At 45.7% G+C, this 57671-nt stretch carries 46 protein-coding genes and 1 pseudogene (1 of these 47 running past the window's edge); 31 read left to right on the forward strand and 16 right to left on the reverse strand.

The features are described 5' to 3' along the window. Nucleotides 1-92 precede the first annotated feature (92 nt). Nucleotides 93-1184 (forward strand): alkene reductase, encoded by a 1092-nt coding sequence (locus OQJ86_RS12645; protein WP_265987973.1) that lies wholly within the window; start codon nt 93-95, stop codon nt 1182-1184. A 163-nt stretch (nt 1185-1347) separates the two neighbouring features. Next, the gene (locus OQJ86_RS12650; protein WP_038876674.1) at nt 1348-1545 is read left to right on the forward strand and encodes a hypothetical protein; all 198 of its coding nucleotides are present in this window, start codon (nt 1348-1350) and stop codon (nt 1543-1545) included. 141 nt (nt 1546-1686) lie between these two features. Here the strand turns inward: OQJ86_RS12650 and OQJ86_RS12655 are convergent, their stop codons facing one another. Genes OQJ86_RS12655 through OQJ86_RS12675 form a run of 5 tightly spaced genes read right to left on the reverse strand, consistent with a single transcriptional unit; the run spans nt 1687 to nt 11092 of the window. Further along, nucleotides 1687-2745, reverse strand: coding sequence for a toxic anion resistance protein (locus OQJ86_RS12655; protein WP_265987974.1), 1059 nt, complete (start codon nt 2743-2745; stop codon nt 1687-1689). A 15-nt stretch (nt 2746-2760) separates the two neighbouring features. Continuing rightward, the gene (locus OQJ86_RS12660) at nt 2761-3465 is read right to left on the reverse strand and encodes a phospholipase D-like domain-containing protein (protein ID WP_265987975.1); all 705 of its coding nucleotides are present in this window, start codon (nt 3463-3465) and stop codon (nt 2761-2763) included. Beyond that, complete coding sequence (locus OQJ86_RS12665; protein WP_265987976.1) at nt 3466-8325, reverse strand: DNA repair ATPase; 4860 nt, start codon at nt 8323-8325, stop codon at nt 3466-3468. It abuts the gene before it with no gap. A 58-nt stretch (nt 8326-8383) separates the two neighbouring features. Continuing rightward, nucleotides 8384-10471 (reverse strand): peptidase, encoded by a 2088-nt coding sequence (locus tag OQJ86_RS12670; RefSeq protein WP_265987977.1) that lies wholly within the window; start codon nt 10469-10471, stop codon nt 8384-8386. Between the two features lie 21 nt (nt 10472-10492). Then, nucleotides 10493-11092 (reverse strand): DUF1449 domain-containing protein, encoded by a 600-nt coding sequence (locus tag OQJ86_RS12675; RefSeq protein ID WP_265987978.1) that lies wholly within the window; start codon nt 11090-11092, stop codon nt 10493-10495. A gap of 427 nt (nt 11093-11519) precedes the next feature. Here OQJ86_RS12675 and OQJ86_RS12680 point away from each other — a divergent pair, with 427 nt between their 5' ends. Beyond that, nucleotides 11520-12041: a DUF2058 domain-containing protein gene (locus tag OQJ86_RS12680; RefSeq protein ID WP_038865060.1), complete on the forward strand. Its 522-nt coding sequence runs from the start codon at nt 11520-11522 to the stop codon at nt 12039-12041. A 70-nt stretch (nt 12042-12111) separates the two neighbouring features. Here OQJ86_RS12680 and OQJ86_RS12685 read toward each other — a convergent pair whose 3' ends face one another. Then, entirely contained in the window at nt 12112-12561 is a 450-nt protein-coding gene (locus OQJ86_RS12685; protein ID WP_265987979.1) for a YHS domain-containing (seleno)protein, read from the reverse strand. 84 nt (nt 12562-12645) lie between these two features. Further along, nucleotides 12646-13038 (reverse strand): ribosome recycling factor family protein, encoded by a 393-nt coding sequence (locus tag OQJ86_RS12690; RefSeq protein WP_265987981.1) that lies wholly within the window; start codon nt 13036-13038, stop codon nt 12646-12648. A gap of 186 nt (nt 13039-13224) precedes the next feature. On the opposite strand from OQJ86_RS12690, the gene OQJ86_RS12695 reads away from it, so the two are divergent. Further along, complete coding sequence (locus tag OQJ86_RS12695) at nt 13225-13659, forward strand: DUF6795 domain-containing protein (RefSeq protein WP_038865057.1); 435 nt, start codon at nt 13225-13227, stop codon at nt 13657-13659. A 3-nt stretch (nt 13660-13662) separates the two neighbouring features. Here the strand turns inward: OQJ86_RS12695 and OQJ86_RS12700 are convergent, their stop codons facing one another. Further along, nucleotides 13663-14529 (reverse strand): LysR family transcriptional regulator, encoded by an 867-nt coding sequence (locus OQJ86_RS12700; RefSeq protein ID WP_042604437.1) that lies wholly within the window; start codon nt 14527-14529, stop codon nt 13663-13665. A 107-nt stretch (nt 14530-14636) separates the two neighbouring features. Here OQJ86_RS12700 and OQJ86_RS12705 point away from each other — a divergent pair, with 107 nt between their 5' ends. Next, a complete protein-coding gene (locus OQJ86_RS12705) occupies nt 14637-15893 on the forward strand; it encodes an adenylosuccinate synthase (protein WP_265987982.1) in 1257 nt (418 codons plus the stop codon). Nucleotides 15894-16055: 162 nt separating this feature from the next. On the opposite strand, the gene OQJ86_RS12710 is transcribed toward OQJ86_RS12705, so the two are convergent. Further along, a complete protein-coding gene (locus OQJ86_RS12710; RefSeq protein ID WP_080774341.1) occupies nt 16056-16271 on the reverse strand; it encodes a hypothetical protein in 216 nt (71 codons plus the stop codon). Nucleotides 16272-16735: 464 nt separating this feature from the next. Here OQJ86_RS12710 and OQJ86_RS12715 point away from each other — a divergent pair, with 464 nt between their 5' ends. Together OQJ86_RS12715 and ansB are read left to right on the forward strand one after the other, a co-directional pair. After that, nucleotides 16736-18223, forward strand: coding sequence for an EAL domain-containing protein (locus OQJ86_RS12715; protein ID WP_265988019.1), 1488 nt, complete (start codon nt 16736-16738; stop codon nt 18221-18223). Nucleotides 18224-18549: 326 nt separating this feature from the next. Next, the gene (gene ansB / locus OQJ86_RS12720) at nt 18550-19614 is read left to right on the forward strand and encodes an L-asparaginase 2 (RefSeq protein WP_038865054.1); all 1065 of its coding nucleotides are present in this window, start codon (nt 18550-18552) and stop codon (nt 19612-19614) included. A gap of 116 nt (nt 19615-19730) precedes the next feature. Here ansB and OQJ86_RS12725 read toward each other — a convergent pair. Beyond that, nucleotides 19731-20510 (reverse strand): annotated as a pseudogene (locus tag OQJ86_RS12725) (AraC family transcriptional regulator). A gap of 93 nt (nt 20511-20603) precedes the next feature. Here OQJ86_RS12725 and OQJ86_RS12730 point away from each other — a divergent pair. Then, a complete protein-coding gene (locus tag OQJ86_RS12730) occupies nt 20604-21815 on the forward strand; it encodes an MFS transporter (protein WP_045483720.1) in 1212 nt (403 codons plus the stop codon). Between the two features lie 141 nt (nt 21816-21956). Here OQJ86_RS12730 and OQJ86_RS12735 read toward each other — a convergent pair whose 3' ends face one another. Continuing rightward, on the reverse strand, nt 21957-22790 hold the full coding sequence (locus OQJ86_RS12735; protein WP_265987983.1) for a pyruvate, water dikinase regulatory protein: 834 nt from the start codon (nt 22788-22790) through the stop codon (nt 21957-21959). A 179-nt stretch (nt 22791-22969) separates the two neighbouring features. Here OQJ86_RS12735 and ppsA point away from each other — a divergent pair, with 179 nt between their 5' ends. The 5 genes from ppsA to OQJ86_RS12760 all read left to right on the forward strand — a co-directional run bounded on the left by ppsA (nt 22970) and on the right by OQJ86_RS12760 (nt 29042). Then, complete coding sequence (gene ppsA / locus OQJ86_RS12740) at nt 22970-25339, forward strand: phosphoenolpyruvate synthase (protein WP_265987984.1); 2370 nt, start codon at nt 22970-22972, stop codon at nt 25337-25339. A 183-nt stretch (nt 25340-25522) separates the two neighbouring features. Then, nucleotides 25523-26302 (forward strand): lipoprotein, encoded by a 780-nt coding sequence (locus OQJ86_RS12745; RefSeq protein ID WP_039975510.1) that lies wholly within the window; start codon nt 25523-25525, stop codon nt 26300-26302. Between the two features lie 116 nt (nt 26303-26418). Beyond that, entirely contained in the window at nt 26419-27240 is an 822-nt protein-coding gene (locus OQJ86_RS12750; RefSeq protein ID WP_237303918.1) for a helix-turn-helix domain-containing protein, read from the forward strand. 81 nt (nt 27241-27321) lie between these two features. After that, entirely contained in the window at nt 27322-28578 is a 1257-nt protein-coding gene (gene tyrS / locus OQJ86_RS12755) for a tyrosine--tRNA ligase (RefSeq protein WP_265987985.1), read from the forward strand. Between the two features lie 167 nt (nt 28579-28745). Beyond that, on the forward strand, nt 28746-29042 hold the full coding sequence (locus OQJ86_RS12760) for a Dabb family protein (protein WP_061007561.1): 297 nt from the start codon (nt 28746-28748) through the stop codon (nt 29040-29042). A 69-nt stretch (nt 29043-29111) separates the two neighbouring features. On the opposite strand, the gene OQJ86_RS12765 is transcribed toward OQJ86_RS12760, so the two are convergent. Next, a complete protein-coding gene (locus tag OQJ86_RS12765; protein ID WP_041056638.1) occupies nt 29112-30587 on the reverse strand; it encodes a DUF1214 domain-containing protein in 1476 nt (491 codons plus the stop codon). Nucleotides 30588-30788: 201 nt separating this feature from the next. Here OQJ86_RS12765 and OQJ86_RS12770 point away from each other — a divergent pair, with 201 nt between their 5' ends. Both OQJ86_RS12770 and OQJ86_RS12775 read left to right on the forward strand, forming a co-directional pair. After that, on the forward strand, nt 30789-31745 hold the full coding sequence (locus tag OQJ86_RS12770) for an AraC family transcriptional regulator (protein ID WP_265987986.1): 957 nt from the start codon (nt 30789-30791) through the stop codon (nt 31743-31745). A 125-nt stretch (nt 31746-31870) separates the two neighbouring features. Further along, a complete protein-coding gene (locus OQJ86_RS12775) occupies nt 31871-32875 on the forward strand; it encodes a DUF1214 domain-containing protein (RefSeq protein WP_265987987.1) in 1005 nt (334 codons plus the stop codon). A 76-nt stretch (nt 32876-32951) separates the two neighbouring features. Here OQJ86_RS12775 and OQJ86_RS12780 read toward each other — a convergent pair whose 3' ends face one another. Together OQJ86_RS12780 and OQJ86_RS12785 are read right to left on the reverse strand one after the other, a co-directional pair. After that, nucleotides 32952-33866 (reverse strand): LysR family transcriptional regulator, encoded by a 915-nt coding sequence (locus OQJ86_RS12780; protein ID WP_265987988.1) that lies wholly within the window; start codon nt 33864-33866, stop codon nt 32952-32954. Between the two features lie 28 nt (nt 33867-33894). Continuing rightward, on the reverse strand, nt 33895-34254 hold the full coding sequence (locus OQJ86_RS12785; protein WP_265987990.1) for a DUF6559 family protein: 360 nt from the start codon (nt 34252-34254) through the stop codon (nt 33895-33897). 129 nt (nt 34255-34383) lie between these two features. Here OQJ86_RS12785 and OQJ86_RS12790 point away from each other — a divergent pair, with 129 nt between their 5' ends. From OQJ86_RS12790 to OQJ86_RS12840, 11 genes are all read left to right on the forward strand, one after another. After that, nucleotides 34384-35265, forward strand: coding sequence for a LysR family transcriptional regulator (locus tag OQJ86_RS12790; protein WP_039975520.1), 882 nt, complete (start codon nt 34384-34386; stop codon nt 35263-35265). Nucleotides 35266-35368: 103 nt separating this feature from the next. Next, nucleotides 35369-36451, forward strand: coding sequence for an efflux RND transporter periplasmic adaptor subunit (locus tag OQJ86_RS12795; RefSeq protein WP_265987991.1), 1083 nt, complete (start codon nt 35369-35371; stop codon nt 36449-36451). 9 nt (nt 36452-36460) lie between these two features. Then, nucleotides 36461-39517: an efflux RND transporter permease subunit gene (locus OQJ86_RS12800; RefSeq protein WP_265987992.1), complete on the forward strand. Its 3057-nt coding sequence runs from the start codon at nt 36461-36463 to the stop codon at nt 39515-39517. Between the two features lie 2 nt (nt 39518-39519). Then, on the forward strand, nt 39520-41004 hold the full coding sequence (locus OQJ86_RS12805) for an efflux transporter outer membrane subunit (protein WP_104037721.1): 1485 nt from the start codon (nt 39520-39522) through the stop codon (nt 41002-41004). Between the two features lie 159 nt (nt 41005-41163). After that, nucleotides 41164-41319: a DUF5993 family protein gene (locus OQJ86_RS12810; protein WP_005429588.1), complete on the forward strand. Its 156-nt coding sequence runs from the start codon at nt 41164-41166 to the stop codon at nt 41317-41319. Nucleotides 41320-41331: 12 nt separating this feature from the next. Continuing rightward, nucleotides 41332-41871 carry a disulfide bond formation protein B gene (locus tag OQJ86_RS12815; protein WP_020196073.1) on the forward strand — a complete coding sequence of 180 codons (540 nt, stop codon included), beginning with the start codon at nt 41332-41334 and terminating at the stop codon, nt 41869-41871. A 217-nt stretch (nt 41872-42088) separates the two neighbouring features. Next, entirely contained in the window at nt 42089-43315 is a 1227-nt protein-coding gene (gene gltS, locus OQJ86_RS12820; protein WP_104037722.1) for a sodium/glutamate symporter, read from the forward strand. A 148-nt stretch (nt 43316-43463) separates the two neighbouring features. After that, nucleotides 43464-43718, forward strand: coding sequence for a hypothetical protein (locus tag OQJ86_RS12825; protein ID WP_104037723.1), 255 nt, complete (start codon nt 43464-43466; stop codon nt 43716-43718). A gap of 373 nt (nt 43719-44091) precedes the next feature. Beyond that, nucleotides 44092-45108 carry a GGDEF domain-containing protein gene (locus tag OQJ86_RS12830; protein ID WP_104037724.1) on the forward strand — a complete coding sequence of 339 codons (1017 nt, stop codon included), beginning with the start codon at nt 44092-44094 and terminating at the stop codon, nt 45106-45108. 65 nt (nt 45109-45173) lie between these two features. After that, the gene (locus OQJ86_RS12835) at nt 45174-45989 is read left to right on the forward strand and encodes a helix-turn-helix domain-containing protein (RefSeq protein ID WP_038865011.1); all 816 of its coding nucleotides are present in this window, start codon (nt 45174-45176) and stop codon (nt 45987-45989) included. Beyond that, on the forward strand, nt 45989-46642 hold the full coding sequence (locus OQJ86_RS12840) for a LuxR C-terminal-related transcriptional regulator (protein ID WP_104037725.1): 654 nt from the start codon (nt 45989-45991) through the stop codon (nt 46640-46642). The genes OQJ86_RS12835 and OQJ86_RS12840 overlap by 1 nt, the downstream gene beginning before the upstream one ends. Before the next feature lie 78 nt (nt 46643-46720). Here the strand turns inward: OQJ86_RS12840 and OQJ86_RS12845 are convergent, their stop codons facing one another. Then, nucleotides 46721-49129 carry a beta-mannosidase gene (locus OQJ86_RS12845; protein WP_265987995.1) on the reverse strand — a complete coding sequence of 803 codons (2409 nt, stop codon included), beginning with the start codon at nt 49127-49129 and terminating at the stop codon, nt 46721-46723. Nucleotides 49130-49421: 292 nt separating this feature from the next. Here OQJ86_RS12845 and OQJ86_RS12850 point away from each other — a divergent pair, with 292 nt between their 5' ends. Beyond that, the gene (locus OQJ86_RS12850; protein WP_038865353.1) at nt 49422-51005 is read left to right on the forward strand and encodes a BCCT family transporter; all 1584 of its coding nucleotides are present in this window, start codon (nt 49422-49424) and stop codon (nt 51003-51005) included. A 102-nt stretch (nt 51006-51107) separates the two neighbouring features. Here the strand turns inward: OQJ86_RS12850 and OQJ86_RS12855 are convergent, their stop codons facing one another. Continuing rightward, nucleotides 51108-52709, reverse strand: a complete 1602-nt coding sequence (locus OQJ86_RS12855; protein ID WP_042604658.1) for a long-chain fatty acid--CoA ligase — start codon at nt 52707-52709, stop codon at nt 51108-51110. Between the two features lie 343 nt (nt 52710-53052). Here OQJ86_RS12855 and OQJ86_RS12860 point away from each other — a divergent pair, with 343 nt between their 5' ends. From OQJ86_RS12860 to OQJ86_RS12875, 4 genes are all read left to right on the forward strand, one after another. Then, nucleotides 53053-53712 (forward strand): HAD family hydrolase, encoded by a 660-nt coding sequence (locus OQJ86_RS12860; RefSeq protein ID WP_265987997.1) that lies wholly within the window; start codon nt 53053-53055, stop codon nt 53710-53712. Nucleotides 53713-53906: 194 nt separating this feature from the next. Further along, nucleotides 53907-54563, forward strand: coding sequence for a TetR/AcrR family transcriptional regulator (locus OQJ86_RS12865; protein ID WP_042602092.1), 657 nt, complete (start codon nt 53907-53909; stop codon nt 54561-54563). Beyond that, entirely contained in the window at nt 54550-55878 is a 1329-nt protein-coding gene (locus OQJ86_RS12870; RefSeq protein ID WP_265987998.1) for an efflux RND transporter periplasmic adaptor subunit, read from the forward strand. Before OQJ86_RS12865 ends, OQJ86_RS12870 begins: the two co-directional genes overlap by 14 nt. Then, on the forward strand, nt 55875-57671 hold the 5' portion of the coding sequence (locus OQJ86_RS12875) for an efflux RND transporter permease subunit (protein WP_265987999.1). Its footprint extends 1305 nt past the window's final position; only the first 1797 of its 3102 coding nucleotides appear in the window; the start codon lies at nt 55875-55877; its stop codon lies beyond the right edge, outside the window. Before OQJ86_RS12870 ends, OQJ86_RS12875 begins: the two co-directional genes overlap by 4 nt.

The following is a 57671-nucleotide window of genomic DNA, read 5'->3' on the forward strand; positions in this document are numbered from 1 at the left end:
TGTTCTCTCTTGGTTGAAAGATCTGATCGCAGAACCAGCTTTTAGTTCACTTCTATTTTTATCCCGAGTTCAGGTTAAGTAAGGAACCGATCATGAGTAAGCTATTTGAACCAGCACAGCTAAAACAACTGGGTCTACAAAACCGCGTAGTCATGGCACCAATGACCCGAGCGCGCACCAGCCAACCAGGAAACATTCCAAACCAAATGATGGCAACTTACTACAAGCAGCGTGCTACCGCAGGCTTAATCATCTCTGAAGCCACCCAGATTTCAGACGATTCGCAGGGTTACTCATTCACACCAGGCGTCTACACTGATGAGCAAGTGGCAGGCTGGAAAACCGTCACTCAAGCAGCAAAAGAGCAAGGTGCAGCGATGTTTTGTCAGTTATGGCATGTTGGCCGCGTATCACACCCTACATTTCAAAAAGGCGAACAGCCTATTGCCCCATCAGCACTAAAGCCAGTAGAAACCCAAGTATGGATTGCCGACGAGCAAGGCAACGGCAATATGGTCGATTGTGTAGAGCCACGAGCCATGACTCAAGCCGATATTGACCGTGTCGTGAGTGATTTTGCCCATGCCGCGCAACGGGCGATTGAAGCAGGCTTCGAGGGCGTTGAAATCCATGGCGGTAATGGTTACCTGATTGACCAATTCCTACGTACTAATTCAAACCACAGAACCGACAACTACGGCGGAATTCGCGAAAACCGACTTCGCTTTTTATTAGAAGTGGTCGATGCGGTGAGCGAAGCCATTGGTGCCAACAAAGTGGGAGTACGACTCGCACCTTTCATCACTTTCAAGGACATGAACTGCCCAGACATTGTTCCAACCATCCTCGATGCATCGAAACAACTTCAAGCTCGTGATATTGCGTACTTACACCTGTCTGAAGCAGATTGGGACGACGCCCCCGTGATTCCAGAAAGCTTCCGCATCGAACTGCGCGAATACTTCACCAACACGATTATCGTCGCGGGCAGTTACACCCAAGATCGTGCTGACGAGGTGCTTGAGAAAGGTTATGCAGATTTAGTGGCATTTGGACGCCCATTTGTTTCTAACCCAGATTTGGTGGCGCGCTTACAGCACCAACAACCTCTGGCTGACCTGGATGGCTCAACACTGTTTGGTGGCAGTGAACACGGCTATACGGATTATCCGGCGCTCGGTTGAACGGTTTTACCCGCTTCTGATAGCGATTCATAGCGTGCCGTATTTCTCAAATTAATCAGTTGTTATCCCATAAAGGGAAAAACGCAACGCAGCTCAACGTTTTCTTAAGTTTGAGTGTAATAAACTGGCTGCATATTCAGAATGCAAATTTAGGAGAACGCTCGTGTCTGATGAAACTACAAAACAAGAAGTGACGGTTGTTGATATTAAGATGCCATTTATGTCGATGGTGATCTTTATGGTCAAGTTCGCTATCGCTTCCATTCCTGCGATGATCATTCTAGGGATCATCTTCAGCATTTTAGGGATGATATTTGGCGGAATGTTCGGTGGCATGTTCCATGGTTCTGGTCACATGTAAGCGCAATCACCGCTGATGTGGTTCTGTAAACTCGGCACAAAACCACGCTGTCTCTTTTACAAAAAAATCACTCCCTATTTTCTGTTACTAGTTACAAGTATATAAAAAATGAGTAAGGGAGTGATTTCTCGATGATTCACCTTACAAGGTTTGCTGAAGCGCTTGTTTAAGTTCCGCCTCTGCCCGCTCAATCACTTGCTGAGCCTGCTCGCGTTGCGCTCTGCCTTCCTTCACTCGCGATAGTGTATTGTTCAACGTTTCTATCGTCAGTTGATTCACGGTCTCTAGAGAATCGAGATCGAGAATGCCACGCTGGTAGTTTTCTGCAATTTGTTCTTCTAACGCCTTCAGTTTCTCCGCGTTTTGTACATATTGCTTATTGGTGTAATCCTTCACCGCGCGCGTTACCTTCAACGCTTTCTCTTTTTCGTAATTAGAGATCGCAATCAAGAATTGGCGCTTCCACAATGGGAAGGTGTTGTGCACGATATCTTGAATGTCTTCCATCAGCATTTTATTGCCTTCTTGAGACAATCGAATCTGGGGCGCAGTTTGGATAGCAGCAAGGCGAGTAAGCTCAAGGTTATACACGCGCTTTTCTAAACGCGCAACGGCTTGGGTCGCATCCCGATATTTCTGGGCATCCAACGCGTCGCCACTTTTCTCAGATTGTGCCAGTAAGCTTGGTAACACATTCTGAGTAAGTTGATTTAACTTATACTTACCAGCGGCGATGTACTGCTCTAATCCGCCAAGCAGATCTAAGTTATGATCATAGAGCGTATCGAGCTGGGTAATATCATGAGCCAACTTCATCTCTTGTGCTTCTAAACGTCCTGAAAGCTGTTCCAATTGGCTTTTCACTGAATCAAAACTTGCCGAGAATTTTTTGAATGAATCAAAAAGCTCACCGACTAGAGGAAGTCTCGATAACAAGCTGGTTTTGCCTAAATTTGAGAATTCAGCGCTGTCCATGGACGATACCATTGCATGCAAAATATCGCCCGCGTCACCACTGTCGCGAACACGGACTTGCTCTAACACTTCGTCAGAGAAAGCCGTGATTTTTTCCAGCGCCTCTTTACCAAAAGTGATCGTCGCTACACTGTCAAACGCATCAAATTGCTCTGCGAGTGCGACGATGTGAGGAGTAGCGTCCAACTCAAGTACCTGATGTTCAGAATTCATCAATTCGGTCATGGGATCTCCCTATATTTATGACGGCTTATGGCAAGGAAACTTCTGCCATAGCGTTTCAAATTGTCTTAAGAACGCAGAAACAAACCTGCGGTCGTCGGTAAGCGTGATATCTTCCTGATTGTATTTAGAAGCGCTGCGTGTCCAGTTAAAGCTGCCATTGATCAACCGTTGTTGATCGAATATCGCGAACTTATGGTGCATATGATATCGAGTGGTATCAATTTTAACCGCCACACCTTGTGCTGCAAGATATTCAACATCACTGCCTTTATCGTACATTTTGTCGTTGTCGGTCACGATTCGGACCGCCACGCCTCTTTTATGCGCCGCAAGGATCTGATCGGTTAAGTCATTATCTGCAATCGTGAAAACGCAGATATCCACTGAATGACGGGCCAGTTTCAGCTGTTCAATAATGCCGGATGCGCACGCTCTACCCGGTGAAAACCAACTCGACGCGGTATCTGCCGAATTCGCACTCATTACATTGTCTAAGACTTTGACCACTCGCTCTAACCAGCGAACCAAAGCGGCTGCATCACCTTGGTTTTGTATTTCTTGCTGTACAAGCTTAAAGCTCAAATTCCGCAGGTATGAACGGTCTTCATGACTTAATACCGAACCCTGCAGCTCCGATTGGAGCTCTCTTCGCTCACTATCATCTAGGCGGTAATCTTGTATCGAGGCCTCCAACCATGCAGACCATTTCTGTCGACTCATTTAGTTGCCCTCCTGTTCATGGTTACCAAAGCGAGCAACGTGCTGATTCAGCATGGCAAGTTGCTGCACCACCTGTCCGGTTCGGTCTTCGGAATCACCCATCATTTGCTGACGCTGATACCCTTCTTTGATTTCAGACCAACGAGCTCGCTGTTCATCCGTCATGTCACCACGTAGCTCTGCAAGCTTAAGTAGGTTCTCTTCAGTGCCCGCAGCCAAAGTTTGCGCTTCACCTTGATAGTGATCTTGAAGCAGCGTATTCATCTCTTGGTCGGTCATCACTGACGATATTTTCTCCGCCAGTTTATTCATGTTTCGATACGAGCCTTGCAGCTTAAATGGCGGTTCGACACGATACTGATCCGCTGTTGCGGCTGACTTGATGTACTGCTGATTCACCTTCAAGACAATTTGCTGCGCCATGATCAGTTTTTGCAAGGTTGTCACGATCTCACCAGATTCGATCGCAGAGTACGAATGGCTCATCTCACTCAAGGCGATATTTTCTCCCTCTGCCATTCTGACAAAGCGGTATAAATCATTCAGATCTCGCGTTGCTAAAGGCGCAAGAACATTGTTGGAGGTGAGCGAGTTTTCGATAAAGCTTAAATCGAAGATCGATTTTTGATCAGACAGCATGTCACCGAGGTTGTAGATGTCCGCACGGTTAGCCAACATGTCTGGAATTCGGAACGCTTCGCCACTCTCGGTGTACGGGTTACCCGCCATCACGACGGCAAACTTTTTGCCACGCATGTCGTAGGTTTTCGTTTTCCCTTTCCATGTACCTTCTATGCGACGTGTACCGTCACAGAGTGAGATGAATTTCTGTAAAAATTCAGGATGGGTATGTTGAATATCATCCAAGTAGAGCAACACATTGTTGCCCATCTCGAACGCGAGGTTAATTTTTTCAATTTCACGCGCCGCATTTTGATCAGGGGCGTCGGCTGGATCGAGGGATGTCGCTTGATGACCGATGGATGGGCCATTGATCTTCATAAACACCAAACCCAATTTGTGCGCAACATACTCAATTAACGTCGTTTTACCATAACCAGGCGGAGAGATAAGAAGTAGCATACCCATCAAGTCAGTACGCTTTTTGTCGCCTAACGTGCCCATTTGCTTAGCAAAGTTGTCGCCAATAAGAGGTAAGTAACTCTCACTGATCAACTTGTTGCGAACAAATGACGTCAATGGGCGAGGTTTGAATTCACCAAGACGAAAGTCTTCTTTGGCAGAGTTCAGCAACTGGGTACGCTGGGATAGATAGGCTTCGAAGTTCGGAACCACCGAGCTTCGATGATGTTCGTTTCTTTGAATAAAGTCATCCAATACGAGCTCTACACTGCCCTTGTTTATTCGAGCGTGTTCTCCCAATAACCCCTCGACATGACACACCAATGAAAAGTCGACACTACCTAGCCTTTGCTCAGACATGGTATTCACGACAGCAACCGTTGCAGCCTCACACGCGAATGCTTGACCGTATTGCTTTTTCGTAGTGTACGCACTGAGCCACTGGTGGTGATCGTTAAATGATTCAGTAAAACTGAGCGGTTGAGGTTGCCAGCCCAAACTGCGTCTGAATTGCAAATAATCTTCACAGAGAGAAAGAGAATCCTGACTCACTTCAATTTGCCAATCTTGCTCACTCAATAGCTGCGCAAGGTAGTCAGCGGCTTCATGTTGATCATTTAGGGAATCAACCAGTTGTTTTTGCAGCTCTTGATACGCTTGCGATGCATTTAAATGCTCTCGTAATAACTTCGCGTTTTGTGCCTGTTGTTGATAATACTCTATTTTTTCAGCATCTTGCTCCAGTAACCACAAGATGGCTTTTGAGCGAGCAGTTTGGCTGTAACGTAGTAAACCCGCTTGCTGATAAACAGGCAGCACTTTACGTAAAATGTTGACTGCATCGTGGTCGTGGATACCTTTGACGTACCCTTCTCGATAACGTGGTGCCGCAAAGCGTTGAACGAGTTCATTCAACTTATCTTCTTTGAAAGCTTCATAAAGCGTTTCTAGGCTCTGCCCATCTTGATTGATAGAAGCTTGATGCAAGATCAAATACGCCAGATATTCCGCTCGATAGATATCTTCACTTTCTGAGGCTACGTCTAAACGAGAAACGGTTTGCAAGTCGAGGAATACTTTATCTTCAACCGCTTGGTAAAAATCCGTACCGGAAATGTGTAACGCCAATTCACCACTTTGATCGACCAAACTGAGGTCAAGTGGTTGCTGGTTCACACTGAACCTATGCTTGCCCAAACGCAGAACGGTTCCACCTTTCTCGAAGATGTCTTGGTTATCACGTAGCGCACGCAAAGATTGGTCTTGAAGCGATTTCAATTTTGCGTCAACACTGTCAGCTTTCACACTGTCGCCAAGCTCACGAATAGTCTGAGACAACTGTTGTAGCTTAAGTACCATTGCATCAGTAGCAAAGTAGCTATTTAGCCCTGCGACATCATCAAATCGTTCAACGCGCTTTTCTACGCTGATCATAGTGACATTCGCCGCTTGGAGCAAGTTTTGAACTCGACGTTGTTGACCCGCTATGAGCTGTTGCTTGTGGTTATCCAGTGTCGATTGGATCTCATCACGCTTTGAATAAATCTCGCTTAAAAACTGGTCGAAATCCGCGAAGCGCGACTCTAACTTATCCAGTTGCCCAACGAGCTTAGCTAGCTGGGTATCACAATCATCTGGCGTTAACGCTTGCTCCATTGCACTGCTCACCGACTGACTGAGCAGCTTAAATTGAGCACTAAATTCCGCTTGAGCTTCTTCACTTTGTAAGCCTTGAGATTTTGCTCTTAGCTTGGCTGAAACAGTGTTAAGCAGCGACGTTACTTCTGTGGTGAGGTCTAAGATCCGAGTTGCTTGTGTCGGGTCTTCGGTTTCGATGTCTGTAACTTCTTCCGTCACTATTTGAAGCTCATGACGAAGTGTTTCAACTTCTTCGCTTAGTTTCTGAATCTCCGCCGTTTTGCTCACTTCTTCGAGTTGTAACTCGATTTTCTGAATTTGCTTCTTGAACGGGACGTACGCTTTTTCGTCCTGAAGAAGAGTGAGCAAGTGTAGGTTAAGTGACTCACGCTGTGCCTGTAATTCTTCAAGCAAACGGTCAACTTGAACCTCATCAATATAATGCTGCTGACGGAGCGACATAGTCACGCCAACTTGCCCTTTTACCTCACTAAGTAAACTCAGTAGCGTGTTCGCTTGCTCTTTGGGTGCCAGTTTGATTTTCCCGATAAGCTCGGAAACCGCAGATTTTTGCTCATCAAGACTGCTTGCTGCATGTTTTTGTAGCTGTTGAACTTTGGCAAACTCATCGATGATCTTATCGGTAGTCCCCATGAGTTCATTGATCGCACTGCCTATTCCACAAGCGTAATCATGATTGAGCCAGGTGTAGTGATCGAGCGTTGAACGACACTGCTTTATCAGTACCTCATAGGCCGCTTGAGTGACCTCTTCACCCTGTGCTAATTGGCAAATCGAAAGTACAGAAGACAGTGCTCGCACTAGCTCGGTATTACCAAGATTGAACAGTGGACTACTGCCTTGAGTTTGCGCATTGACCTTCGCATAGTGCTCTGGTGTAGAAAATGGCGTATCCCAAATTCTCATTGGGTGGATGGTAGACGCTTCTTCATTTTCTGACAGTTGAAACACTAACCAGCGACCATCTGGGTATAAGCTGTAACCATGGCTTTCCATTGGCGCTTCAAATTTCTTTTCAATCAAGTTGTAGGTGTAGGCGATGTAATAACCTTCAACGACGTTGAAAAAGATATAAAGAATGTCTTCACCATTCGGTGACGTGATCTGTTGGAAAAACTTGAGCTGGTCAGCTTCAAAGGCGAACTGTTTGTCTTCGCCATTTGATAAAACATAACCATTAGCGTAAAGCACACCATGATCTTCAGGTAACGTTTTTGCACTTGCCCTTAATGCATCAGCCCTTACGACGGACTGATTCACTGAATTGTAGAGGAAGTATCGAGCGTGTTTTTCTCGGTTAGGCTTTACTCGAAGCGCAATTAAGTCTCCGACAAACGCGTAGTCGATCTGTGCATCAGCAACGCTTTGATGAGGATCTTCAACTTCCTCTCTGTAGATACCTTTGCCATCTTTGGTATTGTCTTCCACCTTGATGGTTAAGTCCCCACCCACACATTCAACAAACAGCTTATCTTGAATAGATACATGCGGATGATCGCCAAGCACATGATCATCTCGCGTTGTTGGGGTCCAATCAAAATCATGTTGAGGAACACTGGTTAGCGCATTTTGCCCCAAAGAATCAATGTACTCGATAGAGTGGGCGTTGATCTGAAAACGAAATACTTTCCTGTCTTCCGGGCGCATTCCGATTTTGAAGGCGAGGTAAAGCGTGCTTTCTTGACGAGAGATTTGAGAAAGCCTCGCGTCTCGGTAGTAAGTAAACAGTTCCGTCAATTCATGGGTAAAACGAGAATCCGATAAAAAACTGGATTCAAGTGGAAGGCGCTCTACACGGAACGTACCTTCATTTTCGTGAAGCTGATAAAGCCCGAAGACATCATCTAACGAAGGGGTCGCTTTCATCCCGACTTGGACATGATAACCGAACAATAAATGCTGGTTTACCTGAGCCATGTCGATCGGAATACACTTAGCATCGGTTTGAACATTGACCTTGCCGATCAACTTGAAATCTTGATCGCCAAACGTTTCTTGACGTTGCTGATTGAAGGATTGGGAGAGAGACTTTAGCTGGCTGCCTTGCTGCAACAAACGCGTCTTTAAAACATCGTATGCACCAGCATCACTCACCGCTTTTTGAGTCATATCTGACATGCTAATACCTATAAATCCCGCTTACAACGAAGCGGGATTTTTTAGAGAGAATGAAAGGTTAAGATTTATCGCTGGTTGTTGTATCTAATGAGCTTTGAATTTTCTTCATCAGCTCCGCGGCGCCACCTTGTGAATTCAGCAAACCCGCTAAAGCAACGTTACTCAAATCACTACTTTTCAGTTCCGTACTCTCTAACACGTCTTTGATGTCTTGCGGCAAGCTACGGTTGCCATTCACATAATCTGAGACCAGTGGGTTAAGAACCTCTGATTCGTTAAACTTCGCGTCAACGACAGCAGCATCCATGATTGTGCGGCGGATTTGCTCCATTCCTTCACCACCAAACAAACGGATATCTGCTTTCGATAGCGCCTCACCCAAGGCTTGAGCGTTCGCTCCGACCACAGTCTTCTGAGCATCAATACGCGCCAATTCAAGGTCTTTCTCTTGCTGTAACTGCATCACCCATTTGTCGTGTTCACGCGTATGATCATCGTATTGCTGAGCCGCCTCAAAGCGAGCAGTTTGCGCTTCGGCTTCTGCCAACCCTTTCGCACGTAGAGCTTGCGCTTCCGCTTCACCCGCACTTTGCAAGGTGTAGGCTTCTGCTTCACCCGTCTCTTTGATCGCAAGCGCACGTTCACGCTCTACTTCCACTTCAGCAAGACCTGTTGCCCTAATCAATTCTTTCTCTGCTTGTGCCATGCGCTCTTTCGCTGCGGCTTCACGATCTTTCGCTACAAACTCTGCTTCCGCACGTTTGGTTGTGACCACCTGTTCCGCTTCAGCTTGGCGAGTCTTCACTGCCAACTCATTTTCCGCGTCACGTGTTTTCACTTTCATCTCGGCTTCGTTTTCGATCAAGATACGTTCAGAACGTTCACGAGCTGCGTCTTTCTCTGCACGAGCCGCAACCAATAGTTCGATCTGAGCAGATTCCGCAACCGCTTCCGCTTCCGTCAGCTTGATGCGTTTTTCACGATTTACGCGCTCATTCACGCGCAAGTTTTCTGTTTCTTCCTCTTCGCGCGCGATCTTACGTTCGATTTCAACGCGCTGAGAACGAGTCTCTGCGACAGACTTCATCGCTTCTTCGACCGTCGTCTCTTTCTGCATTTCTTTTTCAGCCACTTCCGCTGAAGTACGAACTCGCTCAGTCTCTACGGAACGGTTGAGCTCTTCTTGTTGAATCGCTACTTGACGCTGGTTTGCAATACGTGTCATTTCGACTTCCATCTCGACACTTTCACGTTTCTTAGCGACTTCTTCCTCGGTTTCAAGTTCCGCAAGCTTAGTAATTCGCTCATATTCTTCACGTTTTTCAGCGGCCAATGCTTCTTCTTGCGCTTTGATAATATCGACTTCACGCTGAGTGCGAGCAATGCTCTCTTTCTCTTGTTTATCAAGCTGTAGGCGGTTCGCTTCAGCCTCAACGTTTTTCTTCTTGATGGTCGTTTGCTCATCCTGACGAATCGCGTTGGTTTCCGTGTTCTTTTGCGCCGTGATAGCAGAGATTTTACGAATACCCTCTACGTCGAGAATGTTGCCTGGACTGTGCGCATCTAGAGCCGTTTGGTCGACTTTATCGATCACAACGTCATAGATTTTGAAGCCATCCATTTCGCTACCGATTACATCAACAACGGCATCACGAAACGCACGGCGATTAGTTAACAGCTCTTCAAATTCAAACTGTTTCACTGCCGTTTTCAGTGCTTCAGAGAACTTTGGCTGGAAGTGCTCTTTTAGGCGCTCTAGGTTAGAAGCATCATGGGCAGTAAAAAGTTTTGCAACACGAACAATGTCTTCTTCTTCGTGATTCACACCGATGTAGAAATCAACTTTAAGGTCCGCACGAATGTTGTCTCGGCAATGAAGGCCTTCGTATTCTTCACCTTCTTGATCTTTGCGACCACTTCGAACAACAGAGATCTTCTTACGAGTAATATCCATAAACTCAAATTTGTTGATCACTGGCCATACAAAAGTACCAGTTAGAGAAGCGCGCGTGGCATGCAGTCCATTGACAATTAATGCGTCGCCTTCACCTCGAACCTTTTTATATCGGGTGGTGAGAAAGATTAGAATAATCAAAAAAATCCCGATACCAATCCCAAGGAATATCAGACTTGGAGAAATCTGCATAGCTGCTCCTTAATTTTCTAGCTACTGATTAATAATGTAATATTTTTTTTGTTTATTGAGAAAAACGATCACAACATCGTTCCCATATTCAATGGGTACATCAGATTCAAAAATCCGTGCATCCAGTAAAAATTCGCTGCCATTATGATGAACAATAATTTCACCACGTTGACTGTTCACCTCACTGCTGTGAACTTTTGCTTTCATCCCTACAAAATCGACCTTTGCAAACGCCTTGTTCTTATCAAAGAGTGGCGCTAATGGGCTTAATAGCTTGGCACTAATATACAAAGACAAATAGAAGTTAACTGGGATAGAAACGACTTTCGCAATCATCGCTGCAGTAGAACTAATGTATTGATCTATAAACGAAGACAAATAGAAAGACAGAATGGTGGCAAAGAAGAAACTCACGCACAGGCCCACCGCTAGTGGGACTTTAGATAATATAGGGGGCAATAAGAGCCCACCACTAAATAGATTTCCCGATTCAAATAAATCGATGTCTGCGACCGCCACATCAACAACATTAAAGATGAGATCGATGCACATAGTCAAGAGAAGAAAAACAAACGGCACAAAGAACACATTGGTCGGAAAAGACAGCAATATATCGATCATTACAAATAGTAGATTTCAACGATGAGGATTATCGGGCTATGATAAAGGATCATAAATTGAATTTTCTTGCTCTGACTTTTTTTTGTGATTGACATCGACAAAATTAAAACCAATAAAATACAAACCGACTACATCAACGATCACTAATATTATCAACATTACAATAAATCAAAGAATAAATAACAATAAGCACACTAAAGTAAAGGCCGTTGGAATTATCTAATAATTACTCAATTATATTACAGAATGATAGTCTCTTTATTTTTACTATTTTTTATCGAATCAAGTTCTATATTTTAACCATTGCTCATTTCCATTGTTCTCCTTACCTTAGCGAACTCAATATCAATGAGAAGGACTTCCCCCTCTTCCTTTGCGTCTTCTGACTGGTTAAAATGCACAAAATTGCGCACTAACCGGATAGAACATGGCAAAACTTACCCTTCAAGAGCAGATGCTAAAAGCAGGCTTGGTTAACGAGAAAAAACTGAAGAAAGCTAAGAAAGGCTCTAAAAAATCACGCGTTCAAGCCCGCGAAGTAAAAGCGGCGGTTGAAGAGAACAAACGTCAGCAGTTAGAACGTGACAAGCAACTTAGCGAGCAGCAAAACAACGAGCGTTTGAGCAAAGAAGTTAAAGCGCAAATCATTCAGCTAATCGAAATGAACAAGCTTGATTTGAAAGATGGTGACATCAAATACAATTTCACTCACGGCACGCTAGTGAAATCTCTCTATGTCGATTCACTTGTCCGTGATCAGTTGATCAAAGGCATCTTGGCAATCGCCATCGTTGGTGAAAGCTATGTGGTCATTCCTCGTCCTGTTGCGAACAAGATTGCTCAACGTGACGAGTCTGTGATCATCGAACAGAAAGAACCAGAAGCGGATATCCCTGCAGAAGATGACCCGTACGCAGATTTCGTCGTACCAGACGATCTGATGTGGTAATGCTCCATTTCATGGAACCAAAATTGAGAAAGGTCGCTGTAATAGCGACCTTTTATCTTGTTAGACTTCGTTATTCTGCAAGTAACTTCGGCCAGTTTTTATCCCCGCTCGCAATGTTGCCCGGAATGTCCTGCTGCCAAGAGGCTTGAACGGATTTGCTGTAGTTTAGGTAGAGCTTTCCATCGTGAATATTCCACGCATTAGGATCTATCTTGGCGGTATAGCCTTTGCTCACTGCCCAAGCACAATAGCCGCCATATTGCGGTGCAAATTTCTCAGGGTTTTTCACGAATGCATCCCGATTTTCAGTCGATGAAAAGTACCATTTGGCATCATTCCAACGATAAGTGAAATCGCTGTCACCTTTGACTGGTTTTGATTGAGTGAAGTAGGCGACAGGGTCATAACCACGAATCGCTTTACCGAGAAAGTCGCTATAAACAAGATCAAGAGCGAAAGCAGGAAGCGTCAAACTCCCCCAAATGAAGAATACGCTAAACAGTTTCAATATCAGCTTCATAACCTTTCTTCTCTACAATATCCGATGTTTGATAATCAATCGCTTACCTATATAGACAGGGAATAGGAGAAGAAACTTTCAGGTTTATAGCATCTCAGCATCGAAACGCGCCGTTCGAGCTTGGGCGATGGTACAGTTGGTTTCCGACATTAGCTCCGCCAAAGTAATGTTTGGATTCTCCAAGACTAATCGAATCAGCTTGGCTTCCAAAGGTTCAAGCTTATCGCTGTGCTTGGCAAGACCAACTTCCATTTTGTTGATCACAAATCGCATTGGCTCAGATTCTTCTGCCTTGATATGATCGAGGAACGCTTTCAAATCCAAAGCCTCACCTGCAATTTCCCAATTACGCGAACGTCGAATACGCTTCAGTTCGCACTTGTTCTCTGCGGCGATAGCTTTGGCTCGCTTAGCATGATCACCACCAATTCGGTGAATCAAAGATGGTAGAGGGATGGAGATAATCTTGTCAGTCATCACAATAGTGGCATGGTTAATTTCGTTGCCTATGATAAACAGCTCGCCTCATTTTTTCATCGAGAAAACTTAATCGTTTTCAAAGGGTGGTGATTTTAGTCGAAAATACAAGGTTTATTCTTGCTCGCTCAATAAACTTTAAAGATTCTGACACCTTTTATATTTCAGCAAGAGGTGACATGAAAAATGAAAGGTGTTTTAAGTCCTTATATATCTGGCTATCTGCGTTTAAATGGCAAGCCCGTTGAGGGCATCAATATCGAAAGGACGATTGTTTTCAAAGGTGTTGTATCTGACTCGACACAATCTAATGCGGAAGGGTACTTTGTTTTTGAAGCCGTGCTATTAGATTCAAAACATCAACATCAATCATTGCAAGATATTCGAGTAAAGCTGGATCTCAGCACCCAATTTCAAGGTAATGAGATAACGATATGGCAATCAAAAGTCCATTCATTTCACCCGTCTCCCCTTCTGTTCATTTCTCTTGAAAACTTGACCTGCAACTTGGACGCCCCACTCAAAGTCTTCACTTATCCGACAACAAAAACGGAACCCATCACTAATGAAATCTATAGTGTTTGTGAACTTAACGTGCTTAACCTCGAAGAACTGTATTAAGCTTTACCCCACCACAGAGACATTCTCAGCTACCCATTTAAGAAGCTGTTTTGCGGCTTTAGACAGCACTTGGTTTTGGCGAACAATATAGCCAAAATCGGTGTTGGGGAAGCTGGGCAATGGCGTCACTTTTCTTGATAGTTTCAATCTTGGATCGAGGGAGAAATCAGGCACAATTGCCGTTCCGAAACCGGCTTCTGCCCAATCAATTTGAGCCTCTACGCTGCCGACTTCCATAACACGATGTTTGGGCAGATTGAGCTCAGGAAGTGACGCGTCAATCAGTTCGCGCGTTCGGGTATCGTGACCGAGCAAAATCAGCGTTTGGTTTTCTTCGCTATTGTCTCGCCAATCAAAAATATTGTCACCGAAGGCACACCAATGAATTTGGGTCAGAGGCGTAAAGTGAAGTGGTTGGCTTTCTTTCTGAGCAATAACAAAACCTATGTCAGCACGGGCACTTTTTACCAAATCCACCGCTTGCGATGAAGTGGTGTTGAACAGTGCTAAGTCGATACCAGGATACTCGTTTTTGAACTGCTGGAATGGCTTGATAAGTAACAGACGCGAGACAATGTCACTAGCCGCAATCGAGAGCGTTCCTTGCGTTAAGTCATTAATGGCATTGAGATCGGATTGGCAGATTTGCAGCTCATTCAACATGTGTTCGGCAGTGTCTAATAACCGCTTACCCGCCTGAGTCAGTTGTACAGGATTGCGCTCTATCAACTTGGTACGAGTGGCTTGTTCTAGTTGCTTGATGTGAAGACTGACATTTGGCTGCGTCATGTGCAGTTCAATCGCTGTTTTTCCGAAATGTTTTACTTCTGCCAAGGTGACAAACGTACGTAACCAGTTCAAATCCAACATAGAAAATTACCCGATATGACTTTCTTATCAAGTTAATGAGTATAATTAATTTCTCTTATTCATGCGAGCATCCTAAGATTTTCCGGTCTGTTTTTGGAGAATGAATTATGTCGTCTATCGTTGTTGTGGGTGCAAACTGGGGTGATGAAGGCAAAGGCCGCATCGTTGACTTTTTGGCAGAGCAAGCTTCTGCAAGCATTCGTTTCCAAGGTGGTAACAACGCGGGTCACACCGTAGTTAACGACCTAGGCACGTTCAAGCTGCACCAGCTACCAAGTGGCGTTTTCAACCCTGACTGTTTGGCAGTTTTAGGTCCGGGTATGGTTATCAGCCCTGCGTCGCTGTCTGAGGAGATTGCGGAAGTCGCGGAAGCGGGCGTTAAAGTGAACATGTGCATCTCTGATCGCGCAACACTGTGTCTACCTCTACACGCACTAGAAGATACGCTAGAAGAACAACGCTTAGGCGACAAAGCATACGGTTCAACTCGTCAAGGTATTGCACCTGCATACGGCGACCGTGTGATGAAAAAAGGCATCCTAGTTGGTTGGTTGAAACAACCAGAAGTTCTAGTAGAACGCATCAAGTTCTGGATGGACTGGAAACTTCCACAACTACGTGCACTTTACCCAACGTTCGAATTCGAGCAAACCGCAGAAGAGGTGGCGAACTGGTTGCTAGAAGTATCAGCTCCTTGGCGTGATGCTATCTGCAACGTAACGCTTCCACTAAAAGAGCTGCAAGCAAAAGACCAAACTCTACTGTTCGAAGCACAGTTAGGTGCGGGCCGTGACCTTGTTTACGGTGAGTACCCATGGACAACATCTTCAAACGTTGTGTCTATGTACGCTGGTATCGGTAGTGGTCTTCCTGCTCTGCGTCCAGAGCGTGTTATTGCAGTAGCAAAAGCGTTCAGCTCATCAGTAGGTACTGGTACGCTAATCACTGCAATGGAAGAGCAAGATGCATTCCGTGAACTAGCGGGTGAATTCGGCGCGACAACAGGTCGTCCACGTGACATGGGTTACTTTGATGCAGTCGCGACTAAGAACGGCGTTGAGCTTCAAGCAGCGACTGAAATCGCTCTGACCAAAGTAGACTGTCTAACGGGTCTTAAAGATCTAAAAATCTGTGTTGGTTACGAAGGCGAGCACAGCGAAAACCCAATTTGGCCTCAAACGGCTGCTCTAGCACCAATCTACGAGAAGATGGAAAGCTGGAGCGAAGACATTACTGGTTGTCGTAAATTCGAAGAGCTACCAGTTGCGGCACAAAAATACGTTCTACGTATTGAAGAACTAATGGGCGTGCCAGTGAAAATGGTTTCTGTTGGTCCTGGTCGCGAGCAAATGATTATGCGTTAAGACGTGGATTAACACGTCTATATCCAAGTCACATTAAGTACTTGGTTATATTAGCAAGCGGCTTTTTATCTTTTCCGGGGTAAAGCCGCTTTTTTTTAACTTATTTATCGTTAGATACATCGAACCAGTGTTGCAGAAAAGAATGCTTGTAGGTTTCTCGTATCAAATACCTAAATCACTCATCGGCCTGACAATCGAACCGTGTTGTTGAGCCAAAAAAGAAAATTCAACTTCCTGCCCACAGCCGCAGTGGAAGTCATATCCCTCCCCAACTAAGAACGGTGTAGTTCGGTCAATAAACCAATCTTTCGATTGTTGAGTATGCAGCTCACCACAGCACGGACAAGTCACTTTAACAGAGTAAATTTTCGCGATCATTTCTCTAACCTCTTGATAGTGGAATATCACACAACGAAAACGTTTGCTGAGACTAAATTAATCGAAGTTATTTGTGTTTTCGTTAGGACATTGTCAGAGCACTCGTGAAAAAATGTGCGTTTCCATCGCATTTTGTGTAAGTCATTTTTTGATGATTATCTACTGAATGAAATGGTAAAAACCGCTCTAAAGCGTTCATGCATGCACATGCATTAAGCTTTAAAAAAAGGTGAATGAAATCGACATTTTTTATTTTAAAATAGTAACTTAGCTATATTTTATAAGATAGCGATCACAGTTTACGCTGACCAAATCCTAAAACTGAGACGGTTAAGATAGTTTTATGTCATTACCTGCTTGCTCGATTTAATTCTGTGACCAATCAATTCTTTAAAACAATGTCTAAGAAGTGGAATAATAATTTTCAGTTGGTCGGTGTTGGCCTACTATCATTTACGATTTCAATGTTGGCTTTTATCCCCCTCGCAAATCAACATCATAAAAAGCTCACAGAACAAGCAGTTTCGGCGATCGAAACTGAGTTGCGCGATAATGTGCAGCAATTGCTCCCTTTGTTAGATGACAAGTACTTCCTTAAATCATGCGATGAACTAATTCATGACTTACGAACAAGCATCTTTAGCTTAGGAATGGCGAAAGATATCTCTACGTTCGATCAGAATGGCAATGCTCTATGTACCAGTAGTGAACGACATCCTTCTTTTCGTATCTATTCCAGCATATTGAATCGTTTGGGAGATAGCGACATACATGCTACGTTATCATTTACTCAAAGGGCACTTACCAACAATCAAGCCTTGATCCTTTTCTTCACTGAACAAAAAGATCGAGGTATCAGCGTCGTCTTTCCAAAACAAGTCTTGCAAATATTGGTTGCCGATATCTTCCGCTTTGGTGACATGCATTATCGTATCGACATCATTGATAGAACGGCGATAAACACCATCACTCAAAATGAACTTAGGCAAGAGCAAGCCACATCCAAACTATTACCATTTACCGTCTACTCAACAATAGGCTTTCCATTTTATTGGCAATACTTGGCAAGCAAACTCTGGATCGGACTATTAGGCATGGCTTGTGCTCTGGTCATACACCTATTTTTCTCATCAAAGAAGTTTGCCAAAAACAGTTTAGAATTCTCACTAACACAAGCTATAAAAGGCCGTAATTTGAGCGTGCACTACCAACCAATTGTCGATCAGCGAGATAGAACTGTAATTGGTGGAGAATCATTAGTCCGTTGGAACGATCCAGTACAAGGGTTTATCTCTCCGGGTATTTTTATTCCTTTGGCAGAGAAAGTCGGTTTGATAGACCAAATCACTTACTTGGTTTTAGACAATGCAATCACCATGATCAGCGAAAACAAAATCATGTTCAGTGAGCGCTATATCAGTGTAAACGTGAGTCGCTCTTTGATACTTCGAGGAGATTTTATTAATGAAGTCGAGTCTCGATTGAAGTATCACTATCTAGCTAGTGAACGTTTGGTGTTTGAAATTACCGAAGAGGCTATATTCAATGATGACGAATTCTTGACCTTGCGTGCACACTTGGACCGCCTATCAAGGCTCGGTATCCGAATTGCTGTTGATGATTTTGGTACCGGTTACTCAGGCTTAGATTTCATCACTCAGTACCCATTTGATATCATAAAAATCGATCGTGTCTTTGTGAACAACTTGAGTAACGGACATACCATCCAGCCTTTGCTCGAAGCCATTCATACTCTTTCGCAAACCTTAAATATGTCGGTCATAGTCGAAGGTGTGGAAGATCCTTCTCAACTGAGAGTGTTACATTCGCTTGGGTTCTATAACATTCAGGGGTTCTACTTTTCAAAGCCTATACCAAAACAAGACTTCCTTGAGTACGTACAATCAAGCCAGTCATCCCAATTGCAAAAACTTCAACCTGTATTTAACTGAAGCACAGACCATTAGAACTACACGGAACTTTGGTTAGGCGGAACTGCTCTACCACTTCCTGTTCCCGACCAGTGGTACAACGGCGCTTCTTTATTTACTAATGAATCAATTACGATTAATCAATTGTTGACCAGATTACTGGAAAGGCTCACTTGTTAATCAAGCACGTCGATTACGTTAACCATCTGATTTGATATTCTTTAAGTGCTTGGTTGATCACTATTTTTATCTGTAAATTGGTGAGGTTGTGCTCAAAAAATCTACCGTACTGTTTTTAGGATAGATAACGCTTCCCCCAACATCTAACCCAAAAACAGGTGATCCCTATGAAGAAAAATCTTTTCCGCCTCAGTGCGATAACACTTGGTTTGTGCTTCAGCTCTTTATCATTTGCTCAGTCGGATCTTCCGAATATAAAGATTCTTGCGACTGGTGGTACGATTGCTGGCGCTGGACAATCAGCCACTGAATCCAGCTACACAGCTGGTAAGGTCGGAGTAGATTCTCTGATCAACGCGGTGCCTAGCATGACAAAGATTGCAGATATATCTGGTGAGCAGGTTGTCAGTATCGGTTCTCAAGATATGAATGACGAGGTATGGTTGAAATTAGCGAAGCGCGTCAATGAATTGCTCGCGCAAGATGATGTCGACGGTATCGTCATTACTCATGGTACGGATACATTAGAAGAGACAGCCTACTTTCTTGACCTCACCGTAAAAAGCGACAAACCCGTCGTCATCGTTGGCGCGATGCGACCTTCTACCGCGATGAGCGCAGACGGCCCAGTGAACCTCTACAATGCCGTTGTGACCGCAACAGATGAAGACTCACAAGGCCGCGGCGTTTTAGTCGCAATGAACGACACCATATTTGATGCCCGTGATGTCACTAAGACCAACACCACTTCGGTCAGCACGTTCCAATCACCGAACTTTGGTCCACTTGGCTACATTCATAACAGCGACGCGAAATATCAAAGAAGTCCAGAGCGCAAACACACTACTGAAACCACTTTTGACGTATCTAAACTTGATAAACTGCCTCAAGTGGGCATTGTTTATAACTACGCCAACGCGTCTAATTTGCCAGTCAAAGCGTTAGTTGATGCGAAGTTTGATGGTATTGTCAGTGCTGGTGTGGGCAATGGGAACTTATACCATAGCGTGTTTGATGAGTTAGAAAAGGCGAGTAAAGATGGCATCATGGTTGTTCGCAGCTCTCGCACGCCTACTGGGTCTACTACCTTGGACGCAGAAATAGACGACGACAAATATGGCTTCGTTGCATCTGGTACATTGAACCCGCAGAAAGCTCGTATTTTATTGATGTTGTCTCTGACACAAACTAAAGATTATCAAGCCGTGCAAAAGATGTTTGAGTTTTACTGATCACCTAAGTAAAAGGTCAATAGAAGCATGACATAATCTGCAACCAATGAGGGGGCGAATACTATGCCTCCTCAAGGCTTACTCACTATCTCGTTGATATGAATTGCTCTCTGACATCAACGGAAATCTTTCATATATTGAGCAGGAGGTTTACCTAATAATTTTTTGAAAAAAGTGATGAACGCACTAACCGACTCAAAGCCTAAATCTTCGGAAATTCGCTGAACACTTTCTCCTTTCGACAGTTTTTGTATCGCGACAATCGCATGTAATTGCGCTCGCCATTGGCCAAACGTCATACTCAATTCTTGTTGAACCTACCTTGCTAAAGTGCGCTCGCTCATCGCCAATGATTTCGCCCATTGACCAATGTGTATTTGATTGTTCGGATCATCAATCATCCAATACGCTAATTTATTGAGTCTCGGCTCTCTCGGAATTGGAAAATCAAACCGCTCTGTCGGCATGCTAATAAGTTCATCGATTAAAACTTGAGCTAAACGCCCAACTCGTCCTGCTTCATCATAATCTTTCTCTTCGCTGGCAAGCTTTATGACTAACTCTCGCAATAAAGGAGAAACCGATAAGGTGCACGTTTTATTGGGTAAACCTTGAATAACCGGATCGACAAACAGCATGCAAATATCAGTATTTGCCGCAATATCATTATTGTGGGGAATGTGGCTCGGAATCCACACCGCGCAATGATTTGGCACCATCCAAATCGCATCTTCTATCTGACTCTTTACAAATCCGGTCAAAGGCATGATCAATTGCCCCTTGCGATGCTGATGGTAAGGCACTTCATCTTGCTCGATTTCATGCATCCGTAGCGCAACCACTTTTTGGTGATAGTCATCGGAGTCAAAGTAAGAGCTAGGAAGGGGGTTCGCCATACTTGTCTGTTTTTAGCAATAATGTGTCAATATCAATAAATTCAGATTCTAATCGAAGACGTACTATGACGCCACTATCTAGGAGGCGACATTATGTCACATAAAAATAAAGTAAAGCTCAATCATCCTCTGCTCCTGATTCTTGGCATTATGCTTATCGCGAGCACGCTAAGAGCACCAATCACCGGGGTTGGTCCCATTCTTGATTTCATCTCTAAAGACTTAGGACTTTCCCCCACTTTCGCTGGCTTTATTACAACCTTGCCTTTGATCGCCTTTGCAGTATTTTCTCCAGTGTCGTCAGGCGTTGCGCGTAAAGTAGGGCTAGAACCAGCATTGATGTTTGCGCTCGTGGTTATCTCTTTCGGGATTATCCTACGCTCACTTGGGGCAGTTACTATGCTTTACCTTGGCACTCTGTTGATTGGCATTGGCATTGCTTTTGGGAATGTACTTTTACCCAGCCTACTGAAAAGAGATTTTCCTCATAAGGTCACGACACTCACCTCTATGTATGTCTTGATGATGGGCGTCGCATCAACATTCAGTGCAAGCGCAGCGTATCCGATCATGGATTGGGCAACCAAATGGCATATTGACCAAATCCCACACTGGGGATTGTCATTAGCTAGCGTCTTGATTTTCCCAGTTCTTGCGATTGTGCTGTGGCTACCGCAAGTACACCAACATACTCGACCAACGGCAGATACCACCACATTGGAAGGCCATCATTACCTTTGGCGCACACTCGCAGCATGGCAGGTCACGGCTTACCTCGCGCTTAATTCTTTTATGATGTACATCTTCGTAAGCTGGTTACCAAGCATATTGCTTGAAAAAGGTTATTCAGAAAATGAAGCCGGCGTCTTACATGGGGTGCTTCAACTTGCCACTGCTGTTCCTGCTTTGGTTCTTATCCCTCTTATGGCCAGAATGAAAGACAAACGCGGTTTAAGCAGCATGATTTCAGCTTGTGCTGCATTGGGGCTTATCGGGTTAATGCTATTGCCTCAGCTTGCTGTGGTGTGGGTCATTGCGATCGGGTTTAGTCTTGGTGGCGGGTTTATTCTTAGCCTGTCTTTTGTTGGCTTACGCACGCACGACGCACACCAAGCGGCTGCGCTGTCCGGTATGGCGCAATGCGTCGGGTATTTATTTGCCGCCACCGGCCCGATGATTTTCGGCTTTTTGCATGAATCCTTTCATTCTTGGCAAGAGCCTTTGATTTTCCTATTTGCGATTTCCTTGGTATGGACTGGCATCGCTTTCATTGCAGGCAAACCACAAATGATCAAAACCCGTTAAGGCTCCCAGCTTACTTAGTATCAACGCTATGAATTGAGGCAAGATCTCCTTAAAAAGACACACCCATAAGAAAACAAGGTGCCGATATTGGCTATCGGCACCTTGTTAAGTTCTGTACTCAAGTAATATCCGGAAATGTCCTTAAAATAGGCGACGTTTCATTCCTGCTCTTTCTAATATACGCGTGGTGATTTCTTCCACCGACAGCGATGACGTGTTGATGTAAGGGATAGCTTCTCTTCTGAACAGCGCTTCTACTGTATCAAGCTCCAACTTACATTGCTCAGTGCTGGCGTATTCGCTGCCTGACAAGCGGTTCTCGCGGATTTCATTCAACCGTTCAGGGTTGATGGTTAAACCAAACAGCTTATGACGATGGATTTCAAACTCCGGTAATAAACGCATCATCTTGACGTCTTCGGCGATAAACGGGTAATTCACTACGCGCATACCAAATTGCATCGCCATGTATAGACTGGTGGGCGTTTTACCACTTCTCGACACACCCAGCAAAATAATATCGGCCTCTTCTAAGCCTTTTAAAGTGATGCCATCATCATGAGCAAGCGTGTATTCAATCGCAGCGATTCGGTCGAAATAAGTATCAGAATCTTTACCAACACTGCGTGAACGTTGCAGCTTTGGTTGTGGCTTCATTTGAATGTCGTCTCCTACTTTCTGCACAATGCTCTCTAACACGTCATAACAATTTGCAGGGGCCTTGCGAAGCAATTCACGAAGTTCTGGTACCACAATTGAGAAGAATACCAATGGTTTAACGCCTTCTCGCTGGTAGGAAATTTCAATTTCTTTAATAACATCGGCAACTTTGTCTGGCGTTTCGACAAAAGGAAAGGGTTTTTCATTAGCAATGAAAGGAAACTGACCCAGAACAACATGCCCTAATGTCTCACATGTTATGGCCGTTCCGTCAGAAACATAGAATACATCACGACTTTGGCTATTTATTTGCATTTTTGTTTATTTTTTCAAATTCATTTGAGTAGGATAGTTTACATAATATTAATAAATCAATTTGGCTTGCAATTACGTTCCCCACAGCTTTGAAAATTCCTTGAGAATTTTTTTAGCCAATACGTAATCGTTTGCCTTTAAGTCCCCCTACAATTGCTGCAATGTTTCTGGAGAAAGACATGCAAAAGAACACCCTCTGGTTCAATGGCCTATCCATGGATGATGTCGACAAAGTCGGCGGTAAGAATGCTTCACTTGGCGAAATGGTTTCTAACCTAGCCAATGTTGGCGTATCAGTACCAAACGGTTTTGCGACCACCTCTTATGCGTTTAATCAATTCCTAGACCACGAAGGTTTGGATGAGCGTATTCACCAACTACTTGATGAACTGGACGTTGAGGATGTAGAAGCCCTGCGTAAGACAGGTGCCACCATTCGTCAATGGGTATTAGAAGCCCCGTTCCCTGCGGATCTTGAACAAGACATCCGTGATAACTACAAAGAACTGACAGACAATCATCCTGAGATTTCTGTTGCCGTTCGCTCTTCTGCAACTGCAGAGGATCTACCGGATGCGTCATTTGCTGGTCAGCAAGAGACGTTCCTAAACGTAAAAGGCATTGATGCAGTACTAGAAGCAACCAAGCACGTTTACGCTTCTTTGTTCAATGACCGTGCTATTTCATACCGTGTACACCAAGGCTTTAACCACCGTGGCATTTCGCTATCGGCAGGTATTCAACGCATGGTGCGCTCGGACAAAGCCTCTTCTGGCGTTATGTTCACCCTAGATACGGAATCTGGCTTCGACCAAGTCGTATTCATCTCCTCTTCTTGGGGCTTGGGTGAAATGGTGGTTCAGGGTGCGGTTAACCCTGATGAATTCTACGTTCACAAGCCAATGCTAGAAGCGGGTCAACACCCTATCGTTAAGAAGACCTTTGGCTCTAAGCAGATCAAAATGATCTACTCAGACCGTCAAGAGATCGGCAAGCAAGTTGAGATCATCGATACTTCAATTGAAGAGCGCAACGCCTTCTCTCTGAATGATGAAGAGATCAAAGAGCTAGCCAAACAAGCGATGATCATCGAAAAGCACTACAAACGTCCTATGGATATTGAGTGGGCAAAAGATGGCATCGACGGCAAGCTTTACATCGTACAGGCACGCCCAGAGACAGTATGTTCTCAAAGCGAGCAAAACGTGATTGAGCGTTACGAGCTAAGCAACAAAGCAGACGTTTTGGTTGAAGGTCGTGCGATTGGTCAACGTATCGGCAAAGGCCCAGTGCGCTTAGTCGACTCTCTAGACCAAATGTCATTGGTGCAAGATGGTGATGTGCTGGTGACAGACATGACTGACCCAGATTGGGAACCAGTGATGAAGAAGGCGTCTGCGATTGTCACTAACCGTGGCGGCCGTACTTGCCACGCAGCGATCATCGCACGTGAGCTTGGTATTCCGGCTATCGTTGGTTGTGGTGATGCCACCAGCAAACTGACGGACGGCGAGACCGTAACAGTGTCTTGTGCAGAAGGTGAAACGGGCTACGTTTACCAAGGCGAGCTGGATTTCGAAATCAAACGCTCTGCGGTCGATGAGCTTCCGCTGCTTCCAACCAAAGTCATGATGAACGTGGGTAACCCAGACCGTGCATTCGACTTCGCTCAAATTCCAAACGAAGGTGTGGGTCTTGCGCGTCTTGAATTCATCATCAACAAGATGATTGGTATTCACCCGAAAGCGTTGCTGAACTTCGATGCGCAGAGTGATGAGCTAAAAGCTGAAATCACTGAGCGTATTCGTGGCTACAAAGATCCAATCGATTTCTACGTTAGCAAGCTAACCGAAGGCATCGCGACTATCGCGTCTGCATTCTGGCCAAAACGCGTGATCGTTCGTATGTCTGATTTCAAATCGAACGAGTACAGCAACTTGGTGGGCGGTAAAGGTTACGAACCACATGAAGAGAACCCTATGCTGGGCTTCCGTGGTGCGTCTCGCTACATTTCTCCAGTGTTTGAAGACTGTTTCGAGCTAGAAACTCAAGCAATCAAACGCGTTCGTAACGAGATGGGTCTGAAGAACGTTGAAATCATGATCCCATTCGTACGTACACCAAGCGAAGCGGCATCGGTTATCGACCTACTAGCTAAGTTCGACCTACGCCGCGGCGACCAAGGTTTGAAAGTCATCATGATGTGTGAGCTACCGTCAAACGCAGTGCTTGCTGAAGAGTTCTTGAAGTACTTCGATGGTTTCTCTATCGGTTCAAACGACATGACTCAGCTTACGCTTGGTCTTGACCGTGACTCTGGCGACGTTGCTCACCTATTCGATGAACGCAACCCAGCAGTGAAAGCCATGCTGCAAATGGCCATTGATGCGGCAACCAAAGCAGGCAAATACGTCGGTATCTGTGGCCAAGGCCCATCAGACCACGATGACCTAGCGGAATGGTTGATGGAACAAGGCATCAGCTCTGTGTCATTGAACCCAGATACGGTTATCGATACTTGGTTGAAGCTAGGTAAAGTGAGCAAGTAATACGCTCCTTTCCAACTCGCAATGCAAAGCCCTCAAGCCTCGGTTTGAGGGCTTTTTCTTTGTCTATCATGTCAAAGCTCTGTGAGTTCGTGACGATAATCCCAACCTAAACGGCGTGCTAATTTTCCCTCTGAGAATTTTCACCTAGAATGAAAGAATCTGATTTCATAAAAGAATGGACCTATGAAAAAGCCACTTGCACTTGTTACCGCTTTAACGCTACTCGCCTCTCCGGCTTACGCAGATTGGGACGACATTTCTAACAGTCTCTCAGACCTTGGTGACGCCGTCTCTGATACTGCAAAAGACACTTGGGATGACACCAAGGCGTTCTCAAAACAAGCTTGGCAAGATTTCACTAACTGGTCTGAAGATGCGATCAACACTGCGGGTGAATGGACTGATGCCAGTATTGAGACCAGTAAAAAGTGGATCGACGATGCCGATAAGAAAATCGATGAATTGATGGAAGGTGATACGCCAGAAGAAGCGCGCCAAGCAATTGATTTAATGGCGGATAGCACTCTGCTAAAGCTCTTCAATGAGAAACCAGAAGCGAAAGATCTTTACGATAAAGCTTACGGTTATGCGGTGTTTGATTCTCGCAAACTGTCGCTGATGTTCCATACCAACTCCGGCTCTGGTGTTGCAGTGAACAAGTCGACGGACAAGCGCACTTACATGAATATGTTTGGTGCGGGTGTTGCCCTTGGTGTTGGCGGTAAGTTCTACCAACAAGTGGTGTTGTTCGAACATGAAAAAGATTTCAACACCTTTGTCGAAGAAGGTTGGGAAGCATCAAGCGAAGCCTCTTTAGTTGCGGGTGAGGACGGCGAAGAAATGACAGCGCAATTCAACAGCGGCGTGGCGGTATATCAGCTCAACACCACAGGCTTGTTGGTTGATGCGAACGTTTCTGGCTCAAAATACTGGGTGAATAAAGAGCTGACCGATTCGCAGTAATCTCAAGAACGCATCGATTTATTTAAGGGGAGCACAGGGCTCCCTTTTTGATCACTTTGGGATCACGGTCTGTTGCGTTATGCTTATCTCAACCTTTATCGCACGCTCGAATTCCCATGCCTAACGACGCATTCAACACTCAACTTGCAGAAACAATATCTGCTCTTAATTCACCAAGCTTTACGCCTAAACTGATGCGCGTTATTGCTTCGTTATTGAGTTTTGATTGTGCGGTGATCTTCGGCTACCGCGAAGGTAAACACCCTATCTATCTGTATGATTCAATTGAAAATGAACGCGAGCTTTTGTTCCAGCGTTATCTCACTACCTCTTTTCAAAACGACCCGTTTTACCAGAAGCTTAACGCCAACAAAGAGCAAGGCATCTTTACGCTCAAAGATGTGGTAAGCAAAGACGTCGCGCGTAACGATCTCGATTACCAAGCCTACTGTCAGCAGTTTTACCATCAAACGGGCTGGAAGGACGAGCTCAGCATGCTGATCGAAATCGAGCCGGCACGTTGGGTGATGCTCTACTTCGGTTTTATGCAAGACGACAAACGCTTCACCAAACCTCAAGTCACCAAGCTCAAATCTTACTTCGCGATTATTCAGTCTTTATGCCAACAACACTGGAAACAAACCGAGTTTACACTCGCCGAACCAGTCTTCAGTTCTAACGCTTATTCAGGACAAATGCGTGCCGCGATTGAATCCGCATTGGCATCGTTTGGCCAAACCGTCCTCACTAATCGAGAACAAGAAATCGCGGCATTGATCGCGCAAGGCTATGACAGCAAAGAGATAGCAACGCAGCTAGATGTGGCAGAAGGCACAGTTAAGAATCACCGTAAACGCATCTACGCACAACTGAATGTGGCGTCTTTAAGCGAGTTCTTTCAGTTGTTTCTCAACCACCTGATCACTCAATCAAGATAACAAACTGTCCCTTTAGGGATATATCTCGATTCCGCATCGCCTTTTAATCTGAATACAACCAAACCAGATAAAGATAAGACGATGACACTGATTGAAGATTTACAAGCTCGCGGTTTGATTGCCCAAGCGAGCGATTTAAACCAAGTTCAACAACTGCTATCTGAGCCACAAACCTTGTACTGCGGTTTCGATCCAACCGCAGGTAGCTTGCACATTGGCCACCTTGTGCCACTGATTATGCTCAAACGTTTTCAAGATGCAGGACACCAAGCCATTGCTCTGATTGGTGGTGCGACCGGTATGATTGGCGACCCAAGCTTTAAAGCCACTGAGCGAAGCTTAAACTCAGAAGAGATCGTAACGGGTTGGGTACAAGATCTGTCGAATCAAATTCAACAGTTGATGAGTAACCAAGTCAGCAAGCCAATGATCATGGTAAACAATGCGGATTGGGTGAAGCAGATTAACGTGATCGACTTCTTCCGCGACGTAGGTAAGCATTTCTCCGTGAATACCATGATCAGCCGTGAGTCGGTGAAGCAACGCTTACAACGTCCAGATCAAGGCATCTCATTTACCGAGTTCAGTTACGCACTGCTGCAATCTTACGACTTCGCAGAACTAAACCGTCAGTACGGCTGCCGCCTACAAATCGGTGGTAACGACCAGTGGGGCAACATTGTTAGCGGTATTGACCTTACTCGCCGTCAAAATGGTGAACAAGTATTTGGCTTAACCTTACCTTTGATCACCAAGTCTGACGGCACCAAGTTTGGTAAAACCGAAGGTGGCGCTGTGTGGTTAGATCCAAGTAAGACCTCGCCTTACGCTTTCTACCAATTCTGGTTATCCGCGGAAGATGCCGATGTTTACCACTTCCTGCGCTACTACACCTTCTTGAGTTGCGATGAGATTGCAGCGATTGAAACACAAGACAAAGAGAGCAAAGGCAAACCGCAAGCACAGCGTATCTTAGCAGAGCAAATGACGCGTTTTGTCCACGGAGAAGAAGGCTTAGCAAGTGCTGAGCGAATCACTCAAGCGCTATTTAGTGGCAATGTACAACAACTAAGTTTGAGCGAGCTAAAACAGTTGGAGCTCGATGGCTTACCGAGTATGCAAAGTGCTGAGCAAGACTTGGTAGAACTACTGGTTGAATCGGGCTTAGCCAACTCAAAGCGTATTGCTCGTGAACTGATTGGCAACAATGCCATTAGTGTGAACGGCGAGAAAGTGGATGCAGAAAACCCAAGTTTGAACTTCCCGTTGTTCGATCAATACTGGTTGCTTCAACGCGGTAAAAAGCATTTCTACTTGGTGAAACGCATCGAGGGTTAACGGTTCCCATCTAACGACCTCCGACCTAGCTAGACCAACTAAAACGCGAGCCACTGTGCTCGCGTTTTTGTTTCCCTATTTTGTGAAGCCAAAAGCTAACTTTAGAGTGAATGCCCGTTATAGTGTTGTTCTTCAAACACAACAAAATATAACAACAGCACAAAATCATGATCAGACACATTCTACTCATCAAATTTAAAGCATCTGCCACCAGCGACAAAATCCAACAACTTCGAGCGCTATTCGAAGCCATGCCTACTAAGGTGGAGGGCGTCACCGACGTTGAATGGGGCTTAAACAACAGCCCAGAAGGAAAGAACAAAGACTACACACACGCCGTGATGATGACGTTTGCCGATGAAGCGGGTCGTCAGAACTACCTACCTCACCCAGAGCACGATGCATTGAAAGAGGTATTTAGACCACTGCTTGAAGACATCATCGTGTTTGATTACGAAATCTGAATCTCTCAGGTAAGTATCCGTACAAATAAAAAGCCACCACGACAATTCTCATCATGGTGGCTTTTAGGGTTACTTCACGTGTTTAAAGTTTGGCAGAATCGTTTCTGGTTTCTGCTCAACAAACGCCTTGCTTGGTGAGTAAGCTCGGAAATACACAAACCAGTTTTCATCTGGTCGAGTTTGTACCCAGTTTGCTTCATTCACACCTTCTGGCTTAGTTGGTGAGAAGTGGAACGTGTAGTTCCCGTCTGCGTCTTTCACTGTGCCCGGAACGTTTGAGCCCACATCCGCACGTTGAATATCGTTATCGATGATGGCACGGTTTTCCACGTTGTACACCGTAATGGTCCAGAACAAATCGGCGTAGTTCACATCGCCATCTAATGTCAGCGTGTAGTGATTGCTACCATTTAGGCCATAGCCTTCGCCGTCACGATAGTTATCAAGGTATATCTGACCCCAGCCACCGTTTTCAAAACCATGCATCGCAATATCATTCGTAACCGCTTCATAAAACCATGCCGCGCGACCATCGAGATCCATGCCATAAGCGCGATCTTGGTTTGGTGTTGATGCTGTTGCGACTTCCCAACGGTTCCCTTCAGGCCCATATTCCGATTGATGTAAACGACCCGTTTTGTTGAAGTCGATATTCTTAGTCATGGCCTCACCAAGCACTACCGCTTCTTTCATGATCTTCACTTGCTCGGCATTTGGCTCGAAAGGTTTACCCTTCTCAATACCCAATGGACGCAACATGTCATGCATCATGCGATCGCGTTCTGCAACAGGTTCTGTTTGAATGGCTTCGTTGAGCACTTGCCAAAACTCCATACCACGTGGGTGTTTCGCATCGAGACCTTTTTTCGGGAAGTTAACACCTCGATCGCTGAGTGGTTTGCCATCCAGATGCGTGATAGACATCGACTCCAAGTCCGTCATGCGCTGTTTCTCGGTTTTCGCCATTAAACGCACACCAAAGAAGACATAGTTGGTATCCGATTCAAGTACCACCGCACCTTTTGGTAGGTTCTTTGGTGTTTCGCTGCCCTTGGCTTTTATGACGTATGTGCCTGGTTTGGTCATTTGTGCAATGCCAATCTGCCACATGGTATGCACCGCACCACGCAGTTCATCGGTCGGGATGTTCACCACAACGGGCTCTTTCTCTACGTTAAACCATGTAATCGCGTAGGGTGTTGAGGTGTTGTAAGTTAAGCCACCCAATTTAGATTGATGGGATGCCACATAAGTGATTTGGCCATCTTCTGAGCCCATTTTTTCATACGCCGCCTTCCACGCGTAGTTAGACGTCAGCGGAATAGACCAAATGTAAGCTTGTGTCGCGCGCTGAAAATCCATCAGATTAAACAGTTTCTTTGAGCTTTCCTCTGTTGGAATGCCATTGAGCACACTGGTTTCAAAAGCAAAATCACCAGAGCGGGTGTGCATGTTCTCAATCTTGATGTTGTTGTCTGCGTATGCGCTGCTGGTTAAAGCGGCAAATATCAAACCAGAGATAAGGGTTTTCGTTACTTTTTTCATGTCTATTCTCTACTCGTCGTTTCAGGCGGTATCGGGAGGATGAAGTTGAAATCAGTCATTTCTTGACCAACTCAATGTGGCGCAGTATAAAAACAAGCCAAGACTGAAAGTTGACATTTTGAGAATATTTGAGTGAAAAACGAATATCGATTGAGTGCGTTATATCTCTCTGCTTTTCCTAGATTGTGCAGACGATATGGTGTGGAGCCTCAAACCTTAACCTCAAAGCTCAACATTCAAATCTCAACCTTACACGATGAAAACCAAGAACTTAGCCATCAGCAATTTGCAGAACTGCTGAACTTGGCCGCCAAAGAGACTAAAGACCCGCTGTTCGCCCTAGAGCTCAGTACCTTGATTGACTACCAGTCTTTGGACATCGCTATGTTGCTGATTGCCAGTCAGGAATCTCTCGCAAACATCTATCCGGTTTTGTTTGGTCTATACAGCTATCAACAGCGCGCTTCTCGCCATCAACTTGATATTCGTGAAGACATTGCTCGCCACTTTACCCAGTTCTTATTCCAACCCAATGTCGATACAAGCCAACACGCTTTGCTTTCCATCGGAGGCATTATTACAACGTTCAAGATGGTATTGGGCGAACGGTTGAAGTTGCATCAAGTCCATTTTAAAGCGCGCTACCAAGGTGAATCAGGAGCACAGCAGCAAACACAGATAGAACGTCTTGAACGTTTCTTTGGATGCAAAGTGATATTGGGTAGTCAGTTCGACGGTTTTGAGTTCCCCAAAGCCCTACTCGCAGAAAAGCCCGATTTGGAGATGACCATCACCAATCAAATGCGACGCAAAGTCTCTCACGGTCTTCAACATCACAACACGCTATTAGAAATCACCACCAACTCGATTCTGCTATTGCTTCCTCTCGGTGATATCAGCAAAACCTTGGTCAGCAAAATGCTCGGCATCCACCCGAGAACATTGCAGAACTTGTTGAACAAAAATAACCTCACCTACCGAGATATCGTGAATTCAGTTCGCGACACCGAGAGCAAGAAACTGCTCACCAACAGCGAATATCCAATCCGCACTATTGCTGACATGCTTTGCTACGCTTCTGCCGATTCTTTTATTCGCCAGTTCAAACGCACCAATGGCATCACACCTTTGCAATATCGAAAACAGCATTGCGTGTGACAGCTAGCAATCCAAGCTTGCAATTCGATTTGGTTATTATCTAAATTACATCAATTCATTTCTGTCATCACAATCATATCGATAAAGTGAGGTCATCTCTTAATGACGACCTCAAGGTAAGCGACATGAAAAAGACCATCTTAGCGACTCTTATTGCCATCACCTCTATGCAGACCATGGCAGCCGTTAAAGTGACCGACGAAAACTTCGCCCGCGCAGAAACTGATCTGTACTTCACTCAACAACTAGAGCGCCAACCAATCAATGTGTTTGACCACAACCGAGACAGCGTCACCGTTGATAATCAGATGATCATTCGCTCAAACACCGACTTGCTCTACTCGACAGCCGTGGTCGATGTGTCGAAAGGGGCCACTTTCCGTTTAGCGAAAGGTGATGCTTACCAAATCATGCATTTCTTCAACAACAATCACGACAACCATATGGCCATTTACGGTGGTGACGAGATCTACATTGATTCGAAAATTGCAGGCTCGGATTACATTTACATCCTAATGCGTACCGCTACGACAGCAGGCATGGAAGAGGCACATCGCTTACAAGATGCCGCCGTGATTGATGCAAAATCCGCAAAACCATTTAAGCCAGCGCAAGATTGGGACAGCGCCTCTCGCGACGCGGTGCGTGCTAAATGGGAGAAGCAAGTCAACACGATTAAGACAGAAGAAGCCTTCACTACTGGCATTACTGCAACGCCAGATAACAAGCAATTTATGATTGGTACCGCTGTGGGCTGGGCTGGCTTACCAGCAGAGTACGCGGTGTACTCTTCACGAGCTGGTACTGGCAAAGTTGAGTGTGCTGACATCACCTTCGACAAACCGTCACTAAGCTATGAAAAAGGCGGTGACTGGTCTATCACCGCATACTCAGGCAAAGGCTGGTTGATGACGGATAACAACAGCGCAGACTCAACCTCCGCTGTACCAAACAAAGATGGCTCTTACACCATTCACTTCGCACCGAAAGGCGAGACTTGTGGTGCCGCGAATAACGTGATTGAAGTGAACGATGCGGGCTGGAATTTCGCGCTGCGCGCTTATCGTCCAAGTGACAAAGCCAAAGCGATTGAGGAAATGCACAACTTCCCGAACGTGACGGCAAAATAACGCAGAACAGGCTTAATCTCTTCAGACCAAGCCTCTGAGAACACACCTCTAAGAACAAGCCTCTCGATGGAGAGGCTTATTGTTTTTCTTGGATGATAGCTTGGGAAGTAGTGATGATTTTTCGTTTGAGCCACTGATGCATCGGATGCATGCGCTTATTGTGTGATTCCACCAGCACAATATTTTTAAGCTCATCTGGGGTGTGATTCGGGAAAGAGACGTACTCAAACTCACCGCACAGATAATGAGCAAGCTGTCGAGAGCAAGGCAAGATGATCTCACTCTGCTTAACCACATCGAGCAAGGTATGCAAATAGGAGCTTCGTGCTTTTACTTTCAACACTTCACTTGAAAGGTGCTTAGCAATAAAGGGCTGAGTATCATTCCAACCCGGCACCACCAAACTGGCGTATTCTGCTTGATTGATTTCAGCTTGAGACAAGGTCTTTCCTGCCAAAGGGTGGTTGATTTTCACTAACCCAACAAAATCATCTTCACCAATCACTTGGTGGGTAAATTGCTTATTGGTGTCGATCGGCGAGTAATTGATGGCCGCTTGAATTTCGCCATCGAGCAACTTTTTGAGTGTTTGAGAGCCCCAATTCACTATGTTTACTTGTGCGTTTGGTGCCTCTTCAATCACCGCGAGACACAAACGTGCACCGAGCCAATTGGAGATAAAGCCATTAATCGCAATGGTAATGTTGCCTCGGTAGTCGGCAGGTTCAAACGTTGGCGAATCTAGAATCACCTCATCCAAACTCTCCATGATCATCGGCAGCTTGTCACCCAGCTCAAGTGCACGAGGCGTTGGCTTTAAGCCAGAGTGAACACGAGTAAACAGCTCATCATCAAAGTAATCACGCAGCCTTCCCAACGCTTTGCTGACTGCGGGTTGGCTCAACGCTAATTGGTCACCTGCAATGCGCGTGTTCTTGGTTTCAAGTAACACCAGAAAGATCCGAAGTAAGTTGAGATCCAGTTGCTTCATCGTGATTCGTTCCCTAATACAATCCTGTTTAATATCGGCTATTCATTCCGAATCGGTGCGACATATCATCGTCCATACGACCGCCTTTCCAACCGCCCGAGCCAAGCAAATTCAGAACATCTTGTGCGGTGTAATCACCACCATCGAAAAAGTCATTCGAGACATCGGCACGCAAGGAAGTAAGCTCAGCTCTAACTTCTGCACTTAGTTCTTGAGGATCGGCATACAGAGCCAAAGCGATCTGTTGTTGGCGCTTGCTCAACTCGCTTGTACTGTTTTGCACTTGTCCGATAGAGAAATACTCGCGACTTCCATAGCCCTTAATCAATCTGACAGAAAGCAACTTAATGACCTTCTTGATTCGACGACGTTGAATGACTCTCAGCACATTAATTCCCTATTTCTCTTTTCAAAAAAGTATCGGTTATCAAAAGTCACGTTATATTTTGTGCATAACGTTATGATGCTTTAGAGTGTCACGGTTTAGTACAGTGTTCAATAAGCATGGAGCGCCAGTGTGAAAATCGACGATCTTAAACTCTTCATTAAAGTGGTCGAGCTAGGAAGCTTTACCGCCGCAGCAAACGCATTGGATCTGCCGCGCGCGAATGTGAGTCGACGAATTGGCGAATTAGAGCAATCTTTAGGTGCTCAGTTATTCCATCGCACCACACGCAGTTTATCACTCACCAATAATGGCGAAGCCTACTACGAGAACCTGCAAAAAGCGCTGACGATGCTCGATTCGGCGAACGAACAAGTCAGCAATGACACCAATGACGTTCGCGGCCGCATCAAACTCGGGTTACTGCCAGAAACCGACGAACTGGTTCGCCCAATTCTGTTTAACTTCCACGATAAATACCCACACGTTGAGTTAGATATTCGCAACATCAACAATGGCTTTAGTGACATGTTCCAACAGGGCTTGGACATCGCTTTTCATGGTGGTGCTCTATTTGATTCCGACATCGTTGCCCGTAAGCTTTTGACACTCGACCGTTGTTTAGTCGCTTCTCCCAATTACCTTGAAACACACGGCATGCCAGAGAACCTAGAACAATTGAAGGAGCACCAGTGTGTCTGTTTTCGCTGGCCAAATGGCGAGGTAGACAATGTATGGCACTTCCAAGAGCAAAGTGTACAGCTGCATCCGAAGCTTATTTCCAACAACATTGGCTTTATTAAAAACGCGACGATTTTAGATCGCGGCATCACCTTTATGCCTAAGCTACTGGTGAAGCGTGAGTTGGAATCCGGCAGTTTGGTGCAGCTATTGTCACAATATTCTGTCACTGAAGAATCAGGTTGGTTGCTTTACCCTCAGCCTAAGACATTGAGTCAGGCGAGCCGACTACTTATTGACCACCTCATTAAAGAAATTCCAAAACTCGTTTAGCTGAATACATTGTCTCGTTTTTTGAGACAGTGAGTCTCATTGTTGGGTGATTATCTGAACACTGTACAATTGTATGATGGCACCAAAATTATGGAGCCATCATATGAATCGTCTATTCAAAACTACTGCATTAGGTGCCGCGACATTGGCACTGTTTGGCTGCAATCAAAGCCAAAACACGTTCACCGAACCAGAGTCCCCTCGCCCAATTCAAGTTGTTGAAGTCACGGGTGAAAACACGGCATTGAACAAATCGTTTAGTGGCATTGTTCAAGCAAAAGAGACCGCATCTCTTTCTTTTCGCGTTCCTGGCACGGTTGACCGCGTTTTGGTGAAGAAAGGCGATCATGTCGAGAAAGGACAGATCATTGCTACGCTTGATCCTCACGATTACCAAGTTTCTTTGGAAGAACTTCAAGCACGTATGCTGGAAGCAAAGTCTGCACATAAACTGGCGAAGGCTGAGCTAAAACGCGTTAAGCAAGCCACCGATGATGACGCGATTGCCAGTGTGAATTTGGATCGAGCCATCAGCGGATATGAGCGTAGTTTGTCTGCGATTAAAGTGGTGGAGAAGAATATTCAACGCGCGGAAGATGCGTTGGCTTACACCACGCTGCGTGCGCCATTTTCCGGCAGCATTGGTGAGGTAAGAATCGACGCATTCGAGCAGACATTGCCGGGCGTAAGCGTCGCCACTCTTCAACAAGATGGTCAATGGGAAGTGGATATCGATGTGCCTGAGAACATGATTCGTCAGTTTGATCTTGGGCAAACAGCGGCACTGTCATGGTATGGTTCAGAGCAAACATACCGTGCGAACGTCGCTGAAATCGCGCCTAAAAAGCATCTCATCAAACAAACTTACCCTGTCACTCTAGCTATCGATTCAATTTCTAACGAGCTGTTCAATGGCAAAGCCGTTACGGTCACAACCTCATTTCAGCCAAATAAATCCAGTCATTGCTTCCCCTATTCTGCGATTTTAGGTGAAAAGAAAACGCTACATGTCAATGTCGTTCGTGACGCTATCGTACATACCGAACCAGTGAGTTTACAGTCCATCGACTCTCATCAAGCATGTGTTTCTGGCGCTTTCCACCAAGGCGACTATGTGGTCATCAGCGGCACTCATTATTTGCAAGCTGGCGACAACACGCCGAACTTAACCATCAAAACGCTATAGGTTCAAATCATGATCAATTTAGCTGAATTCGCGATAAGACAGCGTACTTTCGTGTTGTTCTTTATCGCCTTGAGTGTGGTGGCAGGGCTGTATTCTTACTTCGATTTAGGCAAGCTGGAAGACCCTAGCTTCACGGTTAAAACCGCCGTCGTCGTCACCTTGTATCCGGGCGCCTCAGCACAAGAAGTAGAGCAACAAGTTACCGATACCATTGAGACCAAGCTGCAAGAAATGGCCGAGTTGAATCGCCTGCGCTCATTGTCTCGTCCGGGCATGTCAATGGTATTTGTCGACTTGAAAGAGAGCCTCAATTCCAAAGCACTTCCGCAGCAATGGGACTTACTGCGCCGCAAAGTCGACGACGTAAAACTGCAACTGCCGTCTACAGCTCAGATCAGCATTGTTCAAGATGAGTTCTCTGAAGTGTATGGCATGCTTTTCTCTATCCATAGCCAAGACGCCGCACCTGAAGAATTACGCCGCTATGCAGAAGAACTGCAACGCCAAATCAAAGCCGTAAAAGGCATCAAGAAGATTGAGCTACACGGCGTGCAACCACGAGTGGTTTACATTGATATGCCTGACGAACGTCTGGCTCAATATGGTTTGTCTGTCGCGCAGGTGTGGAACCAACTCAGCACACAGAACATGACCTTTGAGGCAGGTAAGTTCGATGCTGGCACCGAGCGCATTCGCATCACTCAAACCAGTGAATTTCAATCATTAGATGATATTCGCAACTTGGTCATCAAAGGTGGTGTGAGTGAACTAGGTACAGGCTTGATTCGCTTAGGTGACATCGCCGATGTATCCATGGGCTACCAAACACCAGCACTAACAGAAAGCCGATTTAATGGTGAGCCTGCGGTGACGCTAGCGGTCAGCCCTGTCGAAGGCATCAATGTGGTCTCGCTCGGCGACACGATTCGCGACATCATCCAAAACTACCAACAAACACTGCCGCTTGGCGTTGATATTTCTACTGTGGCTTACCAACCTGAAGAAGTGCAAAAAGCGATTGATGACTTCGTCGGTAACCTGCTCGAAAGTGTCGGCATTGTGTTTGTGGTGCTGTTGGTCTTCATGGGCTTTAAGAGCGCGACAATTGTTGGTTCGAGCTTATTACTGACTATCCTGCTCACGCTGATCTACATGAACATTGCAGGCATTGATTTGCACCGAGTCTCGCTTGGTACCTTCATTCTTGCTCTAGGTATGTTGGTAGACAACGCCATCGTGATCACTGACATGATGATCGTAAAACTGGGCAAAGGTATCGAGCGCACACGTGCGGCTATTGATTCGGTCAAGGAAACCGCCGTCCCTCTGCTTGGCGCGACCGTCATTGCTATCATGGGTGCAAGTCCGGTTCTGTTCTCCAAAACTGACTCAGCCGAATTTGCGGGCTCAGTATTCTACATCGTCGCGTCTTCGCTTCTTCTGTCTGGGTTGGTCGCGATGACCTTCACCGTACTGATGTGTTGGATGTTCATCAAACCAACACCTGTCGATGAAGACGCAAAGCCAAGCCGCTACAAGCAGTTGGTGTTTTGGACGGTTGATAACCCAATGAAAGCACTGACAGCATTGATTCCCCTGCTTTTAGTGACTGCCGTGGCTGTGCCTTACGTGGCGGTGAACTTTATCCCGCAATCGGATCGCCCTATCGTGTTTCTTGATTACTGGCTACCGAATGGCGCCAAGATCGAGCAAACCTCAGCAGACATGCGCAAAGTCGAACAGTGGCTCCTCAAACAGCCAGAAGTAGAAAGCATCTCTAGCTACATGGGCGCAAGTGCGCCGCGCTTCTCGGTGACCGTAGAACCAGAGCCATTTGATCCTGCATACGGGCAGATATTGATTAACACCAAGGATTACGAAAGCATCAGCCAACTTGTTGAACGAGGTGACAAATGGTTGCAGGACACATTCCCAGACGCAGAACCTCGCTTTAGAGCACTAAAACTGGCGACCTCAGACAAGTACGCAGTAGAAGCGCGCTTCTCTGGCCCTGATGAAGCAGTGTTGCACCAACTGGCGGATCAAGCAAAAGCAATCTTTGCTACTCACCCAGATGCCAAATACGTTCGTGATGACTGGCGTCAAGAAAGCAAGGTGCTGAAACCCATCATCAATCAAGACAAGATGCGTCAAGCTGGCATTAACCGTGCGGACATCGCATTTGCTTTAAAACGCGCTTCTGATGGCATGCCATTAGGTCAGATGAACCTTAATGACGAGTTGATTCCAATTCAGCTGCGTGGCACGTCTCAAAACATGGCATCACTAGAAACATTGCCCGTGCGTTCGCTGCTTGGCATGCACAGTGTGCCTCTCGGCCAAGTGGTCGATGGCTTTGAGCTAGTACCAGAAGAGAGCATGATCTGGCGCCGCAATCGCGTCAAAACCATCACAGCACAAGCAGGTGTTGAGCGTTCAACCACACCAGCAAGAGTGCGCAACGCGGTGAAAGTTCAAATCGAAGCGATTCCTCTGCCAGCCGGCTACAGCTTGGAATGGGGCGGCGAATATTACGATGAACACAAAGCGGTTACTGACATATTTAAACAGCTACCAAAAGCCATGCTGATCATGGTGATCATTCTGGTCGCAATGTTTAACGGCTTTAAGCAACCGATCATCATTCTAGCCACACTGCCTTTGGCGGCTACCGGTGCCACCTTTGCTCTGCTTGGTTTTGATAAACCATTCGGCTTTATGGCGTTGATTGGTGCCATCACCCTGACGGGCATGATCATTAAAAACGGCATTGTGTTGATGGACCAAATTGAGTTGGAACGTGCGAACGGCCGCCCATTATCGGATGCCATCAAAGAAGCCACCGTTAACCGTACCATGGCGATTTCGATGGGTGCACTAACAACCGCACTCGGCATGATCCCGCTGCTATCGGATCTCTTGTTCGACCAAATGGCAGCCACCATCATCGGCGGTCTGGCAGCAGCGACCGTGTTGTCACTGTTCATCATGCCGGCACTGTATCGCTTGGCATACAAAGAAAAATCACCAACAACGCAAACTGACGCTGAATTGAAGGAGGCGTAATCATGAGAAAGTTCGTTATCGCGCCACTGGTATTGGCAATGAGTTTATCCGGTTGTGCCGTTGGGCCAGACTATCAAACGCCAACCACCAGCATGGCCGAGACTTATTTGTATACCGACCAAAATGGCGTCAGCCGCAGTGCTGAGATAGAAGCGTTTTGGTGGACAGAGTTTAACGACCCAACGTTGAACGATTTGGTGCTTGATATGCAAAGCCAAAACATCCCGCTTAGGGTCGCGGCAGAGCGCATCAAAATGGCAGACAGCTATAAGAGCGTTGTTGAGTCATTCAAGGTACCAACCATCAATGTTGGTGCTGGATATGTCAATTATCAGCTGAGTAAGAACGACTCGCTGCTTGGCCCTGCGCTGAACCCGATTGGTGATTCCGCCGCAGGCCTGCCACCACAAATTGGCAATACAACCTTGTTGGACAACCAGCATGATGGTGTATTTGCCGGAGCAAGTATCGCTTGGGAATTGGATTTGTTTGGTCGCATTGATCGTCAATCCAATGCCGCCCAAATACGTGTTGAGCAAGCTGAAATCTATCAAAGCGGGCTGACGACTTTGCTTACTGCGGATTTGATTCATAACTACTTGCAGTATCAAGGGGCAAGCGAGCGTCTCGACTTAGCCAAATTAAACCTTGAAGACCAAAGAAAAACCATGGACTTGGTCGAGAAAGTGGTTCGCAGCGGTTATGGCTCGGATCTCGATTTAGCGCAAGCCAAAGCGACGCTTGCAGCGATGGAGTCAATCATTCCTCAGTTGGAAATCGCGCAGCAAGTACACAAACATCGTATCGCGGTACTACTTGGTGAGCCTTTATCAAAAGTCGAAGTGCGACTTGCAGAAACTCAAGGTGTACCAGCAATGCAAAATGTCGTGCCAATCGGATTACCTTCCGACTTACTGCAGCGTCGCCCTGATATCCGCTTAGCGGAGCGAGAAATGGCAGCCATCAATGAAGAACTTGCGGCAAGTATTGCCAATCAATATCCGAAGTTCTTCTTAACCGGCGCTCCGGGCGTGTCCGCTTCTAGCTTTGATGATCTGTTTAGCAGTGATTCTTTCGGCTGGGTTGGCGCGGCAGGCATCAGTTGGAATGTATTCGATGGTGGTCGTGGCGATGCCTTAGAGGACATCAACCAAGCTCGTTTTGGCGCAGCAACACTGACTTACCAACACGCCGTCGATTCGGCTTTTGCTGAAGTGGATTCCACACTATTTGCTTATGGCAGAAGCCAAGAGAATCAGCGCCGCATTGATGATGCTTTGGTTGCGACAGATAAAGCCGTGGGGAAAGCCAAATCCCTCTACCGTGCTGGGTTGATTGACCACTTATCTGTACTGGATGCTCAGCGCCAGAAACGCATGATGCAAGACCGACAAATCGCAGCCAAATTGCAAACGGCTCAGGTCACTGTCGCACTCTACAAATCACTGGGTGGTGATTGGGCATTAGAACAATCTCCACAAAGTTAAACCGAATGAGCTAAGTAACGATTTTGGGGAGTGGGTTAGCTTCATCTGGGACCTCGAATCTAACCCCTCCTCTTTTTTATTGGGTATAAAGTCGCGCATTGGCTCGCGTTTCCTATAGTTAAAAGGATTGAAATCAGAGAGTAAGGAAGGAACTCCCTCATGATGACATTAATCTTTTTGCTGTTATTGATTGCGATGCTCAGTGCATTTTTAGGTAAGAAAGCGGTGGGCTATGCCTTCTTTGCTTCCTCGGTGATCATTGGACTGTATTGGTTCAATCATCACGCCACCGACCCTCTTTCCATCTTGTTGTAAAGGGGATTGCACATGAATCGAAACTATCTGGCTTTACTTAATACCCTTGGTTTACTGGGCATGACAGCCGTTTTATTGATTGGCTTTGTTCTGCAATTTGTACTGAATGAGTTGCCTTGTCCTTTGTGTTTATTGCAGCGCATTGGCTTCATCATGATCATGTTCGGCTTCTTGTTGAACGTGGTGTATGGACCGCAATCTCGACATTATGGTGTGGTCCTTATTGGCGCACTCTATGGCGTCGCTACGTCACTGAGACAAGTCTCTTTACACGTGATTCCCGGTACGCCTGGATACGGTAGCCCTATCTTCGGGATGCACTATTACACTTGGGCGTTTGTGTTGTTTGTTGCCACCATTTTCGCGGTCGCCGTTATTCTGATGCTCACCAGTAAAGAGGAGTCTCCAGAACCTTACGAAATGAGCAATCTAGGTCGCATCACATGTTTGCTGGCGATTTCTGTTGTGGCACTGAATGTGATTGGGACTTTTGCCGAATGTGGTCCTTATCAATGTCCAGACAATCCAGAAAGCTACTGGCTATTTAACTAACGAGCCCTTAATCGAAGCAAGAGGAGTCATGCATAGGTACATGTGACCTTGTATTACTCCTCTTTTCTATCGGTTACGAAAATACGATTCTCAGCACAATCCGACTTGGTTCAAATTCGTTGGTATGCAATTGGATGTCATACAAACATGTCAGTATGTTTAGAGATAAACGTACCGATTAATTCTCTCATCATGTTTTACCAAAGCAGGAGTGGTTATGAACTTTGTCGACGGTGTATTACAAGTCGAATCTTTTCTCGCGGTGACCCTCGGGATCATCGTGTTGTTTTTAGGCAGGCGCCTAACCCAAGCCAGCAGTTTCTTAAAGGAATTCAGTATTCCTGAACCGGTTTCCGGCGGCATCTTGGTATCGGTGTTGTTCGCCATTATCCATTACGTCACTCAAATCGATGTCCAATTTGATCTTGCTACCCGAGACTTGTTGTTGGTGTATTTCTTTACCACCATCGGCATCAACGCTAGCCTTCAAGATCTGTTCAAAGGCGGTAAGCCATTATTGATCCTGCTTTCGGTCACCATCGGTTATATGTTGATTCAAAACCTCACCGGCATTGGAATTGCGACCATGTTAGATCAACCTGAAGCGGTGGGCTTGTTGAGCGGCACGGTATCTCTGATCGGCGGACACGGCACCGCGATTGCGTGGTCACCTCGCATCGCTGAAATATTCGATCTGGATACCGCAATGGAAATCGGCATCGCAAGTGCAACGTTTGGCTTGATCTTAGCAAGCTTGATGGGCGGGCCGATTGCAAAATACCTGATCAACAAACACAACCTAAAGCCAGCTAAAGTGGAAGAAATGGACGTGGGTACGGCGCAGGATGAACCGCAACCGTCTATCAATGCTTATGACTTCTTAGATGCGATGTTAGCGATTCATGTTTGTATCATCTTGGGCGCAATTTTGAACGAAGGCGTAAGCAGCTTAGGGCTTGAGTTACCGTTGTTCGTGACCTGTTTGTTCGCCGGTATCTTGATTTCTAACCTTATTCCCGCCTCTTACCCTCGCCTTACAGGTACTCGTTGGCCAGCAAGAAAACCAGCGGTTGCGTTGATTGCGGATATGGCGTTGGGCGCGTTTTTAGCCATGTCACTGATGAGCATGCAGCTATGGGCTTTGGTCGATTTAGCAGGACCTATTTTTATCATTCTTGGCGCGCAGTTCTTTGTGGCTATTTGCATCGCCATATTCGTCGTTTTTCCTCTAATGGGAAAGAACTACGACGCTGCGGTTGTTTGCTCTGGTTTTGGGGGGATTTCTTTGGGTTCTACCCCAACCGCAATGGCGAACATGTCGGCCGTTGCACAAAAATACGGTAACTCTCACCAAGCCTTTATTATTGTGCCTTTGGTGTGTGCTTTCTTTATCGATTTGGCGAACGCGCTGATCATCCCTTACTTCATCCGGTGGATTGGCTAATTAAGATGCTAACCGGTTAAAAAGGGGGCACTTCGGTGGCCTCTTGATTTAATCGTGCAAATATTGCTACCACCTTGCCCCTCACTCAGTTGTATAATGCTTGTCTTGTAATATTTTGTTACGAACGTCGTAACCCTTGAGAAGACGCATGAACAGCAGCAGATGGGTTGGCTTAACAGTCGGCACACTTTTTTTAATTGGTACATTAATTCTATTTGGATCAACTGTGCATTCCGCGTGGTACAAGATCCCAGTAGAAGCCGTAAATGGTATCGCATTCACTCTATCCTTCGGATTGGGGTTGAATCATCTTGTTGCTTATATATCCGCTTTTTTCACACTCGCTGCGCTATTTTATATTGGTTACGCGATGGGTTACCGTATCCATCAAAAACTCAAGTAGACACCTCATACTTTAGACTGAATTTAAATTCACTAGTAGGATGTAAGTACTAGTTTTACCTCACTAAATTTGCCGTTTACCCACTTTTTATGCGGACATATTGAGATCGGGGCATTTTCCCGAAAACCGTATAGTTTTATGCAACCCTGCCTCATAGAATAGTTTATAAAAACGGCAGTAGGTATCGAGCAACTTTATGAAATGCAGTGTCGCTTGCAGACGAGAAAAACGCCCAAAAAAGCACATGCGCCTGGCATTTACAGACTCATGCGGGGTAAGTCGTTTCGTCTTTACAAGTCATCCATCCACACTCAATCCATACAGAATCCTCTCCTAGTCTGCCCATTATTTGCTGTTCCTTTGAGACATAACTATGGACAGAACACAGTTCACCAAAATTTTTACGCGCTATTACATGCGCTCTACGAGTTTGGGCATTCTGATTACCCTATTCGCTTGTGCAATTAGAGGGGTAGAATTTGTTGTATACCTTCCTTACCTGTTCGCCGCTGTCGCCTGCCTAACTTATCTTTGGGCTGGGCGCTTTTTCGTTCTTGAACAAAAAAACAAAGCGGTGGTTATTGCTCTTATCCTCGGCTTCACACTCACTTTTTACCTGTATTATTTTTTAGGCGGGCATTTTCTCTTTTCGTCGTTAGTGACGGTCAATCTCCTTTTAGCCTTAATTGAATTTGGCGTATTTTGGTCGCTAATTGTATACGCACTATCAATGGCTGCTTGCTTTAACATAGATTTGATAGTTGCAGGTAGTGACCCGTTTAAACTACAGGGTTTAAGTGAGTTCTCCATTCGGAGTACGTTTCTGTACCTGTTCAACCTTTTTATTTACAAAGGATTGCTTTCTATAGAGCGTTATTGGCAAAACGCTTGGCAAATGCAGTACGAACAGGTCGAAAAACTAGAAAGACTGCTCGAGATAGACGAGCTGACAGGGTGTTATTCCCGCTTTAAAGGCCATCAGTTAATTGAACATCAGATACAACGCGCTCAACCGTTTGCTCTGTTGTACATCGACTTAGATAGCTTTAAAGCCGTGAATGATAAGTTCGGCCATGATGCCGGCGACAAGGTTTTGAAAGTCACCGCCCAAAGGATCTTACAACTGCTGGGGAACGATCAATTTGCTACACGAATTGGTGGTGATGAATTCATCCTTTGTCTTCCCAACCTAGAAAGTACAAAGGATTTAGAACAATTTCAGTCTTTACTACAACACGCATGTAGTGCACCTATTTTCATCCATTTTCAAAACGTTCACATCGGTTTGAGTATCGGAATGGCGCGCTTCCCTCATGAAGGGAGTAACAGTGACGCGCTTATCCAGCATGCTGACCAAATGATGTACCTCACTAAAAAATCTAGAACATAGAAATTTGGCCCATCTCGGGCTGCTTCAAGCAATCAAAAAATATAATGAGTTCAGGACGTAGATATATGGTTAGCAAGTTAGAATTTTCGCATGCTGTTGCTGCAATTCGAAAGGAAAGGGGTTTGACTCAAGGCCAGTTAGCCGATGAGTTAGCAAGGAGTTACAGCGCTTTCGAAAGCTTAAATCAACCAACATTAAGCCAGTGGGAAAGCGGTAAAGTTACACCGAGTCTATTAAAGCGACTGGCCTTTTCGCACTTCATCGGAGAACAATATCAATACACCTCCAGCGAGTATAAAAGAGTCAAAGCTTCTCAAAGTAAAAGTATTTATTTGAGCTTTAAAGACATTGTGTACGAATACCAAGTTACCGATGTAAAAAGTTGCTCCCTCAACCAAATCAGTGTGTCTGAATTCGAGCAAATCAACGCTGTACATAAGCAACTGATAACGCCAGGAGGCGTGGAAGACACACTTAACCAATTCGACCAATCCCCAAGTAAAGCTCGGCTTTATTACTGTAAAGGTATGTTAGTCGGACACATGATTTATCAGGAGCTGAGATCTGAATTCAGGATTCTTAGCCTATGGCATTTAGGCCGCTCAATTTTGAAGTTTTTGGTCTCTGACATTATTCAAGTAATGGGCAACGCGATCATCCACTTTCCTGTTCATGAGCCCGTGATTAAACAACTTTTGTTCGACATTTTTATACGGGATTTCTACCACCATCGGCGAGTCACCTTTTTTAAAGCGCCTGCTGCCAGGATATTTGAAAATCCCATGGTGAAACATTGCTTTGACGGATTACTCGATCTGGTGCTCTACCGCTTTCACCAAGTAGGAAATGAATTTATGCAGTCTCGACAGGAGGCAAACTAATGATGTACGACAATCCAACCAACAACACTATTTTATTGTTCACCTTCAACAATATTCAAGGCAGAGGATTACAAACCGCAATCGAGCAGCGCTTAGGGCAACCCGTTTTATTAGCCAAAGGGGCGGGTGTGGAACTACCCGTTCACTATGACGAACACTATGTCGCGATCGTTGACAGCTCTCTACCCGACCTCTGTGATGTTAAAGTCACATTGAGTGAGCTTCACCACGTCGACGCTACGATATTAGTCAATGCCGAACCAAACTTAGGTGTGGAGAGTTTACTCAGCTGGTCTAACCTAAAAGGTTTATTTTATTTTGAAGACGATTTCGACAAAGTAATCAAAGGTCTTAAAGGAATCTTAAATGGGGAGAACTGGTTATCTCGAGATATTCTTAATCGATTGATTGGCTACTTGATGAACTTAAATCACACCGTTACTGAGTTAGACAGTAAGCTCGATATTGAGCTCACGCGGCGAGAAATGCAGGTATTGACCGCACTATGTCAAGGAGGCTCGAACCTGGATATCGCAGACTCTTTGTTTGTGAGCGAGCACACGGTGAAATCTCATCTATATAGCATTTTTCGAAAACTGGAAGTCAAAAATAGAATGCAGGCCATAACTTGGGCTAAGCGTCATTTGTTTTAGCGAACCCAAGAAACAATAAAGGGAGCCTGTAAGCTCCCTTTTGCTGAGTGTATTGTGCTTCGACTCGCTTAAGCTTTCTTATTGCATTAAATGGTAAACACGAAGTGACTCTGCCATCGCCGCCACATCCTTACCAAAAAACGTCACGGTTACAGGTTGTTCAGCAAGTAACGTCAAACTGGATTCGGAGAATCGACCATCCGTGTCCGCTTCTAGATGCACAAAGAATGCTGGCTTATCTGCCACCAGCGTGATTTGGTTGGCTTCTATCGTCACTTTGATGTTCGCCTTCTGCATCGGCAGGGTTTTCAGTTCATGAGTGCTAAACCATGTGTTCGTGATTCGCTCTTCGCCTGCTTGTCCCTCTACGTAGAGGAAGCCTGACTTCAATTCAGACGAATCAAACTGCCCATCCAACTGCCAGACAACCATGTTGCTGTCACTGGAAACGGTGTGCTCTAGCGACCAAGTTTGCTTCACTTCACCTTGCCAGTTCACCCAATGTAATTGCGCACTCACATCAACGGGTTCTTTGGCATCGTTTAGCAAATGGAGGCTCAGCTTACCGGTGTGCTCTGAGAACACCAAATACTGGGGCGCAAAGAAGCGTTTCGCATGGTAATGCAATTGCTTCCAACGGCCACTGTACTCCAAACTAGACCAAGAACTCACTGGCCAGTTGTCATTAAGCTGCCAATACAACATGCCACGACATATTGGAGAGATGGCGCGCCAATGGTCACAAGCAGTTTTGATTGCCATCGCTTGCTGAACTTGGCTTAAGTACAACATCTCCTCGAAGCCTGATGGGAAGCGGAAGTAACGAGTAAACATCTCTGTGATGATACTGTTACCACGAGGGTTCTTTTGGTGCTGCTCAAACGTTGGTGAGGTGACGTTCCAGTCTTGCTCTGGCACAAACTTCTTTGCCTCTGCAAAAGACGGCCAAGATTGGAAGCCAAACTCGGAACAAAAACGCGGGTTAATGTTTAGATAAGCATTAAACGATTTGCCGGAGTGCCAAACGTCCCAGAAGTGCATATCACCTTTACTGTCATCGTGCCACGCATCGCCAAAATCCAACTCGCCATTACAAGGTGAGCTTGGCCAAAATCGACGTGACTCGTCTTGCTGACCGATGACTTGTTTGATCATTCGATTCAGACGATCGTAATTCACTGTGTATTTGACTTTGTTGTGCTTGGATTCGTCATACCAGCCAATCGCACCAATCACTTCATTATCGCCACACCAAAGTGCAATCGAAGGGTGCTCTTTCAAACGTGGGATTTGGAATCGCAACTCTTGTTCCACATCTTTCAAGAAATCGTCATCGGATGGATACAGCGAGCAAGCGAACATCATGTCCTGCCAAACCAACAGGCCTAATTCATCACACAGGTTGTAGAAAGTTTCGCTCTCATATTGGCCTCCACCCCAGACACGAATCATGTTCATATTGGCATCGATAGCACTCTGTAACAGATTGCGGTATCGGCTTTCACACTCTCGCCCCGGCATGGCGTCCACCGGAATCCAGTTTGCACCCTTAGCATTGATTGGTACACCGTTAACGACAAACTCCATCGCCGAGCCATGCTCATCAGCTTGGTTGTTTAGACTCAGCTCTCGCAAACCAATCATGCGTGACAGTGATTGCTCACCACAAGCGACCGTTATCGGATAAAGATGCGCTTCGCCATAACCCGCAGGCCACCAGCGTTTTGGCTTGGAAATATGGAACTGACAGTGATAGTGACCACTTCCTTCGGTTTGAATCGATTGGCGCTGACCATCAAATTCAACAACAATTTCATGATGTTGGGTATCCGCTTCAACTTCGACTAAGACATCGACCTGCACACTGCCGTCAGCTTTCCATTGTTGCTCTGTCGCGAATCCTTTTAGCCACACATCTTCAACGACATCAATTAGAATCGGGTCATAAATACCAGAGACCATCAAGCAAATGCCCCAGTCCCAACCTGAATGACATTGGGTTTTACGAATCAAGTTCATGTGCGGGATCTGGTTGTTCCCCATCGCCGAAGGAATAGGGAATGGCAGTTTCTTTGCACGTTCTAGCCCTTCTAAATCCACACGGACAAACTCAACTCGAATCGCGTTAGTGCCTTGCTTTAAGTAAGGTTTGATATCAATACGTTGCTGGGCAAACATATTGCTGCTAGTTAGTGCTTGCTCACCATTGATATAAAAGGTCGCTAAGGTGTCTACACGGGTTAGCGTCATCCACACTTGTTTGGCAGAGAGCACAGAACCATCGACAGCAAACTCGCGTTCAATATGCCAATCGCATTCTTCAATCCAACGAACCTTGGATTCATTATCTGCCACATATGGGTTAGGAATAAGCTCTGCTTGCAAAAGTGCAGAGACATTATCGCCAGGCAAAGTCATCGGAATATTGATGTCTGGACGCTGTGGCGAGGTAAGTTGCCACTGTCCATTGAGTTCAAAATGAGCCATAGGGTAAGACCTTTAATTTTTATTAGAACAGGTTCGCTCAATGTAATCCTGCGGTGTCCTTACAAGAATAAAGGAAATGTCATTTACATACGAAATGCGGCGCACTTCACGCAAAAAATCTCTACCTAGAAATCAGTAATTTGCCGCTTACGTAGACAATTATTCCGAATCTACGGTTATATTGAGGTGCTCAACGTGCTAGTATCAGCGGCTTTTTGATCATCCTCACACTTTTCGACCTATTTGTGTGAGGGAAATGCACGGCTTCCGAGCCCTAAAAAGCGAAGTAATTATGTCAAATATGACGAATGCCGCCTCTCATGCTCCTATTCAGGAGGCAGACTATTCTGCGATTCATCCTCCTTCCCTTATCAAGCGCCTTGAACTCACTAACCCTGTATTTTGGTTAAGTGGTAGCTTCCTTACTGTCTTTGTTCTGCTCGCTTTAACAAATACAGAATCTCTGACCGCGATGGTCAACGCAGGCTTTGGGTTTGCGACTCAATACTTCGGTGCCTTCTGGCAAGTATTACTCCTTCTGAATTTCCTTATTGGTTTGGCTATTGCACTAGGTCGTACGGGTTACGTACGTTTAGGCGGTTTAGCGAGACCTGATATCGACACCTTCAAGTGGCTGTCGATCGTACTTTGTACCCTACTCGCTGGTGGCGGTGTATTCTGGGCTGCTGCAGAGCCTATCGCCCACTTTGTTTCTGCTCCACCTCTGTATGGCGAAGCGTCGCCAAAAGCATCTGCAATCAATGCACTTTCTCAGTCTTTCATGCACTGGGGTTTCCTTGCTTGGGCTATCCTAGGTTGTCTTTCTTCAGTCGTTTTGATGCACCTTCACTACGATAAGGGCTTACCACTCAAACCTCGTACCCTGCTTTACCCAGTATTTGGTGACAAAGCGATCAACGGTTGGATTGGCGACGTCGCTGACGCATGCAGCATTATCGCTGTAGCCGCAGGTACTATTGGCCCAATTGGCTTCTTAGGTTTGCAGATCAGTTACGCCCTGAACTCGCTATTTGGCTTACCTGATACCTTTGTTACTCAAAGCTTAGTGATCGTCGCTGCGATTTTGATGTACACCTTGTCTGCCCTAAGCGGTGTAAGTAAAGGCATCCAGCTTGTGAGCCGTTACAACATCGTGTTGTCTGTGGCTCTAATTGGTTACATCCTGTTCTTCGGCCCAACCAGCTTTATTGTCGATGGTTACGTGCAAGGCATTGGCCGCATGGTAGATAACTTCTTTCCAATGGCGCTTTACCGTGGTGACACCGAATGGCTAAGTTGGTGGACAGTCTTCTTCTGGGGCTGGTTCATTGGTTACGGTCCGATGATGGCAATTTTCATCGCGCGAATCTCACGCGGCCGTACAATTCGCCAATTAATCCTTTCTATCAGCATTGCTGCACCATTGATCACGTGTTTCTGGTTCAGCATCGTTGGTGGCAGTGGCTTGGCGTTCGAGCTAGAAAACCCAGGTTTGATTTCATCGGCATTTGAGGGCTTTAACTTGCCTGCTGTTCTGCTTGCGATTACTTCTGAGCTACCATTCCCGATGGTGATTTCAGTATTGTTCTTGATCCTGACCACGACGTTCATCGTGACAACGGGTGACTCAATGACATACACCATCAGTGTGGTAATGACTGGCTCTACAGAACCAAACGCAGTGATCCGCTCGTTCTGGGGCTTAATGATGGGTGTGGTGGCGATCGCGCTTATCTCGATGGGCTCTGGCGGTATCTCAGCATTGCAGTCTTTCATCGTGATTACAGCTGTTCCTGTGTCTTTCATACTGCTTCCAAGCATCTGGAAAGCGCCGAGCATCGCTAACCACATGGCGAAAGAACAAGGTTTGATTTAATACACAACCAAGACTTTCGCGTCACTAGATAAAAATCGGCCCTGATACAAGCTATGTATCGGGGCCGAATATTATGGGTTGGATGCAAACAGCTTCACTACTTTACAGATGAAGTTTACGCAGCTCTTTCTTATCCACTTTACCGACGCTGGTTTTCGCAATATCGTCAACCATCTTCACTTTCAGTAGTAACGCTTCTCTGGCTAGAATGCCTTTGCTGATGAAGTCTTTGGCGAAACTTAACAACTCTTTCTCCGTTACTTCTGCATCATCTTTTAGCGTCACTAATGCCAACGGCACCTCGCCCCATTTGTTATGAGGCATGCCAATCACGGCGACTTCCGACACGGCCTGATGCTGGTGTAGAATGTCTTCCAGCTCCAAAGAACTGACCCACTCACCAGAAATCTTAATCATGTCTTTTACGCGGTCGGTAATCTTGATAAAGCCTTCATGATCGATATGCGCGACATCGCCAGTGTGTAGGTAACCACCACGCCACAAGGCTTTAGAGTTCTTGTTGTCTTTGTAATAGCTCGGAGTCAACCAAGGAGCGCGAACCACAATCTCACCCGCACTTTCGCCGTCGTGGGGGAGCTTGTTCATTTCATCATCAACAATGTAAGCGTCTACCAGCGCGACTTTCTTACCCGTTTTAGAGCGGTACTCCGCTTGCTGATCGAGGTCGAGTTCGAGTTGCTCAGGAGTCAGTTGAACAATAGACAGAATTGGTCCTGTTTCGCTCATGCCGTAACCCGCAAACACATCAATATCGCGCTCAAGGGCTGATTTACACAATGCTTTCGGTAGCGCGGCACCACCAATCACGACTTTCCAACCAGAGAAATCCATCGACTTGGATTTTGGTGAGCTCAACAACAGATGCAGGATGGTTGGCACACAGTGCGAGAACGTCACCTTCTCCTGTTCAATCAAGTTAAGAAGAACATCTGGTACATATTTGCCCGGGTAGACTTGTTTCACGCCAAGCATGGTCGCCATGTACGGAAGCCCCCATGCGTGGACGTGGAACATTGGCGTAATCGGCATGTAAATATCACCTTGATGCAGTCGACCTTGTGACGCATTGGTGCCGATGGTGCTCAATATGCCCATGGTGTGCAGAACCAGTTGGCGGTGAGTAAAGAACACACCTTTAGGGAAGCCCGTCGTACCCGTGGTGTAGAAAGTGGTCGCGATGGTGTTTTCATCGAAATCAGGGAAGTTGTATTCGGTGCTTTCTTGCTCCAGAAGGCGCTCGTATTCACATTCATCGTTATCGCGCAAAACCACGTAACGCGTCACCGTATCAATACGACCTTTGATCTGATCCAGAATTGGCAGAAACTCTTCGTTGATCAGGATAATGTCATCTTCCGCATGGTCGATGGTGTAAAGGATCTGCTCTGGAGACAAGCGCACGTTGATCATATGCAGCTTTGCACCAATCATCGGGATGGCAAAGTAGCATTCAAGATAACGGTGTGAGTCATAATCCATTACCGCTACCGTATCACCTTTCTTTACGCCCATTTTGGTTAGCGCGTTTGCAAACTGTCTCACACGATCATGAAACGTTTTGTAGCTGTGACGGCGGTGGTTTGCGTAGACGATTTCTTGCTCGGGGTTGAAAGCAACTGGGGAAAACAGCAAGTTTTTAATTAACAACTGATAATTGGATGGATCATTTACATACTGGTTCATATCGGGGGTTCTTTTTGTATTTTTCTTAACGTTCGCTTTGCGCGAGTGGCGCTATTATCGCTCAAAGACGGGACTGTATTCAGTACACAATATTGAGATCAGGTTCGAAAGACGCCATATATCTAAAGTACGCGGTTTCTAAAGTACCTCTGTATTGTAGCCTTCTATCACCAAGTCAGAAATGCTTCATCCCACGACTTAGTCATTTAGTTTTGTCATGGTCAGAAAAAGTGCAACGAAACCGTCACAGTTTGTCGTTAGCATACGTCCCACACTCGTAAACCTCGCTCTATACTGAACGACACGTTACATCGACCTCAATCCAAACTGTGAGAAGCCAACTATGTCCAAACCTTTGTACGTTTTTGATCTGGATGAAACCTTAATCAACGCTGACTGCGCAATGATTTGGAATGAATTTATGGTTGAGAAAGGCATCGCCACTGCGTCTAACTTTATTGAGGAAGATCAGCGTCTAATGGGCTTGTACGCAGAAGGCAAACTGGACATGGAAGATTACCTAACGTTCTCCATGAAGCCGCTAGAAAACATGCCTATTGAACAGGTAAACGCCTTAGTGGAAGAGTGCGTTGAAAACCATATTCTGGCTAAACAATTCCCGCAAGCCAAAACACTGATTGAACAACTTTCTCGTGATGAGATTGATATGGTCATCATCTCTGCCAGCGTCACTTTTTTGGTTGAAGCGGTTGGTCGACGTATCGGTATCCCTAACGCGCTCGGGATTGATTTAGTCGAACAAGACAACGGCTACACCGCTGAAATAGAAGGTATCCCGAGTTATCGCGAAGGCAAAGTTACACGCTTAAAACAATGGCTAGAGGCAAAACTTGAGACCTATTCAGACATTCATTTCTATACAGATTCGATCAACGACTTACCACTGTGTGAATACGCAGATCACGCCTATCTGGTCAATCCATGCCCTCGCCTAAAAGAGCACGCCGATAGACCGAATTGGACTGTGTTGAGTTGGGGTTGAAACCAGCCTCTCAAGCCGGCATCTATTAGACAAACCCATTCTTATTTCAATAAAGGGCAGTTTCTCCTGCTCTTTTTATGATCTCCCTTCACAAATTAATCACTTGATTAAATACTGATTAATTTTTCGCATGTCGCATGAGAAATCAGCGGTTTATAATTAATCAAATGTTTAATATTTTAAGAGACAATATTGTGACGGAAGCTCATCGAAAGGCGGGAAGACCCACAGATAAAATCGACGCACGGGAAAAACTGATTTTTCACGCGCGCGAACTCTTCACCATCATGGCTTACGACAAAGTTTCGACTCGCTTGGTGGCCCAAAAAGCAGGGGTGAATGTGGCGATGATTCGCTACTACTTTGGCAACAAAGAAGGGTTATTTGAGACCATGCTGCGTGAAACGCTGTCACCGATGCAAAAGCAAATGCAGGCCTTATTGTCTGACAGTAATGAAAAGAACTTCCTCGACTTAATGCGTACCTACTATCGTGAGATGATCAAAGTACCGCAATTCCCCCGCTTGATTGCTCAAGTCATGCATATGCCCCCCTCAGAGACTCAACGTAAGTTACTAGAAAAAGTCTTTGCTGACATCAGCAAGCCGATGCAAGGCATTATGTTCGATAAGCTCATCGACAGTGGCGTTCTGCGCAAAGACGCCGACCCACAACTGTGCCGCGTTTCTTATATTAGTCTCATGGTGTTCCCATTTATGGCACCACCGGCCTTACTTGCGATTCATGGCATTGAGCTTTCTGAAGCCTTCTTGAACCGATTATTCGAACACAACATACAACTGATGAAACATGGATTTCTAGACTCGGGCGACCAATATGAAAATCAATAAAAAGCTTCTGCTCTTTCCTGCTCTTGCTGTCGGCGTCATTATCCTCTTTCTTGCGATTAGCCTTAAACCAGACTTACCCGTTAAACCCGCAGGTGATAGAGCAAGGCTGGTCGAGACAATTCCACTAGAGCTTAAGGCGATAGCACCTGTCGCAATTGGCTTTGGTAAAATCGCTCCGAAAGTTGAATGGAAAGCGATAGCCGAAGTGACCGGTAAAGTGGTTTACCGTCATCCGCAACTGGAAAAAGGACAGGTGTTGCAAGCAGGAACGGAAATCTTGCGAATCGATCCTCTCGATTACGAATTGAAATTGGTTCAAGCTCAAGCCGACCTCAAATCTGCCGAAACCTCTTTGGCTAAGCTGACTCAAGAAGAAGCCAACCTCAAAAGTACACTCAAGATCGAAGCAAACCGTTTGGTTATCGCCAACAAAGAGTTAGACCGTAAACAAAACCTACGTAAGAAAGGCTTAACGTCTCAATCGGATGTTGATCAACAAGAGCAAAGCGCACTCTCTCAACGCAAATTAGTTTTGGACATCGAAAACCAAATCGGATTAATGCCAGATGAAAAGCGGGTTGCGGAAGCGTTAGTCAAAGTCAATGCATCAAAAGTTGACGAGGCAAAGCGCTCTCTCGATAAAACCATCATTACTCTGCCTTACGATTTGCGCATCTCGGAAGTCGAGATAGAACAGAACCAAGTAGTGAACCTTCAACAAACCATGGTGACGGCGCATGGCATTGACGTGATGGAAGTTGAAGCGCAATTGTCCATTCATGACATGCAGACACTGACTTCCAGTATTGGGGAATTTGGCCGTGATGAATCGGGTATTCCGCGCCCAGACATGTCAGCCATTCATGCCACGATTGAGCTTAACAGCGGCAATTTATCCGCAACTTGGCCAGCTAAAGTTGCTCGAATCAGCGAAACGGTAGACCCAAGCCAAGCCACCGCTGGAGTGATTCTGGAAATCGAACAAGACTACCGCTCACTCAATCCGACTTCTGCGCCGCCACTGGTTAATGGCATGTTTGTACGCTCGCTCATTGAAGGGCAAGAGAATCCGAGCTGGGTTATTCCTGAACGAGCCTTACATGGCGACAAAATCTACTTGATGGGTGAAGACAATCGCTTAAATATTGTGGCTGTAGAAGTTCTCTATCGCCGTGATAATCACGTGGTGATCGACGGCGATCTTGAGCAAGGTCAAAAGCTTATCATCAACGACCTGCTGCCTGCGATTAACGGTATGTTGTTAAAAGAAGCCGCACCTGAGTCAGAACAGAAAGCCGAGGAGTCTGACTCATGATCCGATTCTTCGCCAAACACCCAACCGCAGCAAACTTGTTGATGCTGACGCTGTTAATATTGGGGATATCTTCACTATCTACGATTAAGCGTGAAACCTTTCCGGAGTTTGATCCGCCCTACATCATGGCTGGCGTAGTTTATCCCGGAGCCTCTCCACAAGAAGTAGAAGAGAGCATCTGTGTACGCATGGAAGACGCCGTCGATGGACTCGCGAACATTGAAGAAACGCAATGTGAAGCGATAGAGGGCTCAGCAAGACTGATTTTAAAACTGAATGAAGATGCTGATATTGGCCGCATGTTGGTCGACGTTCAAACTCAAATCAACTCGATTAATGACTTCCCACAAGAAATTGAGTCTCCCGTAGTCCAAGAGTTGGATTGGAATGAGCCAGTTGTGGATGTCGCGATCACTGCAGACACCACATGGCCAGAGCTAAAAGCTTATGCAGAACAACTTAAGCGCACATTAAAGCTCGATTACGATGTGTCTTTGGTTGAAGTTGCTGGCTTCTCTGACCACCAATACCGAGTAGAGTTAGATACTCAAGCCATTCGACAACTTGGCTTGAGTGTTGGTGATATTGCTGAGCAGATTGGTCGTCAGAACGTCAAGTTGCCAAGTGGTAATGTCGAAACGCCAGATAAGAACTTTCTGATCCGCTTTGACGAACGACGCGTGACGCCAGAAGAGCTTGAGACTATCGTCGTGGGCTCCGGTCCAAATGGATCAATCATCCGTCTAAGAGACATTGCGACGATTACTGATCGATTTGAATTGGACGAACAGAAAGTCCTCTTCGATGGTCACCCTTCTGCCCTACTAAAAGTCAGCAAAAACAAAGAAGACGATGCACTGCGCATTAAAGAACGTGTTGCTCAATTTGTCGAAGAACAACAAGTCATTGCGCCAGATGGTGTGATGCTACAAATGACCAATGACCTTTCATCCGTGCTTTGGGATCGCCTGACCATGATGGTCAAAAACGGCTGGCAAGGTATCATTTTGGTCTTCGCCACCATGTGGTTGTTCTTTAGTTTTCGCTATTCTTTTTGGGTCGCAGCTGGTTTACCCGTTGCCTTCTTAGGTGGGTTATTTTTGATGGCTCAACTTGGCCTGTCCATCAACATCATGTCTTTGGTTGGGTTACTCATGGCCATCGGTATCATGATGGATGACGCCATCGTTATTGCTGAATCGATTGCCGCTCACCTCGACCGAGGAGAAGAGATCGATGATGCCGTAATTAAAGGCGTGAAAAAGGTACTGCCGGGGGTGATTTCTTCCTTCCTAACCACGGTGTGTATTTTCGGTAGCTTGTTATTCCTGCAAGGTGAAATGGGTGCGGTACTTAAAGCGGTTCCTCAAGTTCTGATCCTCGTACTGAGTTTAAGTTTGGTGGAAGCCTTCTTGATCCTACCTAACCACCTTTCTCATTCACTGCATAAACAAAAGCAAGAGCGAAAAACACCGAAGTTCAAACAAAAGCTGCTCGCTTCTTTTGAAAACTTCCGCAACACCACCTTGGTCAACGCAGTCGATAAAGTGGTCGAGTATCGCTATGCCTTTATGGGTGGCGTGGTTGCATTACTTCTTATCTCCGCTGCCACGCTAGTAGGTGGTTTGCTTAAGTTTCAACCCTTCCCTGAGTTGGATGGCGACATTGCAGAAGCGCGCATTATTCTTCCTCCGGGTTCTTCTCTGTCTCAAACTGAAGCTGTCGTCGATAAGATCGTCGCTTCCGCTCAAAAGCTAGATAAAGAATGGACAGAAAAAGTGGAAGACGGCAGT

This window comes from Vibrio sp. Sgm 5, assembly GCF_026241575.1.
Lineage (GTDB): Bacteria > Pseudomonadota > Gammaproteobacteria > Enterobacterales > Vibrionaceae > Vibrio > Vibrio jasicida.

What these genes read in the sequence shown, in the direction of transcription:
- OQJ86_RS12870 (WP_265987998.1), top strand. Translation starts at nt 54,550, where the DNA reads ATGAAAATCAATAAAAAGCTTCTGCTCTTTCCTGCTCTTGCTGTCGGC.
- OQJ86_RS12860 (WP_265987997.1), top strand. Translation starts at nt 53,053, where the DNA reads ATGTCCAAACCTTTGTACGTTTTTGATCTGGATGAAACCTTAATCAAC.
- OQJ86_RS12685 (WP_265987979.1), bottom strand. Translation starts at nt 12,561, where the DNA reads ATGAAGCTGATATTGAAACTGTTTAGCGTATTCTTCATTTGGGGGAGT.
- OQJ86_RS12830 (WP_104037724.1), top strand. Translation starts at nt 44,092, where the DNA reads ATGGACAGAACACAGTTCACCAAAATTTTTACGCGCTATTACATGCGC.
- OQJ86_RS12710 (WP_080774341.1), bottom strand. Translation starts at nt 16,271, where the DNA reads ATGATCGCGAAAATTTACTCTGTTAAAGTGACTTGTCCGTGCTGTGGT.
- OQJ86_RS12855 (WP_042604658.1), bottom strand. Translation starts at nt 52,709, where the DNA reads ATGAACCAGTATGTAAATGATCCATCCAATTATCAGTTGTTAATTAAA.
- OQJ86_RS12715 (WP_265988019.1), top strand. Translation starts at nt 16,736, where the DNA reads ATGTTGGCTTTTATCCCCCTCGCAAATCAACATCATAAAAAGCTCACA.
- OQJ86_RS12765 (WP_041056638.1), bottom strand. Translation starts at nt 30,587, where the DNA reads ATGAAAAAAGTAACGAAAACCCTTATCTCTGGTTTGATATTTGCCGCT.
- OQJ86_RS12805 (WP_104037721.1), top strand. Translation starts at nt 39,520, where the DNA reads ATGAGAAAGTTCGTTATCGCGCCACTGGTATTGGCAATGAGTTTATCC.
- OQJ86_RS12835 (WP_038865011.1), top strand. Translation starts at nt 45,174, where the DNA reads ATGGTTAGCAAGTTAGAATTTTCGCATGCTGTTGCTGCAATTCGAAAG.
- OQJ86_RS12695 (WP_038865057.1), top strand. Translation starts at nt 13,225, where the DNA reads ATGAAAGGTGTTTTAAGTCCTTATATATCTGGCTATCTGCGTTTAAAT.
- OQJ86_RS12745 (WP_039975510.1), top strand. Translation starts at nt 25,523, where the DNA reads ATGAAAAAGCCACTTGCACTTGTTACCGCTTTAACGCTACTCGCCTCT.
- OQJ86_RS12775 (WP_265987987.1), top strand. Translation starts at nt 31,871, where the DNA reads ATGAAAAAGACCATCTTAGCGACTCTTATTGCCATCACCTCTATGCAG.
- OQJ86_RS12660 (WP_265987975.1), bottom strand. Translation starts at nt 3,465, where the DNA reads ATGAGTCGACAGAAATGGTCTGCATGGTTGGAGGCCTCGATACAAGAT.
- OQJ86_RS12665 (WP_265987976.1), bottom strand. Translation starts at nt 8,325, where the DNA reads ATGTCAGATATGACTCAAAAAGCGGTGAGTGATGCTGGTGCATACGAT.
- OQJ86_RS12675 (WP_265987978.1), bottom strand. Translation starts at nt 11,092, where the DNA reads ATGATCGATATATTGCTGTCTTTTCCGACCAATGTGTTCTTTGTGCCG.
- OQJ86_RS12680 (WP_038865060.1), top strand. Translation starts at nt 11,520, where the DNA reads ATGGCAAAACTTACCCTTCAAGAGCAGATGCTAAAAGCAGGCTTGGTT.
- OQJ86_RS12825 (WP_104037723.1), top strand. Translation starts at nt 43,464, where the DNA reads ATGAACAGCAGCAGATGGGTTGGCTTAACAGTCGGCACACTTTTTTTA.
- ansB (WP_038865054.1), top strand. Translation starts at nt 18,550, where the DNA reads ATGAAGAAAAATCTTTTCCGCCTCAGTGCGATAACACTTGGTTTGTGC.
- OQJ86_RS12670 (WP_265987977.1), bottom strand. Translation starts at nt 10,471, where the DNA reads ATGCAGATTTCTCCAAGTCTGATATTCCTTGGGATTGGTATCGGGATT.
- OQJ86_RS12645 (WP_265987973.1), top strand. Translation starts at nt 93, where the DNA reads ATGAGTAAGCTATTTGAACCAGCACAGCTAAAACAACTGGGTCTACAA.
- OQJ86_RS12800 (WP_265987992.1), top strand. Translation starts at nt 36,461, where the DNA reads ATGATCAATTTAGCTGAATTCGCGATAAGACAGCGTACTTTCGTGTTG.
- OQJ86_RS12750 (WP_237303918.1), top strand. Translation starts at nt 26,419, where the DNA reads ATGCCTAACGACGCATTCAACACTCAACTTGCAGAAACAATATCTGCT.
- OQJ86_RS12810 (WP_005429588.1), top strand. Translation starts at nt 41,164, where the DNA reads ATGATGACATTAATCTTTTTGCTGTTATTGATTGCGATGCTCAGTGCA.
- tyrS (WP_265987985.1), top strand. Translation starts at nt 27,322, where the DNA reads ATGACACTGATTGAAGATTTACAAGCTCGCGGTTTGATTGCCCAAGCG.
- ppsA (WP_265987984.1), top strand. Translation starts at nt 22,970, where the DNA reads ATGCAAAAGAACACCCTCTGGTTCAATGGCCTATCCATGGATGATGTC.
- OQJ86_RS12655 (WP_265987974.1), bottom strand. Translation starts at nt 2,745, where the DNA reads ATGACCGAATTGATGAATTCTGAACATCAGGTACTTGAGTTGGACGCT.
- OQJ86_RS12705 (WP_265987982.1), top strand. Translation starts at nt 14,637, where the DNA reads ATGTCGTCTATCGTTGTTGTGGGTGCAAACTGGGGTGATGAAGGCAAA.
- OQJ86_RS12700 (WP_042604437.1), bottom strand. Translation starts at nt 14,529, where the DNA reads ATGTTGGATTTGAACTGGTTACGTACGTTTGTCACCTTGGCAGAAGTA.
- OQJ86_RS12730 (WP_045483720.1), top strand. Translation starts at nt 20,604, where the DNA reads ATGTCACATAAAAATAAAGTAAAGCTCAATCATCCTCTGCTCCTGATT.
- OQJ86_RS12690 (WP_265987981.1), bottom strand. Translation starts at nt 13,038, where the DNA reads ATGACTGACAAGATTATCTCCATCCCTCTACCATCTTTGATTCACCGA.
- OQJ86_RS12845 (WP_265987995.1), bottom strand. Translation starts at nt 49,129, where the DNA reads ATGGCTCATTTTGAACTCAATGGACAGTGGCAACTTACCTCGCCACAG.
- OQJ86_RS12840 (WP_104037725.1), top strand. Translation starts at nt 45,989, where the DNA reads ATGATGTACGACAATCCAACCAACAACACTATTTTATTGTTCACCTTC.
- OQJ86_RS12780 (WP_265987988.1), bottom strand. Translation starts at nt 33,866, where the DNA reads ATGAAGCAACTGGATCTCAACTTACTTCGGATCTTTCTGGTGTTACTT.
- gltS (WP_104037722.1), top strand. Translation starts at nt 42,089, where the DNA reads ATGAACTTTGTCGACGGTGTATTACAAGTCGAATCTTTTCTCGCGGTG.
- OQJ86_RS12760 (WP_061007561.1), top strand. Translation starts at nt 28,746, where the DNA reads ATGATCAGACACATTCTACTCATCAAATTTAAAGCATCTGCCACCAGC.
- OQJ86_RS12795 (WP_265987991.1), top strand. Translation starts at nt 35,369, where the DNA reads ATGAATCGTCTATTCAAAACTACTGCATTAGGTGCCGCGACATTGGCA.
- OQJ86_RS12815 (WP_020196073.1), top strand. Translation starts at nt 41,332, where the DNA reads ATGAATCGAAACTATCTGGCTTTACTTAATACCCTTGGTTTACTGGGC.
- OQJ86_RS12850 (WP_038865353.1), top strand. Translation starts at nt 49,422, where the DNA reads ATGTCAAATATGACGAATGCCGCCTCTCATGCTCCTATTCAGGAGGCA.
- OQJ86_RS12735 (WP_265987983.1), bottom strand. Translation starts at nt 22,790, where the DNA reads ATGCAAATAAATAGCCAAAGTCGTGATGTATTCTATGTTTCTGACGGA.